Below are 56,876 nucleotides of genomic sequence, written 5' to 3' on the forward strand. Positions count from 1 at the left end.
GCCAGCTCCACCGCCAGCATCACGACCGCGGTGAGCAGCAGCACCCGCAGGATCCCGCGCGCCCGGGGCGCGAGCACCGGCACCAGCACCCCGAAGGGCACCCCGAGCAGCAGGTTGCCGCCGATCTGCTTCACCGCGTCACGCAGTTCGGGCTGGTCCAGATAGGCGCGCAGGGAGCTGCCGGGACGCAGGTTGCTGTGCGTCAGCGCCTCCGACGCCGGGGAGGGCTGCAGGGTCAGCCGGGCCAGCACCACGGCGAACGCCACCATGAAGGCGAAGGCGCACGCCATCGCCAGTGTCCGGCCGATCAGTGGAAGCAGCGGGCGCCGCTTCCTCGGCTCCGGCTTGGCCGAAGGCTTCGCGAACCCGTTGGCGGGCCGCTTGGCGAGTCGCTTGGCGAGTCGCGGGCGCGACAGAACGCGGGACAGCAGGGCGGCACGACCCACTCGGTCCTCCAGGGTTCAACTTCCCTTGGCAACAAGGCGATTACCCCCGGAGACGGCAGAGATGCGGCGCCGGTCTCCCCTTGTCCTGCCGAGGCACTCCGGCGAGGACCCGCGCGCCGCCCCGCCCTCCTCATGGGCCGGTGCTTTGATGACGCAGAGTGACCTGAAGAGCCCGTCGAGGTGCTGCCCGCTGACCCGGCGTACGACGCTCCCGGCCGTGAGCCCGCCGTGAGCCGGCGCCGTGGGCGACGGCGCGGCCGTGGGGCTGGCCGCGCCGGCCGCGACCCGGCCGAGGCTGCTCGCCGCCCCGGACTGGGCGCTGCGGCTGCGGCGCCCAGTCCGGGCACGTCGGGGACTACGTGGCCTGGCTGCTGGTGGGCGCCACCGTGCTCGGCGCCCTCGCCCTGCCCGGCGTCCTCACCTCGTGATCATCTTCCGTAGGTGACGTCGACCTCCTTGAAGCCGAGGGAGCCCAGCAGCCCTTCGAGCATGTCGGTGGTGTTGCTCTCGGCGCGCGCGGTGAGCTCGCTCTCCTTCGCCGCGTCCTGGATGTGGCGCACCGCGAGCTGCTGCACGGCCTGTTCGCCGTTGGGGTTGTCCGAGAACAGGTCACCGAGCCGGTCGAGCAGACCGCGCTGCTTGGAGACGGCGTAGGAGCGGTCGGGGTCGAGCGCGGGCTCGCCGAGTGCCGCGTGCGGCAGCCGCAGCGTGGCGGACGTACGGTCCTCGTTGACCGTCACGTCGTCCTCGCCGACCTTGCCGAGGTCGACGTAGGCGTCGACGGTGCCCGCCCCGACGTACAGGGTGCGGGTGCCGCGGATGGCGTCGGGCAGGTACTTGGTGTCCTTCTCCAGGTCCACGACGACCTGGAAGTTGCCGGAGGCGGCGTCGTAACGGCTGATGTCCTGGATCGACTTGAGCAGGGCCGGCCCCGAGCGGTCGTGGGTCTGAGTGCCGAACAGGTCCTTCAGGCCCGGCAGCACGCTCAGCCGGATCCCGGCGAACAGCACGACGAGCACCAGCACGAGGGCGCTCAGCGCCTTCGCCCAGCCGGGCATGCGCCTGGGGAGTCGCTTGATGGAAGTCGTCATGGGTGACGGTCCTCCTTCCTACTCTCCCCATGCCCTTTACGCCGGAAGGTCAGACCGTGGGCGTCCCGGACTGCCGCAGGGCCGCGTCCAGCGTGGGCAGCGGCGGCAGCAGCCGGTGCAGCCCGGTGACCCGCAGGACACGCAGCGTCATGGGGTGGGCACACACCAGATGCAGCCGCCCGTCATGGGCGAGCACCCGGCCGCGCGCCCGGTACAGCAGCCGCAGCCCGGAGCAGTCGAAGAACTCGACGGGGCTGAGGTCGATCACGATCCGGGCGCCGGGGAGCGCGGTCACGTCGTCCAGGTGCGGGAGGATCTCCGCCGCGGCGGCGATGTCGATCTCCCCGCGGAACTCCAGCACCGTGTGCCCCTGTTCCCGGTGGATGCGCAGGTGCCGGGTGAGCGGCGCGGCGTTCCCCTCCACGTCGACCTCACCTCCCACCGGCTGCCGGTGGACCCGCAACTGCGGGCCCCGCCCTGCAAGTTACCCTCGCTGGAAAGCATTTCAGCATGTTCGGTTGACATATGTCTTCGAATTGCGACCGAGTTTCTTCGCGGCGTGAGCAAAGTGTTACGACAGGGCCTGCCAGGCCTTGCTGAGGGCCTGGCGGAACTGCTCGGTCTGATGGGCCGTCAACTCCCGCACCATCCGCTCCTCCAGCTCCCGCACCGGCCCGGCGAGCCGGGTGAGCAGCTCGCGCGCCTCGCCGGTGAGCAGGATCAGCAGCTCCCGCCGGTTGTGCGGGTTGCGCTCCCGGCGCACCAGGCCACGGCCCTCCAGGGAACGGACCAGGTCGGCGATCGACTGCGCGGTGACGAAGGAGTCGCGGGCCAGCTGCGCCGCCGACAGTCCGTCGTGCCGCTCCAGGACGGTGAGCGCGGTGTACTGCAGCGCCGTGATCCCGAACGGTCTGACCAGCTCGTCGAGGTGCGAGCGGACCACGAGCTCCACCTGCTTGACCATGTAGAGCAGGGACGGGGACGTCTTCGTTGCCTGGGTGCCGACCATGGATCGAGACTAGAGCATTGACAGGAAACCTGTCTGAAATCAGACTGCGGACCAACAGGAATCCTGTTTATTGAATTCTGGAGATCCTGTTGGTTTCCTGATCTTGGCAATGAAGCTGGGAGTGGCGATGACCACCTTCGAGATCGAACCCGGTCGACTGTTCATCGGGGGCCGGTGGCACGACGCCGCCGACGGAGCGCGCGGCGAGGTGGTCGACCCGTCGCGGGGCACGGTCCTCACCACCGTCGCCGAGGCGGGCCCCGCCGACGTGGACGCCGCCGTGCGGGCCGCCCGCGAGACCTTCGACGCCGGACACTGGGCAGGGCTGAGCGGCCGCGAACGGGGCCGCATCCTGCACCGCGTCGCCGAGCTGATCCGCGCCAACGCCGACGAACTCGCCGAGCTGGAGAGCCTCGACGTCGGCAAGCCGATCACCCTGTGCCGCGCCGTCGACGTCACGAACGCCGCCAACGACTACGAGCACTACGCCGCCCTGGCCCACTGTCTCGACGGCGCCACCCGCGACACCCCGCTCAACGCCCTGGCCTACACCCGCCGCGAGCCGCTCGGCGTGGTCGCGGCCATCACGCCGTACAACTTCCCGCTCATCCTGGCCGGTACCAAGCTCGCCCCCGCGCTCGCCGCCGGGAACACGGTCGTCCACAAACCCGCCGATGAGACCCCGCTCAGCGCCCTGTACATGGCCCGGCTGCTGCAGGAGGCCGGTGTCCCGGACGGCGTGGTCAACGTCGTCACCGGCACCGGCCCGGTGACCGGCGAGGCCCTGCTGCGCCACCCCGGCGTCGACAAGGTCGCCTTCACCGGCTCCACCACGGTCGGCCGGCATGTGGCGGGCGTCGCCGGGCAGGCGCTCCGGCCCGTCACCATGGAACTCGGCGGCAACGCCGCCCACCTCGTCTTCGAGGACGCCGACCTGGAGAAGGCGGTCGGCGCGGTCATCAAGGCGTTCGTCTTCAACACCGGCCAGTTCTGCATGGCCGGACCCCGGCTCCTGGTCGCCCGCCCGGTGTACGCCACCCTGCTGGGCATCCTCGCCGAGGCGGTCCCCGGCGTACCCGTGGGCGACCCTCGCAAGCCGGAGACCGTCGTCGGACCGATGGCGGGCGAGCGGCATCTGCGGAAGGTCGAGGAGTACGTCGAACTGGCCCGCAGGGAGGGCGGCCGTATCGTCTGCGGCGGCGAGCGCCTCGACCTCGACGGCGGCTACTACTACCGGCCCACCGTGATAGCCGACCTGCCGAACGACTCCCGTGCCGTCCAGGAGGAGATCTTCGGCCCGGTCCTCACCGTCCAGCCCTTCGACTCCGAGGACGAGGCCGTCGCCCTCGCCAACTCCACGCCGTACGGCCTGGCCGCGGGCGTGCAGACCGGCAGCCTCGCCCGCGCCCACCGCCTCGCCGACCGCCTCCAGGCCGGCATCGTCTGGGTCAACGACTGGGCGATGCTCGACCCCGCGGTCCCGTTCGGCGGCGTCAAGGACTCCGGCTTCGGCCGCGAGTACGGCCCCGAGGCGCTCGCCTCCTACACCAAGGTCAAGTCCGTCGTCGTCTCGCTCGACTGAGCGCGTTCGCCAAGGAGTTCCCGCGATGCCCACCCCCACCCGCGCCGCCGTCGTCGAGTCCGGCGGGGCGCCCTTCACCCTCTCCGAGGTCGTCCTCGACGAACCCGGCCCCCACGAGGCCCTCGTCCGCATGGTCGCGACCGGCCTGTGCCACACCGACCTCGGCGTGGCGAGCGGCGCCCTGCCCTTCCCGCTGCCCGGGGTGCTCGGCCATGAGGGAGCCGGAGTCGTCGAGGCCGTCGGGTCCGCCGTCACCGCGGTCGCGCCGGGAGACCACGTCGTGCTGTCCTTCACCTCCTGCGGCGACTGCCGCAACTGCCGCGCCGGACACCCCGCGTACTGCGCGACCTGGCTGCCGATGAACCTCATCGGGGGCCGACGGGCGGACGGCACCAGCACCATCACCCGCGACGGCGAACCGCTCGGCGGCCACTTCTTCGGCCAGTCCTCGTTCGCCGAGCGGGCCCTCGCGGACGAGCGCAGCCTCGTCAAGGTCGACCCGGACGTGCCGCTCGCGTCGATCGCCCCGCTCGGCTGCGGCGTACAGACCGGCGTCGGCGCCGTCTGGAACGTCCTGCGTCCGGTCACCGGCAGCAGCGTCGTCGTCCTGGGCACCGGAGCCGTCGGCCTGTCCGCGGTGATGGCGGCCGCCCTGACCCCCGCGACCACGGTCATCGCCGTCGACAAGGTCGGCCAGCGCCTATCGCTGGCAAAGGAGTTGGGCGCCACGCACACCGTCGACGCCGGGACGGCAGACGCCGGGGCCGCGATCGCCGACATCACCGGCGGTCAGGGCGCCGACGGTGTCGTGGAGACCACCGGCAGCGTCGCCGTGCTCCGGCAGGGCGTCGACGCGCTCGCCGCGCGCGGCACGCTGGTCGTCGTCGGCGCCCCGCCGTTCGGCACCGAGGTCTCCCTGGACGTCAACGGACTGCTCGCCGGGAAGCGGATCGTCGGCCTGACGCTGGGCGACAGCGAGACCCGGACCGCCATCCCCGCCCTGGTCCGGCTCGTGAAGGACGGGCGGCTCCCACTGCACCGCCTGATCGGCACCTACCGCTTCACCGAGATCGATCAGGCGGTGCGGGACATGAGCGCGGGCAAGACCGTCAAGCCCGTGCTCACCTTCTGACCGGGCTCAGTCGGCCAGCAGCACCAGCTTCCCCGTGGTGCGGCCGGTGTCGCCGACCTGGTGCGCCTTGGCGGCCTCGGCCAGCGGGAAGGTCCCCGCGATCGTCGCCCGCAGCCGGTCGTCCTCGATCAGCCCGGCGATGGCCCTCATGCCGTGGTGGTCGGCGTCGACGAGCATCCGGATCGCCCGTACGCCGAGCCGCTCGGCCTCCGCGTGGAAGTCGTCCGACCCGATCGGCAGGATCGACACCACGATCCCACCCGGGCGCAGTACGCGCAGCGAGCGGACGGAGTAGTCGCCGCCGATGGTGTCGAGCACGACGTCGACATCGTGCACGGCCTCCGCGAAGTCGGTCGCCCGGTAGTCGACCGGCTCGTCCACGCCGATCTCGCGCAGGAAGTCGTGCTTGCCCGCGCTCGCCGTGCCGATCACGTACGCTCCCCGGGCCTTGGCGATCTGCACGGCCACGTGCCCCACGCCGCCCGCCGCGGCATGGATCAGCACCCGCTGCCCCGGTCGCAGGTCCGCCCGCTCCACCAGCGCCTGCCATGCCGTCAGCGAGACCAGCGGCAGCGCACCCGCCTGCGTGTGGTCGATTCCGGCGGGCTTCGGGGCGAGGGCGCGGGCCGGGGCGATGACGTACTCCGCGTGCGAGCCGTGGCCGAAGGGGTAGGGCAGCATGCCGAAGACCTCGTCGCCGGGCCGGAAGAGGGCGACGCCGATGCCGGTCTGCTCGACGACGCCGGAGACGTCCCAGCCGAGGATGAAGGGCGGCTCGCCGAGGAAGCCGCCGGTGGCACGGTGCTTCCAGTCGGTCGGGTTGACGCCGGCGGCCCGCACCCGGACCAGCACCTCGTTCGGTCGCGGAGTCGGCCGCGGCACCTCTGCTTCTTTGAGGACCTCGGGACCGCCGAGGACGTCCTGGCTGATGGCTCGCATGGTGTTCACATCGCTCATGGTCACCCAGCCTGCCCGCGCCCGCCCGTTCGGAAAATGGCATGATGGCCACTCTTCGTCAGGATCGTGCCATGCAGCGTGTGGAGCGGGTCGTGGTGCTGGCCCTCGACGGCGTGTACCCCTTCGAACTGGGCATCCCCAGCCGGATCCTCGGCGCGGCCGACGGCCGGTACGAGGTGCTGACGTGCAGCGTCGACGGCGGGCCGGTGCGCACCAACGCCGACTTCTCGGTCACCGTCGAGCACGGCCCCGAGGCCCTGGCCACGGCCGACACGGTGGTGATCGCGCCCATCGCGCCGGAGTCCGTCACCGCCGACCTCCCGGACGAGGTGCGCGCCGCACTCGGCCTGATCCGGCCCGGCACCCGTATCGTCTCCATCTGCACCGGCGTCTTCGTGCTGGCCGCCGTCGGACTGCTGGACGGCCGCCGGGCGACCACGCGCTGGCAGGTCGCCGACCGGTTCCGGCGGATGTTCCCGCACGTCGACCTCGACCCGGACGTCCTCTTCGTCGACGACGGCCCCGTGCTGACCTCCGCCGGAGCCGCCTCCGGCGTCGATGTCTGCCTGCACCTCGTGCGCCAGGACCACGGCAGCCGGCTCGCCAACACCGTCGTGCGGCGCTGCGTGGTGCCGCCGTTCCGGGACGGCGGCCAGGCCCAGTACATCGAGCAGCCCGTACCCGAGACCGGTGCCGCCAGTACGGCCGCCACCCGTGCCTGGGCCCTCGAACGCCTCGGCGAACCGCTGACCCTGTCCGACCTCGCCGCCCACGCCCGGATGAGCCTGCGCACCTTCGCCCGCCGCTTCCACGACGAAGTGGGCGTCAGCCCCGGCCGCCGGCTCATCCAGCAGCGCGTCGCGCGCGCCCGGCACCTGCTGGAGTCCAGCGACCTCCCCGTCGACCACATCGCCGGCCAGGTCGGCTTCGCCACCGGCGCGTCCCTGCGCCAGCACCTGCACGCCGCGATCGGCGTCACACCGCAGGCGTACCGCCGCACGTTCCAGCGGACGCGTTGATCAAACGCAGCTGAGCTGCCGACTTGTCGATCAACGGTTTCTTGGCGGAGAGTGACGGAACCCTCACGTCCGCTCGGCCCGCGAGGTTGATCCTTTCGGGTTGAAACCCGATAAGCTCCCATCCGGCGCTGCGAGTTGACACGTTTGCGACGGGTCGACCCAGCAGTGCGCACTCATGAGTGCGGTCGCCCTGCACACCCCCCTGTTCGATCGTGTTGCTTCGAAGGATGCAGATGGAACTCGCCACTCCGCCCCCGGCGGCGCGGGCCCCTGTCGCCTGGTACAGCTGGTGGCTGATGCCGCTGGCCTTAGGAGGTGGGACGGTTGCCGCCACGTTCATGAGCTCGGAGCGAATAACCGTGGCCGTCGCCGGTATCGCGGCGACGGCGGCCGGCTCCGTGTGCGTACGGCTCCTGATCCGCACCCGGACGCAACTGCGGCGCGCGGAAGGCACCTTCCGCACCTCGCAGGCCGAGCACTCCCAGCAGTGGCAGCAGCACGTGGCGGGCCTGGAGCGCAAGCACGCCGCCGAACGCGCCGCCCACGAAGCCCAACTCGCCGACCGGGCACGGGCGTACGAGGCCCAGCTGGCCGAGCAGGCCGAGGACTACGAGGCCCGCCTCGCCGAACAGGCCGACGGCTACCAGGCGCAGCTCACCGAGCAGGCCCAGCGCCTGGAGGCACAGCTCGCCGAGCAGACCGCCACCTGGCAGGAGCGCCTCGCCCACCAGCAGGCCGCGGTCGCCCGGCTCGCGAACGAGCAGCTGCCCGAGGCGCTGCGGCGCCTGCGCGCCGGTGACGCGATCGACGACCTGCTGCCCTCGACCAACCAGTGCGCCAAGGTCTCCGCCGAACTCCAGGCCGACCTCCGCAAGGTGCTGCGCACCGCGCTGATCGGCGTCGAGGAGGAGTTCAACCGCTCCACCTCCGCCGAGCAGGCGGTCGTCGGCATCGGCAACCGGATCCACGTGCTCACCAGCAAGCTCCGCGGCCGGCTGCACGAGATGCAGGGCGAGCACGGCCGGCTCCCGTCCGTCGCGCGCGGCCTGATGGAACTCGACCAGGCGATCGGCCCCGCCGACTGTCTCGCCGCCAGCATCGGTGTGCTCGGTGGCTCGGACCGTCCGGGACGGCAGTGGCAGGAGCCGCAGCGGCTCCTCAGCGTGGTGCGCGGCGGCATCGGCCGGATCAAGGAGTTCCACCGCGTCGAACTCCGCCACCTGCCCGAACTCGGCGTCGACGGCGGCCTGGTGGACCACCTCACGCTGATCTTCGCGCACCTGCTGGACAACGCCACCCGCTACTCGCCGCCCACCGAGCCGGTGGTCGTCTCCGGCAAGGAGGTCCCCAACGGCGTCGGCATCGAGATCCAGGACTCCGGCAAGGGCCTGAGCGAGGAGAAGAAGCGCGAGGCCGAGCACGCCCTCGCCGGCACCGCCGCGGGCCCCGGCCTGGGCGGCGTCTCGGAGGACGCCAACATCGGCCTGCGCGTCGTCGGCATCCTCGCCCGCCGCTACGGCATTCGCGTCACCTTCGCCGACTCGCCCTGGCTCGGCACCTCGGTGGTCGTCGTGGTCCCGCACAAGTACTTCAGCCCGCTGCCCGCGGCCGGCCCGGCCACCGCGTCGGCCACCGCCCCGGCCGTATCGGAGACCCCCGCCACCGCACCGCAGCCGGCGACCGCCGAGCCCGCCCCCGACGCCGCCCAGGCGCAGGACACCACGCCCGGTGGACTGCCCCGGCGCCGCAGCAGGCGGGGCGAGGACGAGCCCGCCCCGGCCGCCCGTGCCGCGCGGACCGGGGAGACGGCTGTCTCCGCCGTACCGCCGGACACGTCCTTCACCGGCCTGGCCGCGTTCGCCACCGCCGGACGGGAGCACAGCGAGGGATCCGGGCCGGGCGACCGCGAGTCGACCGCCGTACGCGAGTCCGCAGAGCACCGCACTGAAGAGAGCGACTAGTCCACATGACGCAACAGGGAACCGACGTGAGCTGGGCGCTCCGCGATCTGGTGGAGAGCATCCAGGAGATCCGTTTCGCCCTCGTGGCCTCCAGCGACGGCAAGGCCATCACCTCCTACGGCGCCGAAGACCCCGACGACGTGGACCGCTTCGCCGCCGTGGTGGCCGGACTGCAGGCGCTGGCCCAGCCGGTCGCCGAGCAGTTCCCCAAGTACGCGGGACAGCTTCGGCTCGCCATGATCGAGGTCGACGGCGGTCACCTCTTCGTGGTCCGCGCGGGCGTCGAGACGTACCTCGGTGTCCTCGCGCGCGAAGGCCTCGACCAGGGCCTGCTGGGGCATCAGATGAGGGACCTGGCCCGCAGGATGGGCGAACTCCTGGGCACCACTCCGCGCCTGGAGGAGCACTCTGGATGAGTGTTCCCCGCCGGCCGACGGACCCGTCCGGTCTTGAGCGCTACTACGTCCTCACCAAAGGGCGCAGCGGACCGGGCGGTTCGGCGTCGAGCCTCGACGTGGCGACCCTCATCGTCTCCCGAGCCGCCCCCGCCCCGGGCATGCAGCACGAGTACGCGGAGATCGTCCGGCGCTGCCGCGAACCGCTGTCGGTGGCCGAACTCGGCGCCCATCTCCACCTGCCCTTCAACATTCTCGCGGTGCTGCTGGCGGACCTGCTCGAAGCAGGCCGCGTCGAAGCCCGTGACCCCATCCCGGCGCACGACGCCGGTCGCGGGCCCGACCTGGCGCTCCTTGAGGAGGTACTCAGTGGACTTGAAAGGCTTTGACCAACCCGGCAGTGCGGCGGCCGGGGACACCCGCTCGGTGAAGGTGATGATCGCCGGCGGGTTCGGCACCGGGAAGACCACGATGGTCCGCTCGGTCAGCGACATCAAGCCGCTCACCACCGAGGAGACCCTCACGCAGGCCAGCGCCGACGTCGACCACCTGATCGGCGTCGCCGACAAGGCGGAGACCACCGTCAGCCTGGACTTCGGCAAGATCAGTATCAATGACAGCCTGGTGCTGTACCTGTTCGGCACCCCGGGGCAGGAGCGGTTCTGGTTCCTGTGGAACGGCCTGTTCAAAGGCGCGCTCGGCGCGGTCGTACTGGTCGACACCCGCCGCCTGGCCTCCAGCTTCCGCGCGATCGAGGAGATGGAGCGACAGAACGTCCCCTTCGTCGTCGCCCTCAACGTCTTCCCCGACTCCAGGGACTATCCGGTCGAGGAGATCCGCGACGCCCTCGACATCTCCCCGCACACCCCGGTCGTGGCCTGCGACGCCCGCGACCGGACCTCCAGCCGTGACGTGCTCGTCGCCCTGATACGTCACTTGAAGGAACGCTCCGCCGTCGCACTGGAGTCCCGATGAACGACCAGACCTTAAACGGTCCCGACACCCCGCGGGGATGCCCCGTCGCCCACGGCTCCGGCGACCTCACCCGCCTGTACGGGCCGGAGGCGGCCACCGACCCGGTCGCCATCTACGAGCGGCTGCGCAAGGAACACGGCACGGTCGCGCCGGTGCTCCTGGAGGGCGACGTCCCGGCCTGGCTGGTGCTCGGCTACCGCGACAACCGGCGGGTCCTCGACAACCCCCTGCAGTTCACCCGGGACGCCCGGACCTGGCGGGACTGGCGGGAGGGACGGGTCGGGGAGACCTCGCCGCTGATCCCGATGCTCGGCTGGCGCCCCGACTGCGTCTCGCAGGACGGCGAACCGCACCGCCGGCTGCGCGGCGCGGTCACCGACGGACTGCAGGCCGCGGCCGCGCGCGGCATCCGGCGGCACGCCACGCACTTCGCCACCAAGCAGATCGACGCGTTCGCGGACGCCGGGCGCGCCGACCTGGTGGCGGACTACGCCGAGTACCTGCCGATGCTCGTCCTCACCCGGGTGCTCGGACTCGCCGAGGGGGAGGGGCGCCGGCTGGTCGAGTCCTCGGCCCATGTGCTCAAGGGCGGTGAGGACGCCGTCGTGCACGACGGACACATCCGGCAGATCCTCGGCGAACTCGCCGAGCGCAAGCGCGACGAACCGGGAGCCGACTTCACCACGGCCCTGCTGGAGCACCCGGCCGGGCTGGACATGGACGAGGTCGTCAGCCATCTCCGCCTGGTGCTGATCGCCGGGCACACCACGACCAGCAATCTGCTCGCCCGGGTGCTGCAGCTCGTCCTCACCGACGTCTCACGGCTCTCCGGCCTGGTCAGCGGGCAGTTGACGGTCTCCTCGGTGGTGGAGGAGGTCATGTGGGACACCCCGCCGCTGGCCGTGCTGCCGGGGCGGTTCGCCACCGCCGATCTGGAGCTGGGCGGCTGCCCGGTCAAGGAGGGCGACCTGCTCGTCCTCGGCCTCGCGGCCGGCAACCTCGACCCGGAGGTCCGTCCCGACCAGGGCGTGTCGGTCCAGGGCAACCAGTCGCATCTGGCGTTCAGTTCGGGCCCGCACGAGTGCCCCGGGCAGAACATCGGCCAGGCCATCATCGAGATCGCCGTCGACGTCCTGCTGCACCGACTACCGGGCCTGCGCCTGGCGGTCCCCCCGGAGGAGCTGACCTCAACGGCGTCCACCTGGGAGTCACGACTGGACAGCCTGCCGGTGGAGTTCCCTGTCTAAGGGGTCTGCTGGGGGCCTCGTGCGGGGGTTGGGTGCCATCTGCTGGGGGCCTCGTGCGGGGTGGGGTGTGATGCGTGGTGGGGCCCCGTGCGGGGTGGGGTGTGATGCGCTGTGGGCCCTGTCTGTCGTGGGGGCTTATTCGCGGTTGGGTGTGGTGCGGGGTGGGCTCGGTCCGCGGTGGGGGTGTGATGCGGGGTGGGGCTCCGTCGACAGTGGGGTGTGATGTGCGGTGGGGCCCTCGTCTGTCGTGGGGGCCTCATCCGCGGTGGGGTGTGGTGCGGGGTGGGGCTGGGTCCCCGGTGGGTGTGATGCGCGGTGGGCTTCATCCGCGGTGGGGCGTGAGGCGTCGTGGGCCCCGTCCGCCGTAGGGGCCTCGCCCGCAGTGCGGCGTCATGGCCAGCGGTGCCCCCCCATCCGCCGGTGGTGCCCCCTCCGCCATAGGGGCCTCCTCTGCCGAGGGCCCCCTCCGTGCCCTGATCTGCCGTGAGGCCGCACCGTCGTCAGGCTGGTCCATTGCGGGGCCGGTTCGTTGTGGGGCCGGTTGGTCGTGGCGCTGATCTGCCGTGAGGCCGCGCCCGTCGTGGGGCTGGTCCGTTGTGGGGCCGGTTGGTCGTGGCGCTGATCTGCCGTGAGGCCGCGCCCGTCGTGGGGCTGGTCCGTTGTGGGGCCGGTTGGTCGTGGCGCTGATCTGCCGTGAGGCCGCACCCGTCGCGGCGCCGGTCCATCGCGGGTCCGTCGTGGCGCTGATCCGCCGCCGGGGCTGACCCGCCGCGGGCCCCGATCCCCGCCTGACCCGCCGGGTCGGCCCAACCGCGGTGGTCCGGTCGGCGTACCGGGCGGTCGGCTGGTTTTACACCGCCAGCAAATCGTCCACCGAGCCCCGCCCGGCCCGCTCCGCCGTGGCCACGGGGCCGTCCTTCGCCGCCGCGTAGCGGCCGGTGGTCAGCGCCCACTCGTAGTTGCCGTTGATCCAGTGCTGGATGGCCTCCACACCCATCCGCACCCGGGTCCGCTCGTCCTCGTCGAGGCCCAGCTCGTCGCACATCCGCGGCACCCCGGCCTCCAACTCCAGGTACTCGTCCAGGCAGTCGGTCGTCATCCGGTACGCCGCGTCCGCCGCCTCCCGCCACGAGCCGCCCCGCTCCTTGTGCAGCACGGCTATCAGATTGTGGCCGTCGCCCCGGCGTCGCTCGCGCTCGAAGGAGTGGATGTCGTTCATGAAACCTATGGTGTCCGCGGCCAGGTCGCGCATCCGTTCCATCAGCGGATGCGCCATCGCCTGCGCCGGCACCTCGAAGCGGCGGCTGCGCTCACCGGCGTCGATGCTGTGGTGGATGCCGACCGTACGGCGCCGGAAGACGGCGTACGCGTCCGGCCCCAGCGACCCGGCCCGTCCCTGCGCCGCCAGATCGACCTCCTCGACGTGCGCCGCGAGGAAGCGGCCCCAGGAGGCCGCGAACCGCGTCTGCCAGGTCAGGGACATGCCATCCGAGAGCTGTTCCCAGACCTCGGCCCAGGCCACCGTGATCGGGCAGACCACCCGGGGCGGGCTGCCCGCCGGACGCAGGGGCGTCACGATGAGCTCGCGCGCCACCTCCGCGATCCGGTCGGCACGGTCGGGCCGGCCGGCGTCGAACTGGTCGTCGAAGAGGAAGGCCAGCGAGAACCAGTTCATCAGGACGACCATGTCGTCCGCCGACGCGTACGGGTAGGTGCGGGCCGCGGCCTGGGGCAGGTCCCAGGACTGGTACTCCTCGAACCCGGCCTGGCTGCGCACCAGCCCCCTCTCCCGCACCCAGCGCAGATGGCGCTCGCGGGCGTACTCCAGATGGTCGCTGACGGGGGTCTCGAAGGGGAGGTCGAACCGGACGTCCTGAGGCATGCGCTTCCTTTCGGGAGACGGACCGCAGAGTCCCCCCGCCCTGCGAGCGGACGGCCCGCACGACCGCCCACGCACTCGAACTGAGCTTCGCTGGCCGAAAGTTGACCCGAGAAGCGTTCGAAGGCTGCCCAGAGCGTAAATGATCTACACCGTGACACGACCGTGATCTGGGTTACTGCTCAAGGCACTTGAGCCGCGTACAATCCCACCTCCCCCAGCACACCCGGCAGTTGACGGACCGCACAGACGCTCAGGGGTGCCTGAAACCGGCGGGCCGGGATATCCGCAAGGACAGGGCGGCGGGACAGCACCGTCCCGGGCCCCTGGACCCTTCGGAGGAGAGATGTCAGTGGTGACCGCGGGCGTCGTGGTGCTCGACTGTGCCCAGCCCGAGAAGCTTGCCCAGTTCTACAAGGAGCTGATGGACGCCGAGGAGACCGACGCGACCGCCAACCGCGTGGAGATCAGGAGCGCGGACGGCACCCGCCTGGCGTTCCGGCGCGACGCCAACGCCACGCCGCCGAGCTGGCCGCGCCCCGAGAACTCCCTCCAGGCCCATCTGGAGCTCGTGGTGACGGACCTGGACGCGGCCGAGCGCCGGATCGTCTCGCTGGGCGGGCGTCCCGTGGACACGAAGGACTCCGCCGGGCCGCTTCAGGAGCGCGGCTATGCCGACCCGGCGGGCCACTCCTTCACCCTGCGCCATGCCCTGCCCACGGCGCCGAAGCAGGGCTGAGCCGGGCCGGTGCTGCCCGGCCGGGTCGCCCTCGGGGTCAGTCCCGGCCACCCCTCTGCGCCGACGGCCACACGCCGGTCGAGCGCTCGATGGCCTTCGCCCCGCCGCGGTCCACGGCGCTGCGCACGGCGGCGAAGATGGCGCCCTGAACCGCGGCGGCCAGCAGGATCTCGCCCCAGCCGCGGTCCGGGTCCAGCGCGTCCGGCGCGTCCTCCTCGTGCCGGATCGCCATCCACGTCTTGCGGAAGGCCAGCCCGGCCAGCCAACCGCCGGCCCACCCCAGCATCCATCCGACGGGCTGGTACGCGAGGGGGAGCTTCTGCTTCTTCTTTTTCTTGGCCACCTGGGTCTCCTTGGTTCGTGATGGACGGGCAGGAGCGGTACGGACTGTGCGGGCCGCGCGCTGCGGCAGGGTCAGGGCCGGCCGGTCGCCGGGACCTCCTCGCCCGGGCGCACCGGCCCCGGCGGGGTGCCGTCCCCGAACGGGCGCCCGCCGAGTTCCTCCCGGTGATGCGGCGTCAGCCAGCCCGCGAGATCCGGGCCGAGCGGCACGATCCGGGTGGGGTTGATGCCGGTGTGCACCTGGTAGTAGTGCCGCTTGATGTGGTCGAAGTCGACGGTGTCGCCGAAGCCGGGTGTCTGGAACAGGTCGCGGGCGTACGCCCACAGCACCCGGTTCTCCGTCAGCTTCCACCGGTTGCACTTGAAGTGGCCGTGATACACCGCGTCGAACCGGCCCAGCGTGGTGAACAGCCGGATGTCCGCCTCGGTGATCGTGTCGCCGACCAGATAGCGCTGCCGGGCCAGCCGCGGGGTCAGCAGCTCCAGCCGCCGGAAGACGGCCGAGCAGGCGGCCTCGTACTCCGCCTGCCCGGTGGCGAAACCGGCCCGGTACACGCCGTTGTTGACGTCCTCGTAGACGTCCGCCATCACCTCGTCGATCTCGTCCCGCAGTCCCTGCGGGTACAGGTCCGGCGCGCCCTCCCGGTGCAGGGCGGTCCACTCGGTGGCGAAGTCGAGGGTGATCCGCTGATAGTCGTTGGTGACCAGTTTCCCGGTGGGTACGTCGACGATGGCCGGCACGCTGACACCGCCCGGATAGTCGGTCTCCCGCTTGTCGTACGCCTCGCTGAGGAAGCGGATGCCGAGGACCGGGTCACGGCCGTCCGGGTCGAGGGTGAAGCGCCAGCTGCGGTCGTCCTGGACGGGGTCGGCGACGGCCATCGACACCGCCGCCTCCAGCCCCAGCAGCCGCCGCGAGATCACCGCGCGGCTCGCCCACGGACAGGCACGACTGACCACCAGACGGTAACGCGCCGCCGCGACCGGCCAGCCGTCCCGCCCGTCCGCCGTGATCCGGTCCGCGAAGTGGCTCTTGGACCGCTGGAACGGCTTCCGGCCGTACGCCTTGTTGCCGTCACCGTTTCCGTCACCCTGGCCGCTCATGGCCTCGATCCTCCCTACTGTGGGCAGTGCTGCCGACCGGGTTCCCCGAGTTTCCCTGTTTCCGCCCCCGCCACGGTGTGATCCGTCCCGACGGGGGCAACCGGCGGTGGTGAGCGGGACATCCACGGAAGCATCGAAGGACGCACAAAGGCAGGGGGCCAAGGCCGGGAGGAGGAGTCCGGATCCCAGCACCGGCCCCAGGACCGACCGCAACTCCGATCGCAGGACCCGCGTGACCGTGCTCGTCGCGCTCGCGGCCAACCTGGTGATCGCGGTCGCCAAGGCGGTCGGCGGCGTGATCGCCGGGTCGCCCGCCCTGCTGTCGGAGGCGGCGCACTCCGTGGCCGACAGTCTGAACGAGGTCTTCCTGCTGGCCGCCCTGCGTCGCAGCCGCCGCCCCGCCGACCGGCGGCATCCCTTCGGCTACGGCAAGGAGCGGTTCTTCTGGTCGCTGCTCGCGGCCGTCGGGATCTTCGTCATGGGCGGCTGCTTCTCCTTCTTCCAGGGCTTCCAGGCGCTCACCCAGGGCACCGACGAGACCTTCGACGGCTATGTGGCCGGCATGATCGTCCTCGGTGTCGCCCTCCTCGCCGAGGGAGCGTCCCTGCTCCGCGCGCTGCACCAGCTGCGCCGGCAGGGCGTCGCCGACGGCCTGCGCGACCCGGCCCTGCGCACCGTCGTCGCCGAGGACGGCACCGCGGTGCTCGGCGTGACGCTCGCCGTCACCGGCATGGCGCTGCACCTGGCCACCGGCGAGGTGGTGTGGGAGGCGTCCGCCTCGCTGGCCATCGGCGCGCTGCTGGTGTACGTGGCCTACCGCCTCGGCAAGGACGCCCGCACCCAGCTGATCGGCGAGGCCGCGGACCCGCAGGCGAGCGGCAGGATCCGTGCACTGCTCCGGGCGCAGCCCGAGATCGACAGCGTCGAGGCCCTGTTCACCATGAAGACCGGCATCGACTCGGCGCTGGTGGCCGCCCGCGTCGACCTGGTCCCCGGCCTGGACAGCGAGCGGGTCGAGGAGGTCGCCGTACGCATCAAGCGGTCGATCGCCCGTACCGTGCCCGAGGCCGACCAGATCTTTCTCGACGTGACCGACCGGCCCGCCCGGGAGGCATACGAAAGCCCCGCCGCGACGGGGGAACGCGGCGGGGCCTGACGTGCGGGTGCCCCGCACCTACGCCTTCATGCGTCACGGGGCCAAAAAACCCACAAGGATCCGGCTCAGTCCCTGTCGACCGGTTCGAGCACGAACACCGGGATCTCACGGTCGGTCTTCTGCTCGTAGTCGGCGTACGGCGGATACGCGGCCACGGCACGCTCCCACCACTCCGCCTTCTCCGCCCCGGTGACCTCCCGGGCCGTCATGTCCCGCTTCACCGGGCCGTCCTGGAGCTCCACGTGCGGATCCGCCTTGAGGTTGTGGTACCAGACCGGGTGCTTGGGCGCCCCGCCCTGCGACGCCACGACGGCGTAGCGCCCCTCGTGCTCCACCCGCATCAGCGGCGTCTTGCGGATCTTGCCGCTCCGCGCGCCCCGGGTCGTCAGCACGACGACGGGCAACCCGGTGTCCATCAGGGTCGTTCCCCTCGTACCGCCGGAGCTCTCGTACAACTCCACCTGCTCACGCACCCACTGCGTCGGACTCGGCTCGTACTCGCCCTCAAGTGGCATGGCAACCGTCCCATCCTCGTGTACCGAACCCGGCTATCACCGTGCCTCAACACTGACAAACGCGGGATTCATCCACCCCGGCCGACACTCCCGGCGCCCGCGATGACCTCCCGGGTAAATCGCGCCACGGTCGAGGAGCTGCTGCGCAGGATCGGCCAGGGCGACCCCGACCACATCGCCGAGCTGTACGCCGCACACGCCGACTGGAAGCTGAGCTGGCCGGACGACGAGCACCGCCGCGCCGCCGCGCCGTGGATCACGCGGCGCGGCACCCGCGGCCACGCCGCCGCCCACACCGCGAGTTGGCCGCTCACCACGTCCCCGGCGGAGCGGACACCAGGATCGAGCGCATCCTCGTCGACGGCGCCGACGCCGTCGTCCTCGGCGAGATCCGCCCGACGGCCCGCCCCACCGGACGCCCCTACCGCGCCCGGTTCGCCCTGCACCTCACCGTCGAGGACGGCCGGATCGTCCGTCACCACGTGTACGGGGACAGCCTGGCGGTGGCCCAGGCCTTCAGCGCGGCGAGCCGAGGCCGTCGAGCACTGCCAGGCGCAGCCGCCGCAGCCGCGCCGGGTCGGCGACGACCTCGTAGGAGCCGATCCGGTCGCCCTCGACGGTGACCGTGAGGACGTACAGCAGCCGTCCGCGGGGGGGGCGACGACGATGCCGACGTGACCGTCGACGAGAGCGGTGGCCGCGTACCGGGACCGCTCGCGCAACCGCACCGTCCCCTCGGCCACCGCACGGGCGCCCCGCAGCTCGGGAGCCACGCCGGGCGGCAGGACGGCGGGGTCGGCCCGGCGGACCACGTCCGGGGCCAGTACGTCGAGCAGCGCGCCGATGTCACCGCCGCGGGCGGCGGCCAGGGCCGTGCGGCCCCGCAGCATGTCGAGGCGTATCCGGGACACCACCGTCGTCAGCCAGGCCGCCAGGTTGCCGACGCCGCCGCCCGCGCGGCTCAGCCGCAGCCACGCCTCCCGGACGGCACCGTCCGCCTCGTCGGGCGGGCCCAGCATCCGGAACGCGACCGCCCGCAAGCGCCGCGCTTCGCCTCGAACCGCGCCGCCGGTTCCTCCTGGCCGCCGATGGGTCAGCGCGCTCCGGTCTGCTCCGTCCCTCCCTTGACGAACCGTCCCCCGGGGAGGTGACACCCGACGCGAGCAGCAGCACCCCGTCTCGGGTCACCGAGGCTCAGTGCGGGCCCGGCGGGTCGAACTCCGTCCCGCACGGACCCGCACCCTCGCTCTCCGGCAGCGCCACCCGGTCGCCGCTCATCGTCAGGGTGCGGTAGTAGCCGCCGATGCGTTCGGTGGAGCGGCCGACGTAGTGGCCGATGAACGAGCGGCGGAAGCGGTCGGTGGCGCGGTTCGGTCCGGAGCCGTGCACCAGGCTGCCGTTGAAGAACAGCACGTCACCCGGCCGCATGTCGACCGGTACGGGCGTGAGCCCGGGCGGCGGCGGCACGTACTCACGCGCGAAGGACACCTCCGCGTCCGCCTCCTCCGGGCAGAAGATGTCCATCCGGTGCGTGCCCGGCACGACTTCCAGACCGCCGTTCTCCCGGTCGATCACATCGCAGGCCACCCACGCCGCCACGCACGTGCCCGGCTCGACCCGCAGATAGAAGTTGTCCTGGTGCAGCGCCTGCCCCCGGGCGCCCGGCGGCTTGAAGTAGAACATGCTCTGCGCGGCCAGCACCTCCTCGCCGAGCAGCACCTCCAGCACAGCGCGCAGCCGCGCGTCCAGCAGGAACCGCAGCGCCAGGTCGTTGATCTCGTGCGGGTGCATGACCCTCGGGTGGGCGGCGAGCGGATCGTCGCCCGCACGCGGCTCGAAGTGCCCCGGCACGGGCCCGGCCGCGTGCAGCGCCGCGAACTCCGCGCACAGGCGGTCGATCTCGTCGTACCCGAACAGCCCGCGGACGACCGTGAAGCCGTCCTTCTGGAACCGTGCGAGCCCCTCCTGGGTCAGGATGGGATGACCGGCGGCGCCCATGTCCGTGGCTGTCATGCGTCCACTCCTCGGTGAGGTGTCCTCGGTGCACCACGCTAGGCCGGTACGCCGCCCGGGAGGATGTCCATGAACACTGACGGCTTGCCCGGGACTGCTGCCCCCGGCGATCCTTCGCCGCCGCCCGGCCTGGTGGTGGTCGGCCACTTCGACCAGTCTCCGGGCTACACCGTCGATCGGCCACGCGGCGCGGACAGCTGGCTGTTCACCTGGACGACGGGCGGCCGGGGCCGACTGCGCCAGGGCGGCACCGAGACACGGGCGGGCGCGGGAGACCTGGTCGTGCTCGCGCCCGGCGTCCCGCAGGGCTACGGCGTCGCCCCGGGCGCGCGCCGCTGGCGCTTCTGGTGGGCGCACTGCCAGGCGCGACCGTCCTGGCTGCCCTGGCTGCGTCCGTACGACGCCGGGGACGGCGTCCATGTCGTCGCGCCCGTCCCCGCCCTGCTGCACGGCCGCGTGGAGTCGGCGTTCCGCCGGATGCTCGCCGACGCCCGCTGGACGGGCGTGGCGGCACCGCCCGCGACAACGCCCGCCGACGACCGGGTCGCCGTCGCCCACGGCACGGCGGCCCATGAGCTGGCGCTCTGTGCCCTGGAGGAGGTCGTCCTGCTCACCGCCGCCGCCGCGCGCACCCCGGTGCCCCCGCCGGGCGTCGACGCCCGGGTACGCCGGGCCCAGGCGCTGATCGCCGCCGACCCCGGAGCCCCGCACACCGTCCGCTCGCTGGCGGAGGCGGTCGCGCTGTCCCCGTCCCGGTTCGCGCACCTGTTCGCCCAACAGGTCGGCGAGCCCCCGATGCGAGCCCTGCGCGCGGCGCGCCTTCGGCACGCCGCCCGGCTGCTGGAGGGCACCGACCTGTCCGTGGAACGCGTGGCGGCGGCCTCGGGGTTCGCCAGCCCGTTCCACTTCAACCGGGTGTTCCACGAGCGCTTCGGAAGCCCTCCCGGCGCGTACCGTGCCGCGCACCGGTGACGCGGGGCTCGGCGACTCGGGTGACAGCGGGCCCCGCTGCGGTCACGCGGCTCACCCTCCCACGACCGGAGCGACACCCACGTTCGGGCCGATGTCCACACCGAGCAGCACCGCGAGCACCGCTCCCGGACAGCGCCTGCCCGAGGGCGTCGGCGCGCGAACACCGGCCGCTCGGGCGCCCGGTACGGCGGCAGCGCGCAAACCGTCCCGTAGCCCTACTCCGCCTCCACCATCGCCAGTTCCGCCCAGATCGTCTTGCCCTCGGGCGTGTGCCGGCTGCCCCAGCGCTGGGTGAGCTGGGCGACCAGGAGCAGGCCGCGGCCGCCCTCGTCCCAGATCTTGGCGCGCCGCAGATGGGGGGCCGTGTGGCTGGTGTCGGACACCTCGCAGATCAGGGTGGCCGCGTCGTGGATCAGCCGGAGGCGGATCGGGTGGGAGCCGTACCGGATGGCGTTGGTGACCAGTTCGCTGACCACCAGCTCGGTGGTGAAGGAGGCCTCCTCCAGCCCCCAGGTGCCGAGTTGGTCGACGACCTGCCTGCGCACCGGGGCGACCAGCGCCGGATCGGCCGGGATGTCCCAGGTCGCGACCTGCGAGGCGGGCAGCCCCTGGGTGCGCGCCAGCAGCAGGGCCACGTCGTCGCCGACGCCGCCGGTCGGCAGCATCAGGTGCAGGATCCGGTCGCAGGTCTCGTCCAGGGAGGCGGACGACTGCGACAGGGCCTCGCGCAACAGCTCGTGCCTGCCGCCCGCGTCCCGGGCGCGGGACTCGGTCAGCCCGTTCGTGAAGAACGACAGCACGGTGCCCTCGGGCAGATACAGCTCGGCCGCCTCGAACGGCAGCCCGCCGAGGCCCAGCGGCGGCCCGGTGGGCAGCTCGACCTCCTCTACGAGCCCGCCCGGCCGCACCATGAGCGGCGAGGGATGCCCTGCCCGGGCGAGCGAGCAGCACCGGGACACCGGGTCGTACACGGCGTACAGACAGGTCGCGCCCACCTCGCCGGAGCTGCCGTCGGCACCGGCCTCGTCGGACAGCCTCAGCACCAGGTCGTCGAGGTGGGTGAGCAGTTCGTCGGGCGCGAGGTCGATGTCGGCGAGCGTGCGCACGGCGGTGCGCAGCCGCCCCATGGTGGCCGAGGCCTGGATGCCGTGGCCGACGACGTCCCCGACCACCATCGCGACCCGCGTCCCCGACAGCGGGATCACGTCGAACCAGTCGCCGCCCACCCCGGCCCGCGCCGCCGGCAGGTACCGCGAGCACGCCTGAACGGCGGCCGTGCTCGGCAGCGACTGCGGGAGCAGGCTGCGCTGCAGGGCGAGGGCGGTCTCGCGCTCCCGGGAGTAGCGGCGGGCGTTGTCCATGCAGACGGCGGCGCGGGCCGTTATCTCCTCGGCCAGCATCCGGTCGTCCGGCGTGAACGGCGCGGGGCGGCGGAACCGGGTGAGCACCGCGACGCCCAGGGTCGTGCCGCGCGCCCGGATCGGCACGGACATCGTGGAGTGGATGCCGTACTTCCGCACCTGCTCCCTCCGGGCCCTGTCCCAGGACAGCCACTGGGCGAGGGCCTCGGACGACATGTCCGCGATGATCGTCCGGCCGGCCAGCAGGGAGTCGGCCTGCGGCGAGCCGGCGGGGTAGACGTCGGGCCGGCCCGGCTGCACCACCGCCTCGGGGCCCGGACTGATCGACTGGTGGGCTGCCCGGCGCAGTGTGATCGGCGCGGTCAGTGGCCCGGCGGCGGGCTCGCCCGTGGGCTCCCGCGGGTCGAGCAGGTCGACGCTGCAGAAGTCGGCGAGCCCGGGCACGCAGACGTCCGCCAGTTCCTGTGCCGTCCGGGTGACGTCGAGCGTGCTGCCGACCCGGACGCTCGCCTCGTTGACCAGCCGGAGCCGCTCGCGGGCCAGGTGCTGCTCGGTGAGGTCGTGCACGGCGACGCACACCCCGCACACCCGTCCCGCCGCGTCGGAGATCGGCGCCATCCGGCCCAGCCAGGCGCTCGACCGGCCGTCCTCGCCGACCGGGACGGAGGTGTAGAAGTCGTGCACCCGGCCGGTGGTGAGTACACGGTGCAGTTGCTGCTCGATCTCCTCGCTCTGGAGCCGGCCGCTGAGCTCGGTCACGCGCAGTCCCCGGATCCGCTCCTCGGGCAGTTTGAGCACCGCGGCCAAGGCGTCGTTCATCCGGTGCAGCCGGAGCCGCTCGTCGTAGATCGCGACGGCACAGGGGGACTGGGTGAGCTCGGCCCGGTCCAGCGGATCGTCGTCCGGGCGGGCCCGGGCACCCTCCAACGGGGTGACGACGAGCCAGTCCCCGGCGCCCCCGCCCGGCCCCGGCCGCTGGTGGGCGAGCAGCCACACGGACACCGTACGGCCGTCCCGGTGGCGCAAAGTGAGCGTTCCGTCCCAGCGGGATCCCCGGAGCGTGGGCGCCCTGCCCTGGACCAGCCGCGCGGCGAGCCGCCCCACGACCTCGTCGGCCGCCCAGCCCAGCAGCCGCCGGGCCCCCTCCCCCCACTCGGTCACCCGGCCGTCGGCGTCGATGACGGCCCGGGCCGTTGCGGCCTCGTCGATCGGGTACTCCGAGGTCATCGTCGTCACTCCGTCGCGCATACGCACAGTGAACAATCGAGTCACTCAGGCTCCAGCCTAGTGCGTCGCGCTCCGGCGCGAACCTGGTCGCAGGGGCCGTCCGACGCACCGGTCAAGAGCCGGATCCGGCCGATGTGACCCGCGGGACAGAAGGACCTCACCGCACCCTTGACGGGCGTGAGTGGCAGACCGTCAGAATCTGTTTGTTCACGATCAGTTGTGAGTACTTCTGGGCCCTGATGAGGGAGAGTCGCCATGACGGTCACGCGCAGATCGGTTCTGATCGCCGGTACGGCCGCCCCGGCCGCCGGCGCGCTTGTGGGCACCCCCGGTGCCCGGGCCGCCGACGCCGCCGGGCACGCCACCGGCCGCCGTGGCGTCCCCCTGCGCGACGGCTGGCGTTTCGCGCTGGTCAACCCGGGGGGCACCACCGACCCGACCGGTGCCTACGCCGACGCCGCCGACCCCGGGTACGACGACTCGGCGTGGCGCGAGGTCGCCGTACCGCACGACTGGAGCATCGAGCAGATCCCGACCACCGATCACGGCACCACCAGCGGCACCGGCTTCTTCCCCGGCGGCCTCGGCTGGTACCGCCTCGCCTTCACCCTGCCGCCCGGCTGCGCGGGCAAGCGGATCGCGGTGGAGTTCGACGGCGTCTACATGGACGCGTACGTCTACTGCAACGGCCGCGAACTCGGCCGCCACCCCTACGGCTACACCGGTTTCGCCTTCGACCTCACCGACCTGGTGCACACCGACGGCACCACCCAGAACGTCCTCGCCGTCAAGGTGCAGAACCAACTCCCCAGCAGCCGCTGGTACTCCGGCAGCGGCATCTACCGCGAGGCCCGCCTCGTCGTCACCGAACCCGTGCACGTGCCGCGCTGGGGCACATACGTCACCACGCCCCAGGTCACCGAGGAGCGCGCCCTGGTGCGGGTGCGCACGGACGTGGTGAACGCCTCCGGCACCGCGAGACCCGTCGAGATCAGCTCCCGCATCACCGGCCCCGACGGCCGCACGGTCGCCCGGACCAGCTCCACGGCCGACGTGACCGACCGCGCCACGGAAACCCACGAACTGACCGTCCCACGGCCCGAGTTCTGGGACTTCGACACCCCCCACCACCGCTACACCCTCGTCACCGAGCTGCGCGTCGACGGCGAGACCACCGACACCTACCGCACCCCCTTCGGCATCCGCACCTTCCGCTGCGACCCCGACGAGGGCTTCCACCTCAACGGCACCTACGCCAAGCTCAAGGGCGTCGACCTCCACCACGACCTGGGCGCGCTCGGAGCGGCGACCCACATCGACGCCGTCCGCCGACAGTTGACGATCATGAAGTCGATGGGGGTCAACGCCCTGCGCACCTCCCACAACCCGCCCTCACCGGAGGTGATCCGGGTCTGCGAGGAGCTGGGCATCGTGCTGCAGGTCGAGGCCTTCGACTGCTGGCGGAGGGGCAAGAACCGCTACGACTACGGCCGGTTCTTCGACGAGTGGTGCGAGCGGGACGCCACCGAGATGGTCCTCGCGGCCCGCAACTCGCCCGCCGTCATCATGTGGTCCATCGGCAACGAGGTCCCCGACTCCACCTCCACCGCCGGGCTCGCCATGGCCGACCGGATCATCGCCGCCATCAAGGCCGCCGACGACACCCGCCCGCTGGTCATCGGCTCCGACAAGTACCGCCGCCTGCCCGCGAAGGGCTCGGCCGCCGACCTGATGCTGGCCAAGCTGGACGGCCTCGGCCTCAACTACAACACCGCCAAGTCCGCCGACGCCCTGCACGCGGCCTACCCGCACCTGTTCCTCTTCGAGTCGGAGTCGTCGTCGGAGACCTCGACGCGCGGCACGTACCAGGAGCCCGAGCGGCTCAACACCGGCGAGAACCACACACCGGGCAGGCGCGCCACCTCCTCGTACGACAACAACCTCGCCTCCTGGACGATGAGCGGCGAGTACGGGCACAAGAAGGACCGGGACCGGAAGTGGTTCACGGGGCAGTTCCTGTGGTCGGGCATCGACTACATCGGCGAGCCCACGCCGTACGACGTGTTCCCGGTGAAGGCGTCCTTCTTCGGCGCGGTCGACACGGCCGGGTTCCCGAAGGACATGTACTACCTGTTCAAGAGCCAGTGGACGAGCGAGCCGATGGTCCATCTGCTGCCGATGAGCTGGAACCACGCCAAGGGGGAGACGGTCGAGGTCTGGGCGTACGCCAATGTCGACACCGTCGAGCTGTTCCTGAACGGCCGGTCGCTGGGCGTGCGGCGGTTCGACACCAAGAAGACCACCGACGGGCGGACCTACCTGGAGACCACCGAGGCCACGGGCGACGACAAGACCTTCACCGACGGCCCCTACCCCGGCAGCTACACCAGCCCGAACGGCAGCGCGGGCAAGCTGCACCTCACCTGGCGGGTGCCCTTCGAGCCGGGGGAGCTGAAGGCGGTGGCGCGCAGCGACGGCAAGGTGGTCGCCACGGACGTGCTGCGCACGGCCGGAGCCCCGCACGCCGTCCGCCTCACCACGGATCGCACGTCCCTGGCGGCGGACGGGCGTTCGCTGGTCTTCGTGACCGCCGAGATCGTCGACGCCCGGGGTGTCATGGTGCCGGACGCCGGGCATCTCATCGCCTTCGACGTGAGCGGCGGCTCCCTCGCCGGACTCGACAACGGCCGTCAGGAGAGCGCCGAGCGCTACCAGGCGAGCACGCGGACCGCCTTCCACGGCAAGGCACTCGCCGTCGTCCGCGCGGGCGGCAGGCCCGGCATCCTGAAGGTGACCGCCCGCGTGAAGGGCCTGCGGACCGGCACCGTGACCGTGCGCACGACGCGCGCCCGGTCGGCCGCGACCACCCCGGCGCCGCAGTTCGCGCCCGACCACCCGGCCCCGCTGAACTACCCGCACGCCGACGCCAGTTACTCCGGCCGCCCCGACACCCTGCCCGCCGCCATGCTCGACGGCGACCCGGCCACCGGCTGGTCCAACGGCTTCCACAAGGCGGCCACCGCCCTGCTGCCCGCCTTCGACGGGGCCCGGGCGCGGGACTGGGTGTCGGTGGACTGGGGCCGGGCGCGCACCTTCGACCGGGCGGAGGTCTGGTTCACCGCGGACGCGACGCACAGCCTGCCCGCGGCCGTCGAGGCCGAGGTGTGGGACGGGCGCCGGTACGTGCCGGTCAAGGACGTGTCCGTCGACTGGGCCACCGCCTCCGGCGCGCCGACGGTCATCACCTTCGCGCCGGTCCGCGCCTCCCGGTTGCGCCTCACCCTCACCAGCCGGTACCCGGGCGAGGCCCGGGGCGCGGTGCGCATCGGCAAGCTGGAGGTCCCGGCCGGCTGAGCGCGGTCCTACGCCGAACGGTCCCGACGGTCCGGACGGAAAAGCAGTACCGTCCGGACCGTTGACGGCATGTCACCCCTCCCACAAGCATGGCGGGGGTCCGCAACTTGGGAGCGCTCCCATCACCGGGGGCGCCACCAGCACCCCGAGGAGCCCCGACGTGAAACGACGCAGAACCGCCCTGCTGTCCCTGACGGCCCTGCTGGGAGCGGCCCTCAGTGCCACTCCGGCCGCGGCCGACGAGGTCGAGCAGGTCAGGAACGGCACCTTCGACAGCACCACCGAGCCCTGGTGGACCAGCAACGTCACCGCAGGCCTGTCCGAGGGCCGACTCTGCGCGGACGTCCCCGGCGGCACCACCGACCCGTGGGACGCGGCCGTCGGCCAGAACGACCTCACCCTGGTGAAGGGGGAGTCGTACCGCTTCTCCTTCACCGCCTCCGGCGCGCCCGCCGGGAACGCCGTGCGCGCGATCGTGGGGCTGTCTCAGGCGCCGTACGACACCTGGTTCGAGGTGAAGCCGCAGCTGAGCGTCTCCGGTGACGCGTACGCCTACACCTTCACCTCACCCGTCGACACCGCGCACGGCCAGGTCGCCTTCCAGCTCGGCGGGGGAGTGGAGGGCTGGCGCTTCTGCATGGACGACGTGTCGCTGCTGGGCGGGGTGCCGCCGGAGCCGTACGAGCCGGACACCGGGCCACGGGTCCGCGTCAACCAGGTCGCCTACCTGCCCGCCGGACCGAAGAACGCCACCCTCGTCACCGACGCGACCGAGGCGCTGCCCTGGCAGCTGAAGAACGCCCAGGGTGCGGTGGTGGCCCAGGGGCGGACCGTGCCGCGCGGCGTCGACGTCTCCTCCGGGCAGAACGTCCACTCGATCGACTTCGGCTCCTACCGGGCCCGCGGCCAGGGCCTCACGCTGCTCGCGGACGGCGAGAGGAGCCGGCCGTTCGACATCGACGCCGGTGTGTACGAGCGGCTGCGGCGGGACGCGCTGAAGTTCTACTACACACAGCGCAGCGGCATCGAGATCCGGGACGATCTGCGCCCCGGCTACGGGCGCCCCGCCGGGCACGTGGGTGTCGCGCCCAACCAGGGCGACACGAACGTGCCCTGTCAGCCCGGCGTGTGCGACTACACCCTCGACGTCACCGGCGGCTGGTACGACGCCGGGGACCACGGCAAGTACGTCGTCAACGGCGGCATCTCCGCGTGGGAGCTGCTCAGCACGTACGAACGCGCTCTGCACGCCCGCACCGGCCGGACCGGCCCGCTCCGCGACGGCACCCTCGCCATCCCGGAGAGCGGCAACAAGGTGCCGGACCTCCTGGACGAGGTGCGCTGGGAGCTGGAGTTCCTGCTGAAGATGCAGGTGCCGGACGGGCGGCCACTGGCCGGGATGGCGCACCACAAGATGCACGACGAGCAGTGGACGGGCTTGCCGCTGCTGCCCAGCGACGACCCGCAGAAGCGCGAGCTGCACCCGCCCTCCACGCAGGCGACCCTCAACCTGGCGGCGACGGCCGCGCAGGCGGCCCGGCTGTACCGCCCCTACGACCGCGCGTTCGCGGCGCGGGCGCTCGCGGCGGCACGCAAGGCCTGGACGGCGGCCCTCGCACACCCCGAGATGTACGCCGACCCGAACGACGGCATCGGCGGCGGCGCCTACCCCGACAGTGACGCGACCGACGAGTTCTACTGGGCCGCGGCCGAGCTGTACCTCACCACCGGCGAGCGGCAGTTCGAGCGGCACATCCTGACCTCGCCCGTGCACACCGCCGACATCTTCGGCCCCCTCGGCTTCGACTGGGCCCGGACGGCCGCCGCGGGCCGCCTTGACCTCGCGACCGTGCCGAACCGGCTCCCCGGACGGGACAAGGTCCGCCAGTCGGTGATCAAGGGCGCCGACCGCTATCTGGCCACGCTGAGGGCCCAGCCGTACGGCATGCCCTACGCCCCCGACGGCAACCTCTACGACTGGGGCTCCACCCACCAGGTCCTCAACAACGCGGTGATCATCGCCACCGCCTACGACCTGACCGGCGCCGCCAAGTACCGCGACGGCGCGCTGCAGAGCATGGACTACGTGCTCGGCCGCAACGCCCTGAACATCTCGTACGTCACCGGCTACGGCGAGGTCAGCGCACAGAACCAGCACAGCCGCTGGTACGCCCGCCAGCTGGACCCCGGCCTGCCGAACCCGCCGCGGGGCACGCTCGCCGGTGGCCCGAACTCCAGCATTCAGGACCCCTACGCGCAGAGCAAACTCGCCGGCTGCGTCGGCCAGTTCTGCTACATCGACGACATCCAGTCCTGGTCGACCAACGAGACGACGATCAACTGGAACGCCGCCCTGGCCCGGATGGCGTCCTTCGTGGCCGACCAGGGCTGAGCCCCGCCGGTCCGTCCGGTACCGTCTTCCGGTGCCTCTGAGCTGGGGGTATTTACGAGTAAGTACCCCCAGCGGTACCGTAACCGCATGCCAGCCCTCAACGTGGAGTTCAGTGATCGTGAGCTGGAGGACCTGCGGCAGATCGCCAAGGAGCGCGGTACGTCGATGAAGGCCCTCGTGCGGGAGGCGGCCGCGGCCGACATAGCCCGGCACCGCGCGTTGCAGGAGGGCGCCGAGGCCTTCCGCCGGTTCTTCGCCGCCCACGCCGACGAGTTCGCGGCCGCCTTCCCCGACGACGAGCCGTCCGCCGGCGGCGAGGGACGGGTCGCCTGACCGATGGCACCCGTCCTGCACATCGACGTGCCCTGGCTCCTCCAGCGGCACGAGGAGGTCCTGCCGGACCAGCCGACGATCAACGACTTCTCCGCCCTGGTCGCCGCAGTCGCCCGGCACCGCGTCGACCCGCCCCGCCTCGGCGTGAACTCCGACGCCGCCTGGCGGGCCGCCGCCCTGCTGCACACCCTCGCCCTGCTCAAGCCGCTGCCCTCGGCCAACGCCCGCTTCGCCTGCGCGACCGCCGTGGCCTACATGTTCGTCAGCGGCGTCGGCATCGACCCGCCCTACGGCGCCCTCGTGGATCTCACCCGGGACCTGATCGACGGCAAGACGGATGTGTACGGGGCTGCGGACCGGCTGCGGTCCTGGCAGATCTGAGCGGTCCCCGCGCGGGAGTGCCGCCGTCCTGCGCGGGGACCTGGCGAGAGGGGCCGGTTCCATATCACTCCGCGACCGTGCCCCGTCTGTCAGTGGCGCTGATGTTGCTCAAGTGCCTTGTTGGCCCAGAGTGAGCTGTGCAAGGGTGAAGCATCCGGCGGGGGGTGTAATGGCCGGGCTCACGCGCACAATTCACGCCCCTCGCACCCGCCCAAAGGTATGCACCAATCCGGGTTCATCCCGGCTTCCCCTTTCGGCGGACAGAACTCTTTGTGTCACCTTGCGTGGGAAGGAATACGCTCAGTGCCCACCCCCCACCCCCCTCGTCCTCCTTACCCGCCGTCCGGCGGTGATCCGGGCGAATCCGACGCCGCCCTCGCCGCCCGGCTGACCGGCGCCCCGGATGCCGAAGTCGCCCACTCCACCGCCCTGCTGATCGCCCGGCACTGGCAGCCGGCGCACGACTACGCGGTGATCTGCCTCGCCTCCTCGGCGAGCATCGCGTCCATGGTCACCGCGGCGGCCTTCCACCAGGTCTTCGACCGCCTCACCCTCGGGGAGGCGGTCGACGCGCTGCGGCCGCGGCTGCTGGTGACCGTGCGGGACACCGTCCGGCTGTGGTCGGCCGAGGAACGAACAACGGGCGCACTGCCGGAGTTGCAGAAACCGGCCGGGGGGCGCGGTATGCGCGCCGCCAAGTCGATGACGCCGGAAAACCGCAAGCTGGCCGGGCGCGCATTCCAGGGCCTTACCGGAGCCGCCCGCACTCTGCTGTGGCACACCGAGGTCGAGGCCGAACCGATCGCCTTCCCCGCCGGTCTGCTCGGCATGGATACCGACACCGCGGCGGCCACCCTCGAACAGGCCCGGGACAAATTCCGCGAGGGCTGTGTACGGGCCCATCAGCAACTGGCGCCGTCCAAGGACTGCGGCTTCTACAACCGTCTCCTCGATGTCCCGATCCGCCGTGGCGGCGCCCTGCTGCCGGACGTCCAGCAGCATCTGGCGGAGTGCCGCTACTGCCGTGACGCCGCCGAACAACTCAGCCATTTCGAGGGCGGGCTGGACGTCCTGCTCGCCGAGGCCGTGCTCGGCTGGGGCAGCCGCCGCTATCTCGACTCCCGGCCCGGCCGCACCCAGCACCGACCGCGCACCCGCGCCGCCGCCCGCCACTCCGCCCGCGCCCGCAGCGCCGCACGCCACCGCATCCTGGCCCGTTTCCCCAAAGTGGCCGGGCGCTCCTCCCGTGCGCTGCGCACGGGTGTGGGCATCGCCGGCGCCGCCCTGCTCGGCACCGTCCTCGCCACCAGCCTGTCGTCCTACGACGGTGAGACCGACCCCACGGCGTCCGCGGGCGCCACCGACGGCACGGGGGCGGCGCCCGGCACCGGCACCCAGGCCCAGCCCACGCCCCCCGGCACCGCCCAACTCCCCACCACACCCGGGCAGACCCGGCTGCGCAACGCCGCGAGCGAGCTGTGCCTCGACATCCGTGACGAGGCCGAGGCGGGGACCGGGGCCGTACTGGCGGGATGCTCGTCCGAACCGACCCAGCAGTGGTCGTACGAGAACGACGGGCTGCTGCGCAGCGTGGCCGACCCCGGGCTGTGCCTGGACTCGCACGCGGACGCCGGTGTCGTCATCCTCGGCACCTGCGCCGACGAGGACGACGAGCGTGCCGACGACGTGCGGTACGACCTCACCGTCCGGGGGGAGCTGCTGCCCCGCTGGGACGAGCAGCTCGCGCTCGCCGCCACGACCGGGGATCCGGGCGCCGACATCGTCGTCAAGGTGCGCGACGGATCCGACGCCCAGCGCTGGCTGACCGACCCCCAGCCGGCCGACGCGGGCTCGCTGTCGGTCGCGGAGACGGGCGACCCGTCGGCGCGGCAGGCGGGGCTGGGGAGCGGATCCTAGGGGACTCCGAGGCGGGTGCGCAGGCACGCGCGCCCGCAGGCCCTGGCCGAACGAGGGCCTGCGGTGTCGGCCAGGGCTCGCCCGATCAGCCGTCAGGCGGGCCCCTCCACGAGATCCGCCGCGCCGATGGTCGCGGGCCTGGAGTGGCCCGACAGGGCGAGGGTGAGGTCGAGTTCGGCGAGCAGGCAGCGGATCACGTGCTCCACGCCCGCCTGGCCGTCGAGGGCGAGACCGTAGACGTACGGCCGTCCGACCAGGACCGCCCGCGCGCCCAGCGCGAGCGCCTTGAAGATGTCGTCCCCGGTGCGCACCCCGCTGTCGAACAGCACCGTCAGCCGGTCGCCGGCCGCCGCCGCCACGCCGGGCAGCGCGTCCGCCGCCGCTATGGCACCGGCGACCTGACGGCCGCCGTGGTTGGACACCACCACGCCGTCCATCCCGGCGTCGACGGCCTGCCGGGCGTCGTCCGGGTGCAGGACGCCCTTCAGGACGATCGGGCCGTCCCAGTTCTCCCGCAGGAAGGTCAGGTCCGGCCAGGTCTTGGCGGGGTCGGCGAACATGCCGACGAAGTGCATCACCGCCGCGTTCGGATCCTCGTGCACCGGCTTGGCGAGGCCCGCCCGGAACGCCGGGTCCGAGAAGTAGTTGGCGGTGCCCACCCCGTGCAGGAACGGCAGATACGCCTGGTCCAGGTCGCGCGGCCGCCAGGCGAGCAGCGGTGTGTCCAGCGTGACGACCAGGACGCTGAACCCGGCCGTCTTCGCCCGGCCGAGGAAGCTCCGGGTCACCTCGCGGTCCTTGGCCCAGTACAGCTGGAACCAGCGCTCGGCGTCGCCCATCGCCTGCGCGACCTGCTCGATGGGGGTGCTGGACGCCGAGGACAGCACATACGGCACGCCCTGCGCGGCGGCCGCCCGGGCGGCGGCGCGCTCCGCGTCCGGATGCATGATCGACAGCACCCCGACCGGCGCCAGCGCCACCGGCGCGGGCAGCGCGCGGCCCAGCACCTCGACGGACAGGTCCCGCTCGTGCACGTCCCGCAGCATCCGCGGCACGATCCGGCGGCGGCGCAGAGCGGCCCGGTTGGCGCGGGCCGTGCTGCCGTCGCCCGCGCTGCCCGCGACATAGCCGACAGGGCCGGGACCGAGCCGCTGTTCGGTGAGTTCCTCCAGCCGGGTCAGATCGGTGGGCAGTCGCGGTACTGCTCCCGTCATCCCGTTCAGATAGATCTCGTACTGGAAGTCGGCCCAGTGCTTCGCCATCGCCAGGTCCCCGCCTCTCGCCGTCGAGCCGCGTCGTCCCGACGATACTGGCGAGTAAGGGCAGGTCCGTCCAGCGGTGCGCCCTCACTCCCTCGCGACCGACCGGTGCAGGATCGCGGCCAGTTCGCGCGGCCGGGAGAACATCGGCCAGTGCCCGGTGTCCATCCGCACCAGCTCCCAGCGCTCACTGCCGAGCAGCTCCCGCACGGCGTCCAGGGGCTCCTCCCCGTCGAGCAGGCACTTGATGTACGTCGTCGGCAGCTCGGCCAGGGAGCGGGACAGGACCGCCGGTTCGGTGAGCGTCGCGCCCGGGTGCGGGGTCGCGTCCCGCAGGAACCGGGCGATCTGGTCGTCCGTCATGTCCTGGCCCGCGTACTCGTCGGCGGTGAGCGGGGGCCAGAAGCCGCCGTTCTTCTCGACCGCCGCCCGCACCTGTTCACTCGGCCACCCCGACAGGAAGGTCTCCCCGTCGACGGGAACGTTGGCGTCCACGAGCACCATCCTGGCCAGCCGGTCGCCGATCTGCTCGGCGGCCTGGCCGACCGGGATGCCGGAGTAGCTGTGCCCGACGAGCACGACGTCCCGCAGGTCCAGGCGCTCGACCTGGTCGACGACGTCCTGGACGTGGGTCCGCTGCCCCGCGGGAACGCCGCGCTTCTCCGCGAGGCCGGACAGGGTCAGCGGATACACCCCGTGCCCGGCCCCGCGCAGCTCCGCCGCCACCTCGTCCCACGCCCACGCACCCAGCCACGCACCTGCCACAAGCACGAATTCAGTCATGGCGGCAACGTAGCGCGCGGCACTGACAATCGCCGGGCAGCAGGATTCCGGGGTTTGGGGCGGTCCGCGTCGGGGGGCCTTGGGGTCGGGGCTGTCGGGTAGCAGGGATTCGGGTTTGGGTGGTCCGCGTATCCGGGGCATCCCGGGATCGGGGTCGCCCGCGCTTCAGGGGACCCTGGGATCGGGGCAGTCGAGCAACAGGGATTCAGGGATGGGGGCAGCCCGCGTATCAGGGGACGCTGGGATCAGGTCGCCGGGTGGCAGGGGGCCCCGGGATGGAGGGGTGCTGGGCGTTAGAAGGCCCCGGGATGGAGGGGTGCCTGGGTGTTGGGAGACCCCGGGATGGAGGGTGCCCGGGTAGTAGGAGACCCCGGTAATCAGGGTCGCCCGGGTGGCAGGTGCTGCGGGATCAGGTCGCCGGGCAGCAGAGAACCCCGGGCGGGGCGGCGGGCGCGCGGGGTGGTGGCTGCGGGGCAGCGCGGGGGCGTCGTGGACGGGTGCCGTTCGCCGGAAGGCCGCCGACGGTACGGCGTCGGTGCCGGACCGGAGGATGGTTCATCCATCTTTCGCGTCCGTCATGGCCATTCGAGCACCGTCGTCGATCACTCTCCGTCCTGGGTGGTCTCCCGCGGGGGCTCGGCGTCGGGGCCCTGCGCCCGTACGCGCTGGACGTGTTCGAGGGAGTCCCGCAGCTCGGTCAGCCAGTCGTCGGCGTGACGCTGGACCAGGCGCACGCACCAGGCGAGCGCGTCGCTGCGGCTGCGGGCAACGCCACCGGCGATCAGGGTGTCCAGGACCTGGCGCTCGGGCTGCCGCAGCCGGGTCATGACCGGCGCCGCGACGTGCGTGAACAGCGCCCGCTGCCCGCCGCACTCCACCCCCCAGGACACCTTGCGGCGGAACCGGTGCTCGGCCTCGCGGGCCACCGCGATCCGGTCCTCCCGGGTGCGTTCCCGGAACTCCTCGATCCGGCCCTGTACGGCCGCCTCCCGCTCGCCCGCCGAGGCCTCCTCGGCGAGCCGGGGTGCGGGGATGCGGCCGATCACGGTGATCTCCTCGCGGTCGACCGTCACCTCGGTCAGTTCCTCGAAGAGGTCGTCGGGGAGTCGGCCGGTGAACCAGCCACGCAGTTTCTGTTGCTGCTCTGTCGTAATCATGTAATGACGATTACGCGACCCGCCCATGAACACAAGGGGTCAAAACGGACCGCGCCCCAGGCGCATCCGGAATGTTTCAGGCCGATTAAAGAACCGCAGAAATCCAGCCATTCGGCCACGCGGGGCGATCAAGCGCCGCGTCTCGGGCCGGTTGTAACGTTCGAATTCCGTGACTTCGCGCCACTGCTTCAATACGCAAGGTTACTGAAACGCATGGGGTGGAGGTGAGTTTCGGCGGCGGAGTCGGCAGACTCGCGCTCGCCGGTCGGGCACCGACCACAAGCCCGGTCCGGCGACTCATGCAATCGAGCGGAAGGATGCACACAATGCGGAACCCCGCGCGCTGGGCAGCGACCCTCGGCCTCACGGCCGCCGCCGTCTGCGGACCCCTGACCGGAGCCGCGCACGCCGCCCCCGCCGCCACCCCGGCCTCGCTCTACGCCCCGTCCGCCCTGGTGCTGACCACGGGCCACGGGGAGAGCTCGGCCACCGTCACCCCTGAGCGCGCGGTGACGCTGAGCTGCGCCCCGACGCCTGCCGGGACGCACCCGAACGCCGCCGCGGCCTGTGCCGAACTGCGCGGTGTCGACGGAAACCTCGATGCCCTGGAGAGCCGGCCCGGCGTGTGGTGCACGCGGGAGTACGACCCCGTGGTCGTCCGGGTCGACGGCGTCTGGCAGGGCCAGTACGTCTCCTATGAGCGCACCTTCGGAAACGAGTGCGTGAAGAACTCGTACGGGACGAGCGTCTTCGCGTTCTGAGGGACCGGGATCGCATGGCCCCCGTGAATGCCGCGAGCGACCCGCAGTTGGGGAGTGCGGGCCGTCGTCGCGGGGGCCCTGTGGTCTCGCCCCAGGGGTCGGCCGGGCGGAGTGGGGCCGCCCGCCGACCCCTGGGATCACTCGTCGTGCCGCTGCGCCCGGTCCCGGTGGCTGGTGTCGCACCAGGGGTAGCGGCGGCTGCGCCGGCAGGTGCACAGCGCGACCCGGAAGCGGTCGGAGGAGACGGTCGTACCGTCCTCCAGCTCCACTTCCACCGGGCCCTCCACCAGCAGGGGGCCGCGGCGCTGGACGGTGATCCGGCGCGGGGTGTCAGACGGGGAGTTCGGCACGGACGACCACCAGCTCTTCCTTGTTCTCGGCGGCGGACAGCAGTCCCCGCTCGCGCAGCCAGCCTTGTCGCTCCCGCAGTACGGGACCGAAGGCGATCCGGCGACGACGGGTCACGCTCGACTTCAGGCCCGCCGCGCGCAGCAGCTCCAGGGTCCGCTCGGGTCCGCTGAGGGCCGAGTGGACGACCAGCAGGACTCCGCCCGGGCGCAGCAGGGCGGGCGCCTCCCGGCAGATCCGGTCCAGGACCAGCCGCCCGTCGCGGCCCGCGTCCCACGCCCGGGCCGTACCGCGCGGCTCGGCGCCCTCGTCCGGCGCGGGCACGTACGGCGGGTTGGCCAGAATCAGGTCGAACGTCTGCCCGCGCACCGGGTCGAAGAGGTTCCCGCGCCGGACACGCACCCGCAGGCCGGACAGCCAGGCGTTGACCCGGGCCGCACCCACCGCCCGCCACGACACGTCCACCGCCGTCACCCGCGTTCCGCGCCGCGCCGCGTGCAGCGCCAGCGCGCCGGTGCCCGTGCCCACGTCGAGCACGTCCGCACCCTGTGGCAGCGGCTCCTCGGCCAGGGCCTCGGCCAGCAGGGCGGTGTCTTCCTGGGGCGTGTAGACGCCGGGGGGCACCAGAGGATTCACGGCACTCAGGTACCCCGGCATTCACGAAATATGGGAGGTTTCGGATGAGAGCGGGCTGCGCAGCGACGACGTTCCCGACCCCCAGTCGGTGAGCAGGCGCTCGGCGAGGCGGTCCTCGACATACCCCGTGGCGTCGATACCGAAGGCGACGTCGCGGGCCAGCCGTGGCTCCTCCGTCAGCAGACCGCCGATGACGTCGTGCCGTACGACCTGCTCGTGGACGGCGTCGGCCTCCACGTGCTCGTCGTAGAAGTGCTCGGCGGCCGGTCCGGCCCCGGTCCGGCGCATGGCCTCGGCGAGCCGCCGGGAACCCGGCGACGAGGTGACCTCCACGGCGGCGAAGTGGCCCACCAGGGCGCCACGCAGGGAGCGGTGCAGGCCGAACAGGGACATGAGGTTCACCGTGGTGAGCGTCTCGGCGCAGGCCACGTCGAGGTAGCGCCCGTACGTCGTGTCCAGGCCCAGGTCCGTCATCAGGTCGGCGAACAGGCGGGCGTGCACCCGGTCGGGGCGGCCGCCGCCGAACTCGTCGAACTCCACCGCCGCCATCGCCGCCTTCGCCCTGCCCCACAGCCGGGGCAGCACCCAGGCGTGCGGGTCCGCCTCCTTGAGGTGGTACAGGGAGCGCTGGGCCGCGTACTCGCGCAGCTGCCACAGCTCGCCCTTCTCGCACAGGTAGTGGGTGACACCGGTGCCGTCGACCGGTTCGACGAGGATCTCCGCGAGGGCGTCCTCGACGCCGTCGTGGACCGGCGTGTCGGTGCGCAGGGCGGCCAGGAAGCGGTCCTCCAGCGCCGCGCGGGTGCGCAGCAGGTCGGGGTCCCACTCTTTGTCCTCGGGCACGCCGTGGAAGCCTCGGTAGTGGAGCTCGTAGCAGAGGTAGAGGGCGAGCTGGAGGTCGTCGCCGTACGCGGCCGCGCTCGCGATCTCCTCGGTGCCGGGCAGCGGGCCCGCACCTCGGAGGTGTTCCATGACCGCGGCGGACAGCGGGCCGCGGGCGGACGGCAGCCGTGGTTCCTGGTGGTCGTGCGTCATACGGGAGCGAGTACCCGGGACGCCGGGCCTCCCACCCCGACTGGCACCTCGGCCCGGGCCCCGGCCGACCGTCTCGCCGACTTCGGGCTGCGGCCGCCGCCCCGGGGCCGCCCGTCAGTCCTCCTGTGTCCGCTCCTGCGCCTCCGTGTTGGGCGTGATCGCGTCCCCGGCCTCGCCCCAGCGCGGGGATTCCTCCGGGGACTGCGCGTCACGCGGCTTGGCGTCCCGGATCTCGCGCAGGACCTTCTCGTGGGCCGTCTCGGCGCGCTCCTCGGGGTGCTCGCCGTTCTCGTCGCGCTTGGTCACGGTGACTCCTTTCTGAGAGGTCGAAAAGTCAGGACGTGGCGGACGCGATCCGCAGCGGTACCGGGTCCGGCGGCGCGACCTCCTCGCTCAGTCGGCACACCTCCGCCCACCAGGCCGCGCCGTCCTCGATGTGCCGCAGCAGGACTCCCTCACGGATCGCCCACGGGCACACGGTGACCGTCTTCAGCCCGGTCACCTTCATCGCCGTGTGGCCGACCACCGCCCCGGCCAGGCTCTGCCTGGCGCGCGGCGCGGAGATCCCCGGCAGCAGCGCCCGCTCGGCGGCGGGCAGGACGGCCAGCCGGGCGATCGCCTCCCGCAGGTCGGCGCGCCGCAACCGCCGCTCCGTGAAGGGCCCGTACCGCCCCGGCGCGGCACCGCACAACCGGCCCAGCTGCTGGAAGGTCCGTGAGGTGACCACCGCCGACCGCGGCCCCTCCCACCGGATCCGTGCCCCGACGTCCCGCAGCTGGTGCCGGACCTTGCGGCGCAGCGCCCGTACCTGCTCCGGCGACGGCGGATCCTGCTCCGCGAAGAACTCGTGGGTCAGCCGTCCCGCGCCGAGCGGCAGCGAGGCCACGAAGTCCGGCAGCCGCCCCCGCCCGAAGGCCACTTCGAGCGAGCCGCCGCCGATGTCCAGCAGCGCCAGCGGCCCCGACCGCCACCCCATCCAGCGCCGCGCGCCGAGAAACGTCAGCTCGGCCTCCACCTCGCCGGGCAGGGTGCACAGCTCCACGCCGGTCCGGGCGCGGACGGTGCGCAGCACGTCCAGGCGGTTCGGGGCGCTGCGTACCACCGTCGTGGCGAAGGCCAGCGGACCGGCCGCACCCCACTGGGCCGCCGTACGGCTCGCCTCGGCGACCGCGTCCACCAGCCGCTCCACGGCCTCCTCGGGGACCACGCCGCCGGGCTTGACGTGCTCGGCCAGCCGCAGCCGCCACTTGGCGGTGTGCACCGGCAGCGGCACGCCGCCGTCCGCGTCCGCCACCACCAGCCGGACCGTGTTCGACCCCACATCCACCACGCTGATTCGCATGGGCTGGCGGGTACCCGGTTACGCCCTGCTCCAACTGTCTCCGCCCCCGTGCGCCGCCGGACGTGCACCCGTACGCCGGAAGTGCACCCCCCGTGGGCGCCGACTGCCAGGGCGTGTTTCGAAAGTCCCGTCCGGCCCGTGACGCCGCTTTCGAAACACGCCCTACGCGAGCTGCCGCCGCACCAGCTCATGCAGCCGCCCGCCGGTGTCCGCGAGCAGCTGCACCGGCGGCCCCTGCTGGGCGACCTTGCCGTCCTCCATCACGATGACGCGGTCGGCGTCCAGCACCGTCGACAGACGGTGCGCGATGACGATGCGGGTGGCGTTGAGGGCCTTGGTGCTCTCGATGACCTTGCGCTGCGTCTCGTTGTCGAGGGCGCTGGTCGCCTCGTCGAAGAAGAGGACGCGCGGCCGGCGGATCAGCGCCTGCGCGATCATCAGCCGCTGCCGCTGGCCGCCGGAGATCGCCCCGTTGCCCGCGACGATGGTGTGCAGCCCCATCGGCATCCGCTGGATGTCCTCGGCGAGCCCCGCCATCTCGGCCGCCGCCATCGCCTCCTCCGGCGTGTACGGCTCGGTGCCGCAGATGACGTCCATGATCGACCCGGTGAACGGCTGTGCGTGCTGGAGGACCACCCCGCACTGCCGCCGTACGGCCGACTGGTCGAGCGCGGCCAGGTCCTGACCGTCGTACAGCACACTCCCGGAGACCGGCTTGTCGAAGCCGATCAGCAGCCGCAGCAGGGTCGACTTGCCGCAGCCGGACGGCCCGACGATCGCCACGAACTCCCCCGGCCGCGCCTCGAACGACACATCGTCCAGGACCAGCGGCCCGTCGTCGGAGTACCGGAAGGACAGCCGCCGCGCCTCGACGGCGCCGGTGAGCGGGCCCGGCCGGGTGCTGGCCGTGCGCACCTCCGGCGTCGCCCGGAGCACCGGCTTGATCTGTTCGTACAGCGGCAGCGCGGCCACCAGCGACACGAACGCCCCCGTGATCTGGGTGACGGAGGTGAGCAGCATCGTCACCGAGGTGTTGAAGGCGAGGAAGGCGGCGGCGGACATCGAGCCCCGCGCCGGACCCGCGAGCAGCATGAAGATCACCAGCGAGCACAGCGGCAGATAGATCGCGCCGAGCACGGTGGTGAGGTTCTTGATCCGGCCGAGGCGCTGCTGGAGCTCACGGCTGCGCGCGAACTCGCTCGCCCAGGCGGCGTAGGCGTAGTTCTCGGCCGCCGCCACCCGCAGCTTGGGCAGGCCGCGCAGGGTCTGGAAGGCCTGGTTGTTCAGCTTGTTGGTGAGCACCGTCAGACGCCGCTGCCAGCGCACCTGCCACAGCCCGAGCCCGAGGAAGACACCGGCGATGACGACGAGCATGCCCATCGCGGCCAGCGCCATCGGGACGCTGAACCAGAGCAGCAGCCCCAGGTTCATCGCACCGACGGTGACGGACTGGGCGACCGTGGGCCCGACTCCCGCGAGCAGCCTGCGGATCGCGCTGATGCCCATGGCGGCACTGGCCAGCTCACCGGTGGAGCGGCCGGTGAAGAACTTCGTCGGGAGCCTGAGCAGCCGGTCCCACACCGCCGGCTGGAGCGTCGCCTCGATACGGCCCTCCAGGCGCAGGATCGTCATGTTCTGCAGCAGCATGAAGGCCGCCGCGACGACACTGCTGACCATCACCGCCAGACAGACCTGAGCGATCAGCCCCGCCTGGGCCTTCGGCACGAACTCGCCGAGCACCTTGCCGGTCGCGAGGGGCACCAGCGCGCCGATCGCCACCGTCACCAGCCCGCTGAGCACCAGCCCGGTGACATCCCCGCGCGTGCCCCGCATGCAGAAGCGCAGCAGCCCGAGCGGACCCAGCGGGCGTTCCGGCAACGGCCGGTAGAACATCACCGCGCGCGGCTCGAACTCCGGCGCGTTGGCCTTCTCGATCGGCGTCTCACGTCCGGTCGCCGGATGCACCGCCACATAGCCGCCGCGCCGCCACAGCAGCGCGACCGGCGCCCCCGACAGGGCGCGGTGGCCCACCAGCGGTCCCACGTTCTCGCGCCACCAGCTGCCGTCGAGCCGTACCGCGCGGGTACGGACGCGTGAGGCGAGGGCGATGCGCTCGACCGGGTCGAGACGGTCGCTGTCGGTGCCGCCGCGCCCGGGGTCGGCCAGCGTGATCCCGGCCGCGGCGGCGACCAGCCTGCACGCGGCGTAGGTGGCGTCCGCGTCGGCGGCGGTGGCGCGCCTGGCGGACGGCTTGCCGATCGCCGCGAGCAGCGTCCGGTCGGCCTGCGCGCGTACCTGCTCACCGGCCTTGATACCGGCGGCCGTACGGGTCTCGTGGGTGCGCTCCAGCTGTTCGATCCAGCGGTCCAGCGTGGTCAGCAGGCGGTACTGCTGGTCGACCATGCTCTGCCAGAGAGCCGGGTCCATCAGCAGGTCGGCTGCCGCCTCCGCGCCGTACAGCGAGCCGTACTGGACGCTGCCGGGCGGTACCTGCATCCAGAACACGTCGTCGTCGGTCATCTCGGCGGCCCGCTCACCGGCCGTCGGCGCCTGGAAGAGGACGGACAGGCCGCGGCCGACGCCGAGCGCGAGGGCGTACTCCAGCGGGCTCGTGGTGGGCGGGACGTACTGGGGGGTGCCGTACTCGTCGTACGACCACGTCTGCGTGACGGCGGGCTGGTACAGCTCGCGCAGTCCGATGCGGTGCACCACGCAGTCCCTGACCGGGCGGGCGATCAGCGTGTGCTGCGGGCCCGTGACCGGGCCGAGCAGCAGCGAGCCCGCCTCCAGGCGGCCGAGGTGGTGCCAGTGGCCCTGCTGGGCGGCGTCCACCGCGAACAGGTCGAGGGCGCCCGCGGCGACCAGCCACAGCACCTGCGGCCCTTGCAGGTCCAGGCGGCCGAACCCGGCGCAGTCGATGGGCGTGCCCACCGAGCCGAGCGCGCCGAGGACGTAGTCGTCGCCGTGCACGGTCGTCATCTCACCGCTCCCTGACCAGCGCCGCGTACGCGCCGCCCCGTGCCACCAGCTCGTCGTGCCGGCCGCGTTCCACGATCGTGCCGTGCTGGAGTACGACGATCTCGTCGCTGTCCCGCACGGTGCTGAGCCGGTGTGCGATCACCACGCAGGCGCAGCCGCGCCGACGCAGGTTGTCCATGACGACCAGCTCGGTCTCGGCGTCGAGCGCGCTGGTCACCTCGTCCAGCACCAGGATGCTGGGGCGGCGGACCAGCGCCCGGGCGATCTCCAGGCGTTGGCGCTGCCCGCCGGAGAAGTTGCGGCCGTCCTGCTCGACCGAGCTGTGGATGCCGCCGGGGCGACGCATCACGACGTCGTACAGGGCCGCGTCCCGCAGCGCCTCCACCACCGCCTCGTCCGGGATGGACGGGTCCCACAGCGCCACGTTGTCCCGCACCGAGCCCTCGAACAGGAACACGTCCTGGTCGACGAAGGAGACGGAGGCCGCGAGCGCGCCGCGCGGGATGTCCTCCAGCCGCTGCCCGTCGATGCGGATCACGCCCTCCCAGGGCGTGTACAGGCCCGAGATCAGCCGGGAGACGGTCGACTTGCCGCTGCCCGAGCCGCCGACGAGCGCGACCTGCTGCCCCGGCCCGACGGTCAGGTCGAAGCCGGTGAGCAGGGGTTTGTCGAGGGGGCTGTAGCCGAAGGTGATGTTCTGCAACTCGACGTGGCCGTGCAGCCGCCGCGTGGAGTCGCCGCCCGCGCGGTCGTACAGCGGGTCGGTGCGGAAGTTCTCCACGTCCTTCAGCCGGGCCACGTCCGCCGCGAAGTCCTGGATGCGGCCCGCGACGCCGTTGAGCCGGGTCAGCGGGGCGGTGAACCGGGTGACCAGCGCCTGGAAGGCGACCAGCAGGCCGACGGAGATGTGGCCCTCGATCGCGCGCATGCCGCCGATCCACAGGATCAGCGCGCTGTTCAGCGTGGCGAGCGTCGGCGCGACCACGCCCAGCCAGGCGCTCGGCACGCCGAGCCGCTGCTGTTCCTCCAGGGTGGTGGCGTGCTGTCCGGCCCACTTGCGGAAGTAGCCGTCCTCGCCGCCGGTCGCCTTCATCGTCTCGATCAGCTGAAGGCCGGTGTACGCGGTGTTGGTGAGCCGGGCGTTGTCCGCGCGCAGCTTGGCCGTACGGGTCGCGCGCAGCCGGATGACGACGCGCATGGCGACGATGTTCAGCAGCGCCACACCGATGCCGACGAAGGTCAGCTGCGGGTCGTAGGTATAGAGGAGCACGGCGTACAGCACCACGACCACCGCGTCCACGCCCGCCGCCGCCAGGTCACGGGCCAGCGTCTCGGCCACCGCGTCGTTGGACTGCAGGCGCTGCACCAGGTCGGCGGGGCTGCGCTGGGAGAAGAAGGTGACCGGCAGGCGCAGCAGATGACGCAGGAAGCGGGCGCTGGAGAGGGTGGAGGAGATGATGCGGCCGTGGTGCAGGTTGGCCTGCTGCAGCCAGGTCAGCACCAGCGTGAGCAGCACGCACGCGCCCATGGAGGCGAACAGCACGTCCAGCAGCGAGGTCTGTCCGCCGATCAGGAACATGTCGATGTAGGTCCGGCTGAGCGCGGGCACGGCCGCGCCGACCGCGACCAGCAGCAGGCTCGCCAGCACGGCGGCGGGCATCGTGCCTGCGGTGCCGCGCAGCCGGGCGGGCATCGCGCCCCAGACGCCGGGCTTGCGCCCGCCGCGCGAGAAGCCCTCGCCGGGCTCCATCGTGAGGACGACGCCGGTGAAGCTGCCGTCGAAGTCCTCCATCGGCACGAATCGGCGGCCCTTGCCGGGGTCGTTGACGAACACCCCGCGGCGGCCGAAGCGGCGGCCCATGCCGTCGTAGACGACGTAGTGGTTGAACTCCCAGAACAGGATGGCCGGTGCCGTCACCTCGGCGAGGGCGGCGAGGTCCATCTGCATGCCCTTGGCGGTCAGGCCGTAACTGCGCGCCGCCTTCAGCAGGTTGCTGGCGCGCGAGCCGTCGCGGGAGACACCGCAGGCGATGCGCAGCTCCTCCAGCGGGACGTGCCTGCCGTAGTGGCCGAGCACCATGGCGAGGGAGGCGGCGCCGCACTCCACGGCCTCCATCTGGAGCACGGTGGGGGTGCGGACGGTCTTGCGGCGGGCCTTGGGGACGGTGCGCCTGGGCGGGGCGGCCCGGCGCCGGCCCCGGGTTTCCGGTGCGGCGGTGGTCACGGCAGCAGCCAATCGACGGGACGCTGATCGGCCAGCCGGATCGAGCCCGTGGCCATCGTCATGGAGGTGAGGGTGTACGGGGGTCCTTCCGCCGACGACCACGTGTAGCCGCTCCTGGTGCCGGACGACCTGTCGAGGCGGACCAGTACGGCGACCGGGCGGCCGTCCTTGGTGAACTGCTCGCCGAGCTGGCTGTCGCCGAGGAACGCGGCGATCTCCTGGGCCGACTGCGGCGAGCGGTCCACGGACTTCACATGGCCGCGCAGGACGCCGTACTCCTGGGTGGGCACCGTCTGCACGGTCAGGTCCACTGCCGCGTCCGCGGGGATGGAACCGGCGTTCTCGGCGGGCACGTACACCGTGGCGTACAGCGGGTCGTCGGCGTCGGCGACCTTCTCGACGGCGGCGACGTTCGCGCCGGTGGCGATGATCTGGCCGATGGTGGCGGCGAGCGCGGTGAGGCGGCCGGGGGCGATGGTGCGCACGACGGTCTCGCCGTCGCTCGTACGGACCTTCAGCACGGGCGAGTCCGCGGGGAGCCGCTCGCCTTCCTCGGCGAGGATCGCGGTGACCTGGCCCGCGACCGGGCTCTGCAGGATGTAACTGCCCTCGCCGTGGGTGAGGATGGCGGGCGCGCTCACGGTGGAGGTCACCGAGCCGGTCACGGCCCACACGGACGCGGCGGCCATCGCGACCACGGTCACGGACAGCACGAGCCAGCCCTGCGGGCGGGCGAGGCGCACCGGAAGGTCGAGCTCCTCCGGTGACTGGAGCTTGGCGAGGGCCTGTTGGCGGAACTGCACGGAATTTCCCTCACCGGGTGAAGAGCGTTACGACATCCCGTTACGACATCCGAAGAGCCCGGAGCCGGGAGGCGGCTCCGGGACTCGGCGGCACTGGTGTGCGATCAGAGACCGGCGACCAGGTTGGTGACCGGGGCGGTGTTCAGGCCGGTGACACCCTCCACGGTGCCGACGGCCGTGTCGACCAGGCCGGAAACCGGGGCAATGCCGTCCACCGCGCCGACGACGGTGTTCACGGCGTTCACGGAGAGGCCGCCGGAGACGTTGTCGAGCTCGGCGTCGGAGATCTCGACGGTCTCAACCTGGGGGGTGGAGTTCATGATGGAACTTCCCTTCGTATGGCAATTTCACAAGGGGGGAGCGGCCCCCTCTGGGGACAGATGGACGGCCGCGACCGCGGGCGCCGGGCACCCCTGGCCGGGGAGCCCTTCGCGGACCGCGCGGTGCGATGGATCAAAACACGCGGCGACCGTGGGCTTCCAATCAATCACCAGCCTCACCAGGGCACTTGAGTCACAGCGGCCTCCAACCGTGCAGGTGTGGGCACGGCTTGTCGGCGACTTCTTCACACGCCGCCCGGCATCGCCCCGCACCGACCCCTTGCCGTCCGCTCGGCGAATCCGGCACTCCCGCCCCAAAGGCGTGCGCCGGGGCGCGCGATTGTGCAGAACCCCGGGTGCCGGTGACCTGGTTGCGCATTCGATGTGCAGATTCGCTGAAGCGAGGATTCCGCTCACCGCCCTGAACGGACCGTTGCTGATCGATTACCAGTCGTATCGGCCCAGCAGAGACCCAGAGGGCGCAAGAGGCTTCCGGCGATGGCCGAATCAGTGTCCGTACGGGCGCGCGGCGAACCGGAATTGAACGTCCCGCGCGCCCCGTGCGTACCAGTGGCCATCCAGGCGCCCCAACAGCTGTCGAGCGACGGCGGCACAGACCCCGTCCTCCAGGAGGTCGAGAACCCTTGAGTCACAAGCGAATTCCGAAGCGCAAGGCCGCGATCGCGGCGGGCAGCGTGGCGGCGCTCGGAGCGGCGGCACTCCTGCTGCCGAACGCCAACGCGTCCCAGGACGGCGCCGAGGACACGGCCGCCGCCGCCAAGACCCTGAAGGCGGGCGATGCCTCGGACCTCGCCTCACAGCTCGCCGGACTGCTCGGCGACGCCTTCGCCGGCTCCTACTACGACGCCGACAGCCAGCAGCTCGTCGTCAACGTGGTCGGCGACAACAACCAGCTGATCGTTCAGGCCAAGAAGGCCGGTGCCGCGGTCCGCCAGGTCGACAACAGCACGGCCGAACTGAAGTCTGCGGCGCAGACGCTGAAGTCCGAGGCCACCATCCCGGGCACCGCGTGGGCCGTCGACCCCAGGACCAACAAGATCCGGGTCACCGCCGACTCCACGGTCACCGGCGAGAAGTGGGACACGCTGGAGGCGACCGTGGAGAGCCTCGGCTCCGGCATGGCGACCATCCACAAGTCCGCCGGCACCTTCAAGACGTTCGCCTCCGGCGGCGACGCGATATTCGGCGGCGGCTCCCGGTGCTCGCTCGGCTTCAACGTCACCGCGGGCGACGGTTCTCCCGCCTTCCTGACGGCCGGTCACTGCGGGGTCGCGGTGGCCGAGTGGTCCGACGCGCAGAACGGCGCCCCGATCGCCACCGTCGACCAGGCCGTCTTCCCCGGCCAGGGCGACTTCGCACTGGTGAAGTACAACGACCCGGCCACCGAGGCGCCGAGCGACGTCAACGTCGGCGGCGGGCAGACCGTCCCGATCCTCCAGGCCGCGGAAGCCGCCGTCGGCCAGGAGGTGTTCCGGATGGGCAGCACCACCGGCCTCGCCGACGGCACGGTCACGGGGCTCGACGCCACCGTCAACTACCCGGAGGGCACGGTCACCGGACTCATCCAGACCAACGTCTGCGCCGAACCCGGCGACAGCGGCGGCTCGATGTTCACCCGGGACGGCCTCGCCATCGGCCTGACCTCGGGCGGCAGCGGCGACTGCACGGTCGGCGGCGAGACGTTCTTCCAGCCGGTCACGACGGCACTGGCGGCGGTCGGCGCGACGCTGGGCGCGGGGGACGCGGGCGGCGCCGGTGAGGGGGCCGGTGCCGGTGAGGGCGTCGGCGAAGGTGCCGGTGCGGGTGAAGGTGTCGGCGAAGGTGCCGGTGAGGGTGAAGGTGTCGGCGATGGCGCCGGTACGGGCGACGGCGTCGGTGAAGGTGCCGGTGCGGGTGAGCAGGCGGGCGGCGGTGACGCCGTCGGCGGGGAGCGGGCCGGTGAGGAAGCCGGTGTCGGCGACCAGTCCGGTGCCGAGGACGGCTCCGGGCTGACCGGGACCAACTGACCCGGAGCCCGACGGTCCGGCCCTCCGGCGGGAGGGCCGGACCGCCCTGCGCGTCCGCCGTTCAGACGTCCCCCACAGCCCCCCGCGCCCGCAACAGCAGCAGCGCCACGTCGTCGATCCGCTCCTCCGCGTGCTCCTCCTGCCCCACCAGCACGTCGGCCAGCTCGTCCAGCGGCCGGTCCCCGGCCTCGGCCAGCCGCCGCCCCAGCTCCACGAGCGCGTCCTCGATGTCGACGCCGGGGGATTCGACCAGCCCGTCGGTGTAGAGGACCAGCACCGAACCCGGCGCCAGGTCCACCTCGGTCGTCGGATACGTCGCCGAGCCGTCGATCCCGAGCAGCGGACCGCCCGCCAGGTCCAGCACGCGGACCCGGCCGTCCGGCCGCCTCAGCAGCGGCGGCGGATGCCCGGCCCGGGCCATCACGGCCCGCCCGCGGCCCGGGTCGAGCCGCAGATACAGACAGCTGGAGAACAGGTCGGACCCGAGGTCGATGAGCAGCCGGTTGGTGCTGCGCATGACCTCCGCCGGCGACTGCCCCACCGTCGTGTACGCGCGTATCGCGGTACGGATCTGCCCCATCAGCCCGGCCGCCGTCACGTTGTGCCCCTGCACGTCCCCGATCACCGCGGCCGCCAGCCCCTCGACCGGCACCACGTCGTAGAAGTCGCCGCCGATGTCCATGCCCCGGGTGCCCGGCAGATAGCGGGCGGCCGTGTCGATGCCGGGCAGCGGCGGCAGCGACGGCGGCAGCAGGGCGGCCTGCAGCCCGTGCGCGAGCTGGTGCTTGGCGTCGTACAGCAGGGCCCGCTCCAGGGCCAGGGCGATCAGCCCGCCGAGGCTGGTCAGCACGGCCCGTTCGTCGGCGGGGAAGGAGTGCGGCTCGGCGTAGGCGAGCACACAGGTGCCCACGGGGCGCCCGGAGGCGATCAGCGGCAGATACGCCCAGGCCGCGAAGCCGTCCGGCGTGGCGTGCCGGACCGGATACAGCCGCTCCAGTTCCGCACGGGACTCGAAGAACGACGGCACCCCGCTGTTCAGCGCGTGCGCGCCCGGCGTCGGCGCGCTCAGCGGCGTACCGTCGAACCGCTCCACGACATGCGGGTCCGGATAGCCGCGGTGCCCCAGCACATGCAGCCGCCCCGCCCGCGAGCCGAGCACGACCAGCGCCTGGCAGCCCACGGCCGGCGCGATCTCCTCGGCGACCAGCTGCACCACGTCCTGCACACTCACCGCCTCCGTCAGCGCACCGGCCAGGCTCAGCAGTTGCGAGATGGTCACCAGACGGGACGGTCCGTCGTCGGGCGGCGGCACGGTCCGGGCCGTCGTCGCCACCGACCGCGCCCTGCTCACCCGGACGCTCAGCCCCGTGGTACTCGGATACAGCCGGAACGACAGCCACTCGCCCGGCGGCCGCAGCGCCACGAACGACGTGGAGTGCTGGCTGATCAGCGCCGCCCGGTACCGGTCCTCGTACACCGGGTCGTTCAGCCACGGCACCGCCGCCCACAGGTGGGTGCCGAGCAGCCGGCCGGCCGGTACGCCGATCAGCTCGGCCGCGGCCGCGTTGACGAAGACGATCCGCCCGTACAGATCCAGCGAGCACAGCCCGTACGGCAGTCGCGCCACCATCCGCGCCGCCTCGACCGAGCCCAGCGTGTCGGCCACCCTCCCCGACGCGGGGAGCGGATCGGCCTCCGGCAGCACCGGGCGGCTCTCCGCGGCGGCCCGCTCCAGCCGCACGGCGAGCCGTTCGCAGGCCGAGGTCAGATGGTCCCGCTCCCGGTCCGACAGCTCGTGGGGGTGCGAGCCGGGCCAGGTCACGAACACCGCCCCGTAGACCTTGGTCTCGGTCGCCACCGGCAGCGCGGCCAGCGCGAAGGGGTACGGCAGGACCACGGCGACCCGCGGATAGCGGCGCGCCATGTCGTCCTCGCCGCTCACCCAGACCAGCCGCCGCTCGCGCGCGGCCTCGGCGACCGGGATGGGGGCGCCGAGTCCCACCCGCTCCCAGGGCGCCGCGAACGCCCGGGGCAGCCCGGCCATGACCGCCATCTCCAGTACGGACTCGTCGGCGGACAGCAGATACACCGCGCCGGAGTGGGCGTGGACGTCGTCCATCATCGAGGCCAGCGCCAGCGACATCAGGGAGCTGCCGGGCGGGGCCCGGCGCGCCGCGGGCGCCTGCTTGTCGGACACGCCGACCACCTCCTCGCAGCGCCGCGGGACGAGTCCCAGGGATCAAATCTCCCGCGTCACGGCCCACCGCGCACGGCGAGCGCCCCCTCCGCGGGGGCACCGGCGGCGACTGGACAAAGCAACCGCGTACCCCGACCGGCCCGACCCATGCCCTCCGGTACGGCAGCGCGCCCCGCTCGTCAACGAGGTGGGCGGTGAGTTCCGGGACGAGGTGGGCGGTGAGTCCCGAGCGCCACCCGTCCCGCTCGGCATCCGGCGGCCGGACCGCGTTCACAGGGGCTGCGCGCGGCCGTCATAAGCGCTGTAATACCGACGTGGTCAGTGAGGGCGTTGCCGGACGCAGGGCGAGAGTGCCGCGTGCCGAGGACGCCCTCTCGGCGCTCATGGCGGACCCGGACACCCCCGAACGCAGGCGCCGCCTCCTCGAACAGGCGCTCGTCTTCGCGCGAGCCACCTTCGTCGCCGTGTACACGCCCAGCGAGGACGGCGAGCTGCTGTGCCTCGCCGAGTCGGCCGGTGTGCCCAGGACCCTGTACGGCCTGCGCGACGGCTACCCGCTCACCGGGAGTTCCCCGGTGGCCGACGCCCACCACACCGGGCGCCCCGTGTGGCTCGGCCCCGGCGAACTCGCCGACCGCGCGGAGGCCCGCCGTACCCCCGCGCGGGACTTCTCCCTGGCCGCGCTGCCCGCCCGCCAGGGTGGCGACGGGGGCTGTCTGCTCGCCGTGAGCGAGTGCCCGGAGGGCTTCGACACCGAGGACCGCAAGTGCCTGGAGCTGATCGCCGACGCGGTCGCCGCCCCCGTCCCGGCCGCGCCCCCGGAGGCCGGTGAGCTGCCGCCGGGCGCGTTCAGCCTGGCCATGGACACCGGCCGGGTGCAGGTCGGCGACGACATCCTGGAGCTGTTCGGCCTCACCCGAGACGACTTCGACGGCAGGATCGAGACGCTGCTCGGCATGACCGTGCCGGAGGACCTGCCGTCGCTGATGTCCGTGGTGGAGGCCGACCACATGACGATCGGCGAGCGCGAACTGGAGTTCCGGGTGCTCCGGCCCAACGCACCGCCCAGGTGGCTCCGGCTGCGCGGCCGTCTCATGCCCGGCGGCGAGGGCGTCCCGGCCCGGCTCGCGGGCACGGTCGACGACGCCTCCACGCTGCGGTCCGACGTCACGGACGTGGCCCGCGTGCAGCGCCTGGCCGCCGCCCTGTCCACCGCGGGCACCGTCCGGGATGTGAGCCAGGCCGTGGTGGCCGCCCTGCGCCGACCGCTGCAGGCCGACCGGATCGCCCTCGCCGAACTGGAGCACGACCGGCTCGTCGTCACCGTCCTCGACCCGCCCGAACCGGAGGCCTGGCCCGAGCTGTGGCGCCTGGAGTGGCGCACCGAATGGCCCGACGCGCCCGTGCGCGCCATGCCCACCCTCGCCGCCGCGCTGCGCGAGGGCCGCGCCCAGATCTGGCCCGCGGGCACCGCCCTGGAACCCGCCCTCGCCGATGTCGGCCCCGGCGGCCTCGCCGTCCTCCCGCTGCCCGCCGCGGGCCGGATGGCCGGCGCCTGCCTGATCGGCTGGGACCAGCCGCACGACTTCGGCCCCGACGAACGCGCCCTGCTCACCGCCTCCGCCGGGCTCGCCGGGCAGGCCCTGATGCGCGCCCGCGCCTTCGACGCCGAGCACGAACTCGTCGGCACGCTCCAGCGCCAGCTCCTCCCGCGCCGCCTGCCCAAACTGCCCGGCGCGGTCGCCGTCGCCCGCTATCTGCCCGCCACGGCTGGCCTGGAGGTCGGCGGCGACTGGTACGACGTGATCCCGCTGCCCGACAACCACGTCGCCCTCGTCATCGGCGACGTCCAGGGCCACAGCGCGGGCGCCGCCACCCTCATGGGCCAGCTGCGCACCGCGCTGCGCGCCTACGCCGTCGAGGGCCACCCGCCCGACGTCGTGGTCTCGCACACCAACCGGCTGCTCGCCGACATGGAGACCGACCTCTTCGCCACCTGCACCTACGTCGACGTCGACATGGAGGAGGGCTCCGCCTGGAGCGTCCGCGCCGGGCATCTGCCCCCGGTACTGCGCCACCCCGACGGCCGCACCCACATCGCGGAGGCCGAGGGCGGCCCGCCGCTCGGCGTGCTGGCGCAGGCCGACTTCCCGATGAGCCCGCTGCGGCTCCAGCCCGGCACCCTGCTCGCCCTGACCACCGACGGCCTGGTCGAGTCGGCCGAAGCCGACATCGACGAGGGCATGGCGGGCTTCGCCGACCGGCTCGCCGCCTCCGACCCCGCCCACCTCGGCCTGGTCGCCGACGACCTGCTCGGCGACGCCCACCGCGGCGACGACGTGGCCCTGCTCCTCATGCGCTACGACGGCCTGGACGTACTCCCGCGGCGCGAGACCTGGACCGTCTGGCGGCTTCCCGAGGCCGTCCGGCACGCCCGCCGCTTCACCCTGCGCACCCTGCGCGACTGGGGCGTCACCGCGCAGACCGACGCCGTCCTGCTGGTCGTCTCCGAACTCGTCACCAACGCCCTCGTGCACACCGGCGGACCGGTCCGCCTCGACCTCACCCTCGTCAACAGCCGCCTGCGCGTCGCCGTCGCCGACACCTCACCGCGCACCCCCGTCAAGCCCACCAGCATCGGCTGGGAGGCCACCGGCGGCCGCGGCCTCCTCCTCGTCGAGGCCATGTCGGCGGCCTGCGGCACGGTGCCGGTCAGCGGCGGCAAACAGGTCTGGAGCGAACTCGACCTGGACCGCTGACCCGCACGTGCCGACCCGGCCGCCCCGGGTACCCGGAGCCGAGGAACAGCAGCCGAGGAGGTACGTCATGGCCCAGTACGTGCGCGACATCATGACCGGCGACCCGGTGACCGTCGAACCGCAGACCTCCGTCGCGGCGGTGGCCCGGATCATGCGCGACCAGGACCTCGGCGCCGTCCTGGTCACGGACGGCGACCACCTGCGCGGGCTGGTCACCGACCGTGACCTCGTGGTGAGGTCGATCGCCGACGGCGCCGACCCCGACGAGACCACCGTGGCCGCCGCGTGCAGCGACGACCTGGTGACCGTACGGCCCGACGAGGAACTGGACCACGCGGTGGAACTCATGCGCGAACACGCCGTGCGCCGCATCCCCGTCGTCGAGGACGACCACCCCGTGGGCATCGTCGCCCTGGGCGACCTGGCGATGGAGCGCGACCCGGAGTCGGCCCTGGGGGACATCAGCGCCGCCAAGCCCAACACCTGATACGTCGCACACCCCGAACGGGGTTTTTCACGCCCCACGGGCGCTCGGCGCCGTCCCGGCGCGGGATAGACGGCACGGGACGGTGCGGGCGGCAGTCCGAGGTGGCGTGGCGTGGCAGGAGGCGACGAGGCGGCGCCCCCCCTTCCCGAGGGGCCCGGCTGGCCGACGCGGCGGACGCCCGGCTGCCGGTGCACGAAGGCGGCGGCCCTGCGCAAGGCGTTCCCCGACCACTGGTCCTTCCTGCTCGGTGAGCAGGCCCTCTACAGCCTGCTCGTCCTGCTGCTGACGGGCGTATGGCCGACGCTGTTCTTCAAAGTTCTTCAAACCGGAGATGACCGAGGTCTCTACGACGGCTCGATCCTCAGAAGGACACCAGGCCCGCCATCAGGAACGCGATCACCAGCAGCGCCGTGCCGGCCGACTCCTCGGACCACGGGCAGTAGAGCCCGGAGATCCCCGCGAAGAACCAGCGCGACGCCCCCGAACAGCAACGCCTCCGTCTTCATCGGGTCTTCTCCCCCCTCCTGAGCTGCCTCCGCCGGGCGACCGCCGGATGGCGCAGGTCGAAGGCCGGGTACTCGGACCGTACGCGGGGCAGCGCGTCCTCCATGGTCAGCGTCCTGCCGTATCTGGCGGTGCGCCAGACGTTGTAGAGGAACGGCAGGGTGGAGACGCCGAGCAGGAACGCCCCGACGGAGGACAGGGCGTGGAGGAGGATGAAGCCGTCGGCGGGCAGGTAGTCGGCGCAGCGGCGGGGCATGCCCTCCTCGCCGAGCCAGTGCTGGACCAGGAAGGTCAGCTGGAAGGCGGGGAACAGCAGCCAGAAGTGCAGCTTGCCGAGCCGCTCGTCGAGCATACCGACCGGAGTCATTCACCGCTCGTGACCGGGTACTCGGAGCACATGAATCTCATCGCTCAGGAAGTAGCTGCAGCCGGTTCTGCCGCCGGATTCGTCGTGGTCCTCGTCGGTGGCGTCGTCGTCACCGCGGTGCTGATCTGGGCCGTCCTGCTCGGCATCAAGGTGCTCAAGCGCGAGCCCCGACGCCCCCGGCCCGACGAGCAGCCCAGGCTGCCGGCCTCCGGCGCGGTCCGGGAGACGCGGGAGCAGCGCGAACCCCACGAGGTGGCCGGGGACGAACGGCTCACCCCGCACGATCTGAGGCCCTCCGGCGGGACGCGCGGCGGCGACCAGCGCCGGCCGCGCTGGAACCGCGGGTCCGGCGGTTCGTTCGGCAGCGGCGGACCGGGCGGCGCCTGACCGGCAGGGCGTTTACCAGCAGCGGAGACGGGGACCCGGTCACCAGTTCCAAACGCCCGTACGAGGGGACGCAGAAGGAAGAGGTTGCGTCGTGACCACGTCCACCAGTGACAAACCCGTCGTCCGCCGTCCGGAGACCGGCTGGTCGAAAGCGCGCCGACTGCGCGTGAAGAGCGAACTGTGCACCTGGCTCCCGGCCGTGGAGAGCCCGGACGGGCCGCGGACCTCGCACACGGCGCCGGAGTGGAACATCGTGCGGGGTGAGGACTGAGGCACACGCGTGGCCCGGCCTTCACACGGCCGGCGACGGCTCGCCGCGCGTCGCCGGATGCTGACCCTGACAGGCTGTCGACGCGCCCCACGGACGGCCGCGGTCCTACGCTGAAGCCGTGCGCCTGCTCCTGATGTCCGACACCCATCTGCCCAAACGGGCCAAGGCGCTGCCGGACCCGCTGCTCGCCGAACTCCCGCACGCCGACGTCGTGTTCCACGCCGGTGACTGGGTCGACGCGGCCACCCTCGACCTGCTGGAGAGCCGCTGCCGCCGGCTGATCGGCGTGTACGGCAACAACGACGGCCCCGACCTGCGCGCCCGGCTCCCCGAGGTGGCCCACGCCGAACTCGGCGGCCTGCGCTTCGGCGTCGTCCACGAAACGGGCCCCGCCCAGGGCCGCGAGGCCCGCTGCGCCGCCCGCTTTCCCGACCTGGACGTCCTGGTCTTCGGCCACAGCCACATCCCCTGGGACACCACGGCCCCCACCGGCCTGCGCCTGCTCAACCCCGGTTCCCCAACCGACCGCCGCCGCCAGTCTCACTGCACCTACATGACCGCCACCGTCACCGACGGCCGCCTCACGGACGTGACCCTGCACCGGCTGCCGCCGCGCTCATTCGGTGGACGCACCGGCGTGCGCGGCGGTCCCATGTCGGGGTGTTGATCGATGCCGCCCTCGTACGCCGCCTGCTCACCGCCCAGTTCCCGCAGTGGGCCGACTTCCCGATCACCCCGGTTCCGATCTCCGGCCTGGACAACGCCACCTTCCGGCTCGGCGGCGAACTGTCCGTCCGGCTGCCGCGCTACGCGTACTGGGAGGGCCAGGTGGAGCGGAGCACCGCTGGCTGCCGCGGCTGGCCCCGCATCTCCCGCTGCCCGTCTCCGAACCGCTCGCGCAGGGCGAGCCGGGCGAGGGCTACCCGTACCGGTGGTCCGTCTACCGCTGGCTGGACGGCGAGCGAGCATCCCCCCAGGCGCTGGCCGACCCCGTGCGGGCGGCCCGTGACCTCGCCGGGTTCATCACCGCGCTGCAGAACATCGACCCGGCGGGCGGGCCCGGCCCGCAGCAGAGCAACGCCTTCCGTGGCGTGCCACTGGGCGACGAGCGCGACTCCATCGCCGCCGAGGCCAGGGTGCGGCCCAGGATCGAGGCGCTCAGGGCAGCCGGACTCGTCGACGCCGACGCGGTGACCGAGGTGTGGGAGGCGGCCCTCGCGGCGCCCGCGTGGCACCAGCCGCCGGTGTGGATCCACGGCGACCTCGCGACCGGCAACCTGCTGGCCCGGGACGGCCACCTGAGCGCCGTCATCGACTTCGGCACCCTGGCCGTGGCCGACCCGGCGGTCGACCTGCTGCCCGCCTGGCTGTTCCTGCCCGCGTCCGCCCGCGAGACGTTCCGGGAGGCCGTCGGCGCGGACGACGCGACCTGGGCACGCGGCCGGGGCTGGGCCCTGGCGGGGTCGCTCCCGGTCCCTGACGACCCCTGCTTCCGTGATCACCCGGACCGGACCGCGGCGGCACTGGACCAGCTGGAGCAACTCATCGCCGACCACCGGCAGGAGAACGCCCGAGAGACCCCGCCCGCTGTCACTGCGACGGATGGATCGCCCCGCCGGTCACCGTCAGCGGCGCCCCGGTTCCGCCCCACCGCAGCGCGACGATCTCCGCGGCGACGGACACGGCCACCTCCTCCGGCGTACGGGCGCCCAGGTCGAGCCCGATCGGGGAGCGCAGCCGGGACAGCTCGCCGGAGGTGAGCCCGGCGTCGGTGAGGCGCTTCGCGCGGTCGTCGTGGGTACGGCGGCCGCCCATCGCCCCGATGTAGGCCGCGGGGCGGCGCAGCGCCTCCTGAAGCAGCGGTACGTCGAACTTCGGATCGTGCGTGAGTACGCAGATCACCGTGCGCTCGTCGGTGTCGGTGCCGCGCAGATAGCGGTGCGGCCAGTCGACGACCACCTCCACGCCGGGCGGGAAACGCTTCGGCGTGGCGAAGACCGGGCGGGCGTCGCAGACGGTGACCCGGTAGCCGAGGAAGTCGCCGACGCGGGCCACCGCCGCCGCGTAGTCGATCGCGCCGAACACCAGCATCCGCGGCGGCGGTGCGAAGGAATGCAGGAAGACCGAGACCTCGTCCTCGCGCCGCTCCCCGTGCGGCCCGTAGTGCCGTACACCGGTGGCGCCGAGGGCGAGTTCGCCGCGCGCGTCGGCGGTGACCGCCACGTCCAGGCCGCTCGTGCCCAGCGTGCCCGCCACTCGATCGGGCCAGACGGCGAGCGTGGCCCCGCGCGGCGCCGGTCCGTCGGTCACCGTCGCCACGGTCACCGGGCGGCCCTCCAGGACGGACTGTGCGACCGCCCCGAACGCGGGATCCCGCTCGGGCGTGACCGGCCGGACCAGCACGGTGATCTCCCCGCCGCATGTCAGCCCCACCGCGAACGCGTCGTCGTCGCTGTACCCGAACGTCTCCAGCCGCGCCTCGCCGCTCGCCACGACCTCCTGGGCCAGCTCGAACACCGCCGCCTCGACACAGCCGCCCGACACACTGCCGACCACCTCGTCGTCCGGCCCCACCGCCATCGCCGCCCCCGGGTCGCGCGGCGCGCTGCGGCTCACCTCCACGACCGTGGCCAGGCCGAACGGGGTCGAGGCCGCGTACCAGCGGCGCAGCGCCGGAAGAATCTCACGCATGCTCCGACCCTCGCATGGTTGAGCGTTAATCCATTGTCGC

General features: G+C 72.6%; 48 protein-coding genes and 5 pseudogenes (1 of these 53 running past the window's edge). 26 read left to right on the plus strand and 27 right to left on the minus strand.

Translation table 11 applies throughout. From position 1 onward, the window contains the following. The 4 genes from KWI83_RS02630 to KWI83_RS02645 all read right to left on the minus strand — a co-directional run. Positions 1-446 carry the 5' portion of a VanZ family protein gene (locus KWI83_RS02630; protein ID WP_374106266.1) on the minus strand. It extends 127 nt beyond the left edge of the window, so 446 of the gene's 573 nt are visible here — the first part of the coding sequence; its start codon is at positions 444-446; its stop codon lies off the left edge, out of view. 428 nt (positions 447-874) lie between these two features. Then, positions 875-1,537 (minus strand): DUF4230 domain-containing protein, encoded by a 663-nt coding sequence (locus KWI83_RS02635; protein WP_218512564.1) that lies wholly within the window; start codon positions 1,535-1,537, stop codon positions 875-877. A 49-nt stretch (positions 1,538-1,586) separates the two neighbouring features. Beyond that, positions 1,587-1,961 (minus strand): anti-sigma factor antagonist, encoded by a 375-nt coding sequence (locus KWI83_RS02640; RefSeq protein WP_218512565.1) that lies wholly within the window; start codon positions 1,959-1,961, stop codon positions 1,587-1,589. A gap of 147 nt (positions 1,962-2,108) precedes the next feature. Continuing rightward, a complete protein-coding gene (locus tag KWI83_RS02645) occupies positions 2,109-2,546 on the minus strand; it encodes a MarR family winged helix-turn-helix transcriptional regulator (RefSeq protein ID WP_218512566.1) in 438 nt (145 codons plus the stop codon). 127 nt (positions 2,547-2,673) lie between these two features. On the opposite strand from KWI83_RS02645, the gene KWI83_RS02650 reads away from it, so the two are divergent. Together KWI83_RS02650 and KWI83_RS02655 are read left to right on the plus strand one after the other, a co-directional pair. After that, positions 2,674-4,128: an aldehyde dehydrogenase gene (locus KWI83_RS02650; protein WP_218512731.1), complete on the plus strand. Its 1,455-nt coding sequence runs from the start codon at positions 2,674-2,676 to the stop codon at positions 4,126-4,128. Positions 4,129-4,153: 25 nt separating this feature from the next. Continuing rightward, on the plus strand, positions 4,154-5,260 hold the full coding sequence (locus KWI83_RS02655; protein WP_218512567.1) for an NAD(P)-dependent alcohol dehydrogenase: 1,107 nt from the start codon (positions 4,154-4,156) through the stop codon (positions 5,258-5,260). 6 nt (positions 5,261-5,266) lie between these two features. On the opposite strand, the gene KWI83_RS02660 is transcribed toward KWI83_RS02655, so the two are convergent. Beyond that, positions 5,267-6,217 carry an NADP-dependent oxidoreductase gene (locus KWI83_RS02660; RefSeq protein ID WP_218512568.1) on the minus strand — a complete coding sequence of 317 codons (951 nt, stop codon included), beginning with the start codon at positions 6,215-6,217 and terminating at the stop codon, positions 5,267-5,269. A gap of 71 nt (positions 6,218-6,288) precedes the next feature. On the opposite strand from KWI83_RS02660, the gene KWI83_RS02665 reads away from it, so the two are divergent. The 6 genes from KWI83_RS02665 to KWI83_RS02690 all read left to right on the plus strand — a co-directional run bounded on the left by KWI83_RS02665 (position 6,289) and on the right by KWI83_RS02690 (position 11,814). Beyond that, positions 6,289-7,236, plus strand: coding sequence for a GlxA family transcriptional regulator (locus KWI83_RS02665; RefSeq protein ID WP_218512569.1), 948 nt, complete (start codon positions 6,289-6,291; stop codon positions 7,234-7,236). A 233-nt stretch (positions 7,237-7,469) separates the two neighbouring features. Beyond that, positions 7,470-9,197: an ATP-binding protein gene (locus KWI83_RS02670; protein WP_218512570.1), complete on the plus strand. Its 1,728-nt coding sequence runs from the start codon at positions 7,470-7,472 to the stop codon at positions 9,195-9,197. Positions 9,198-9,202: 5 nt separating this feature from the next. After that, the gene (locus tag KWI83_RS02675) at positions 9,203-9,613 is read left to right on the plus strand and encodes a roadblock/LC7 domain-containing protein (RefSeq protein ID WP_003994857.1); all 411 of its coding nucleotides are present in this window, start codon (positions 9,203-9,205) and stop codon (positions 9,611-9,613) included. Beyond that, positions 9,610-9,981: a DUF742 domain-containing protein gene (locus KWI83_RS02680; RefSeq protein ID WP_218512571.1), complete on the plus strand. Its 372-nt coding sequence runs from the start codon at positions 9,610-9,612 to the stop codon at positions 9,979-9,981. Before KWI83_RS02675 ends, KWI83_RS02680 begins: the two co-directional genes overlap by 4 nt. Continuing rightward, a complete protein-coding gene (locus KWI83_RS02685) occupies positions 9,962-10,567 on the plus strand; it encodes an ATP/GTP-binding protein (RefSeq protein WP_218512572.1) in 606 nt (201 codons plus the stop codon). Before KWI83_RS02680 ends, KWI83_RS02685 begins: the two co-directional genes overlap by 20 nt. Then, positions 10,564-11,814, plus strand: coding sequence for a cytochrome P450 (locus KWI83_RS02690; protein ID WP_218512573.1), 1,251 nt, complete (start codon positions 10,564-10,566; stop codon positions 11,812-11,814). The genes KWI83_RS02685 and KWI83_RS02690 overlap by 4 nt, the downstream gene beginning before the upstream one ends. A gap of 850 nt (positions 11,815-12,664) precedes the next feature. On the opposite strand, the gene KWI83_RS02695 is transcribed toward KWI83_RS02690, so the two are convergent. Continuing rightward, positions 12,665-13,696, minus strand: coding sequence for a 7-epi-alpha-eudesmol synthase (locus KWI83_RS02695; RefSeq protein ID WP_218512574.1), 1,032 nt, complete (start codon positions 13,694-13,696; stop codon positions 12,665-12,667). A gap of 343 nt (positions 13,697-14,039) precedes the next feature. Between KWI83_RS02695 and KWI83_RS02700 the strand changes: the two genes are divergently transcribed. After that, positions 14,040-14,432 (plus strand): VOC family protein, encoded by a 393-nt coding sequence (locus KWI83_RS02700; protein WP_218512575.1) that lies wholly within the window; start codon positions 14,040-14,042, stop codon positions 14,430-14,432. A gap of 37 nt (positions 14,433-14,469) precedes the next feature. Here KWI83_RS02700 and KWI83_RS02705 read toward each other — a convergent pair whose 3' ends face one another. Both KWI83_RS02705 and KWI83_RS02710 read right to left on the minus strand, forming a co-directional pair. After that, positions 14,470-14,775: a DUF4235 domain-containing protein gene (locus tag KWI83_RS02705; RefSeq protein WP_218512576.1), complete on the minus strand. Its 306-nt coding sequence runs from the start codon at positions 14,773-14,775 to the stop codon at positions 14,470-14,472. A 71-nt stretch (positions 14,776-14,846) separates the two neighbouring features. After that, complete coding sequence (locus tag KWI83_RS02710; RefSeq protein WP_218512577.1) at positions 14,847-15,878, minus strand: glutathione S-transferase family protein; 1,032 nt, start codon at positions 15,876-15,878, stop codon at positions 14,847-14,849. A gap of 232 nt (positions 15,879-16,110) precedes the next feature. Between KWI83_RS02710 and KWI83_RS02715 the strand changes: the two genes are divergently transcribed. After that, positions 16,111-17,034, plus strand: coding sequence for a cation diffusion facilitator family transporter (locus KWI83_RS02715; protein ID WP_308121969.1), 924 nt, complete (start codon positions 16,111-16,113; stop codon positions 17,032-17,034). Between the two features lie 65 nt (positions 17,035-17,099). Here the strand turns inward: KWI83_RS02715 and KWI83_RS02720 are convergent, their stop codons facing one another. After that, complete coding sequence (locus tag KWI83_RS02720; protein WP_218512578.1) at positions 17,100-17,549, minus strand: nitroreductase family deazaflavin-dependent oxidoreductase; 450 nt, start codon at positions 17,547-17,549, stop codon at positions 17,100-17,102. A gap of 102 nt (positions 17,550-17,651) precedes the next feature. Between KWI83_RS02720 and KWI83_RS02725 the strand changes: the two are divergent. Continuing rightward, positions 17,652-18,073: pseudogene (locus KWI83_RS02725) on the plus strand (nuclear transport factor 2 family protein); the annotation flags it as partial. Here the strand turns inward: KWI83_RS02725 and KWI83_RS02730 are convergent. Together KWI83_RS02730 and KWI83_RS02735 are read right to left on the minus strand one after the other, a co-directional pair. Next, a pseudogene (locus KWI83_RS02730) lies at positions 18,066-18,639 on the minus strand (sigma factor). The pseudogenes KWI83_RS02725 and KWI83_RS02730 overlap by 8 nt on opposite strands. A gap of 104 nt (positions 18,640-18,743) precedes the next feature. Continuing rightward, complete coding sequence (locus tag KWI83_RS02735; RefSeq protein WP_218512579.1) at positions 18,744-19,562, minus strand: phytanoyl-CoA dioxygenase family protein; 819 nt, start codon at positions 19,560-19,562, stop codon at positions 18,744-18,746. Between the two features lie 69 nt (positions 19,563-19,631). Here KWI83_RS02735 and KWI83_RS02740 point away from each other — a divergent pair, with 69 nt between their 5' ends. Next, complete coding sequence (locus KWI83_RS02740) at positions 19,632-20,534, plus strand: helix-turn-helix domain-containing protein (protein WP_218512580.1); 903 nt, start codon at positions 19,632-19,634, stop codon at positions 20,532-20,534. A gap of 215 nt (positions 20,535-20,749) precedes the next feature. Here the strand turns inward: KWI83_RS02740 and KWI83_RS02745 are convergent, their stop codons facing one another. Continuing rightward, positions 20,750-23,122 (minus strand): SpoIIE family protein phosphatase, encoded by a 2,373-nt coding sequence (locus tag KWI83_RS02745; RefSeq protein WP_218512733.1) that lies wholly within the window; start codon positions 23,120-23,122, stop codon positions 20,750-20,752. 255 nt (positions 23,123-23,377) lie between these two features. Here KWI83_RS02745 and KWI83_RS02750 point away from each other — a divergent pair, with 255 nt between their 5' ends. The 5 genes from KWI83_RS02750 (at position 23,378) to KWI83_RS02770 (ending at position 31,499) form a co-directional block, all read left to right on the plus strand. Continuing rightward, positions 23,378-26,476 carry a glycoside hydrolase family 2 TIM barrel-domain containing protein gene (locus KWI83_RS02750; RefSeq protein WP_218512581.1) on the plus strand — a complete coding sequence of 1,033 codons (3,099 nt, stop codon included), beginning with the start codon at positions 23,378-23,380 and terminating at the stop codon, positions 26,474-26,476. A 160-nt stretch (positions 26,477-26,636) separates the two neighbouring features. Continuing rightward, positions 26,637-28,868, plus strand: a complete 2,232-nt coding sequence (locus KWI83_RS02755) for a glycoside hydrolase family 9 protein (RefSeq protein ID WP_218512582.1) — start codon at positions 26,637-26,639, stop codon at positions 28,866-28,868. Between the two features lie 87 nt (positions 28,869-28,955). Next, positions 28,956-29,201, plus strand: a complete 246-nt coding sequence (locus KWI83_RS02760; protein WP_218512583.1) for a hypothetical protein — start codon at positions 28,956-28,958, stop codon at positions 29,199-29,201. Positions 29,202-29,204: 3 nt separating this feature from the next. After that, positions 29,205-29,582, plus strand: a complete 378-nt coding sequence (locus KWI83_RS02765) for a toxin Doc (protein ID WP_218512584.1) — start codon at positions 29,205-29,207, stop codon at positions 29,580-29,582. Positions 29,583-29,885: 303 nt separating this feature from the next. Next, positions 29,886-31,499, plus strand: coding sequence for a ricin-type beta-trefoil lectin domain protein (locus KWI83_RS02770; protein WP_218512585.1), 1,614 nt, complete (start codon positions 29,886-29,888; stop codon positions 31,497-31,499). A gap of 92 nt (positions 31,500-31,591) precedes the next feature. Here KWI83_RS02770 and KWI83_RS02775 read toward each other — a convergent pair whose 3' ends face one another. From KWI83_RS02775 to KWI83_RS02785, 3 genes are all read right to left on the minus strand, one after another. Beyond that, on the minus strand, positions 31,592-32,761 hold the full coding sequence (locus tag KWI83_RS02775) for a lactate 2-monooxygenase (RefSeq protein ID WP_218512586.1): 1,170 nt from the start codon (positions 32,759-32,761) through the stop codon (positions 31,592-31,594). A gap of 84 nt (positions 32,762-32,845) precedes the next feature. After that, positions 32,846-33,541, minus strand: a complete 696-nt coding sequence (locus KWI83_RS02780; protein WP_218512587.1) for an alpha/beta fold hydrolase — start codon at positions 33,539-33,541, stop codon at positions 32,846-32,848. Between the two features lie 602 nt (positions 33,542-34,143). Further along, the gene (locus tag KWI83_RS02785; RefSeq protein WP_218512588.1) at positions 34,144-34,698 is read right to left on the minus strand and encodes a hypothetical protein; all 555 of its coding nucleotides are present in this window, start codon (positions 34,696-34,698) and stop codon (positions 34,144-34,146) included. A gap of 326 nt (positions 34,699-35,024) precedes the next feature. Between KWI83_RS02785 and KWI83_RS02790 the strand changes: the two genes are divergently transcribed. Continuing rightward, on the plus strand, positions 35,025-35,459 hold the full coding sequence (locus tag KWI83_RS02790; protein ID WP_218512589.1) for a subtilase-type protease inhibitor: 435 nt from the start codon (positions 35,025-35,027) through the stop codon (positions 35,457-35,459). Between the two features lie 137 nt (positions 35,460-35,596). On the opposite strand, the gene KWI83_RS02795 is transcribed toward KWI83_RS02790, so the two are convergent. The 9 genes from KWI83_RS02795 to KWI83_RS02835 form a co-directional block, all read right to left on the minus strand. Continuing rightward, the gene (locus KWI83_RS02795; RefSeq protein ID WP_218512590.1) at positions 35,597-35,809 is read right to left on the minus strand and encodes a CDGSH iron-sulfur domain-containing protein; all 213 of its coding nucleotides are present in this window, start codon (positions 35,807-35,809) and stop codon (positions 35,597-35,599) included. Continuing rightward, positions 35,790-36,464 (minus strand): HemK2/MTQ2 family protein methyltransferase, encoded by a 675-nt coding sequence (locus tag KWI83_RS02800; RefSeq protein ID WP_218512591.1) that lies wholly within the window; start codon positions 36,462-36,464, stop codon positions 35,790-35,792. Before KWI83_RS02800 ends, KWI83_RS02795 begins: the two co-directional genes overlap by 20 nt. Further along, positions 36,465-37,478, minus strand: a complete 1,014-nt coding sequence (locus KWI83_RS02805; RefSeq protein ID WP_218512592.1) for an iron-containing redox enzyme family protein — start codon at positions 37,476-37,478, stop codon at positions 36,465-36,467. A gap of 114 nt (positions 37,479-37,592) precedes the next feature. Then, positions 37,593-37,784, minus strand: a complete 192-nt coding sequence (locus tag KWI83_RS02810) for a hypothetical protein (RefSeq protein ID WP_218512593.1) — start codon at positions 37,782-37,784, stop codon at positions 37,593-37,595. 28 nt (positions 37,785-37,812) lie between these two features. After that, positions 37,813-38,820 carry a Ppx/GppA family phosphatase gene (locus tag KWI83_RS02815; protein WP_218512594.1) on the minus strand — a complete coding sequence of 336 codons (1,008 nt, stop codon included), beginning with the start codon at positions 38,818-38,820 and terminating at the stop codon, positions 37,813-37,815. A gap of 162 nt (positions 38,821-38,982) precedes the next feature. Beyond that, positions 38,983-41,799, minus strand: coding sequence for an NHLP bacteriocin export ABC transporter permease/ATPase subunit (locus KWI83_RS02820; RefSeq protein WP_218512595.1), 2,817 nt, complete (start codon positions 41,797-41,799; stop codon positions 38,983-38,985). A gap of 1 nt (position 41,800) precedes the next feature. After that, positions 41,801-44,023: an NHLP family bacteriocin export ABC transporter peptidase/permease/ATPase subunit gene (locus KWI83_RS02825; protein ID WP_218512596.1), complete on the minus strand. Its 2,223-nt coding sequence runs from the start codon at positions 44,021-44,023 to the stop codon at positions 41,801-41,803. Next, positions 44,020-44,826: an HlyD family efflux transporter periplasmic adaptor subunit gene (locus KWI83_RS02830; RefSeq protein WP_218512597.1), complete on the minus strand. Its 807-nt coding sequence runs from the start codon at positions 44,824-44,826 to the stop codon at positions 44,020-44,022. The genes KWI83_RS02825 and KWI83_RS02830 overlap by 4 nt, the downstream gene beginning before the upstream one ends. 104 nt (positions 44,827-44,930) lie before the next feature. Continuing rightward, positions 44,931-45,146: a type A2 lantipeptide gene (locus tag KWI83_RS02835; protein WP_141306631.1), complete on the minus strand. Its 216-nt coding sequence runs from the start codon at positions 45,144-45,146 to the stop codon at positions 44,931-44,933. 644 nt (positions 45,147-45,790) lie between these two features. On the opposite strand from KWI83_RS02835, the gene KWI83_RS02840 reads away from it, so the two are divergent. Further along, on the plus strand, positions 45,791-47,173 hold the full coding sequence (locus KWI83_RS02840; protein ID WP_218512598.1) for a S1 family peptidase: 1,383 nt from the start codon (positions 45,791-45,793) through the stop codon (positions 47,171-47,173). A 61-nt stretch (positions 47,174-47,234) separates the two neighbouring features. On the opposite strand, the gene KWI83_RS02845 is transcribed toward KWI83_RS02840, so the two are convergent. Further along, positions 47,235-49,379, minus strand: coding sequence for a SpoIIE family protein phosphatase (locus KWI83_RS02845; protein WP_218512599.1), 2,145 nt, complete (start codon positions 49,377-49,379; stop codon positions 47,235-47,237). A 305-nt stretch (positions 49,380-49,684) separates the two neighbouring features. On the opposite strand from KWI83_RS02845, the gene KWI83_RS02850 reads away from it, so the two are divergent. From KWI83_RS02850 to KWI83_RS40185, 3 genes and pseudogenes are all read left to right on the plus strand, one after another. Continuing rightward, positions 49,685-52,129, plus strand: a complete 2,445-nt coding sequence (locus tag KWI83_RS02850) for a SpoIIE family protein phosphatase (RefSeq protein ID WP_218512600.1) — start codon at positions 49,685-49,687, stop codon at positions 52,127-52,129. Positions 52,130-52,196: 67 nt separating this feature from the next. Beyond that, on the plus strand, positions 52,197-52,616 hold the full coding sequence (locus KWI83_RS02855) for a CBS domain-containing protein (protein ID WP_218512601.1): 420 nt from the start codon (positions 52,197-52,199) through the stop codon (positions 52,614-52,616). Between the two features lie 101 nt (positions 52,617-52,717). Beyond that, a pseudogene (locus tag KWI83_RS40185) lies at positions 52,718-52,973 on the plus strand (ubiquinol-cytochrome c reductase cytochrome b subunit); the annotation flags it as partial. 145 nt (positions 52,974-53,118) lie between these two features. Here the strand turns inward: KWI83_RS40185 and KWI83_RS02860 are convergent. After that, positions 53,119-53,472: pseudogene (locus KWI83_RS02860) on the minus strand (cbb3-type cytochrome c oxidase subunit I); the annotation flags it as partial. 45 nt (positions 53,473-53,517) lie between these two features. Here KWI83_RS02860 and KWI83_RS02865 point away from each other — a divergent pair. From KWI83_RS02865 to KWI83_RS02880, 4 genes and pseudogenes are all read left to right on the plus strand, one after another. Beyond that, on the plus strand, positions 53,518-53,874 hold the full coding sequence (locus KWI83_RS02865) for a DUF6479 family protein (protein WP_218512603.1): 357 nt from the start codon (positions 53,518-53,520) through the stop codon (positions 53,872-53,874). 91 nt (positions 53,875-53,965) lie between these two features. Beyond that, complete coding sequence (locus KWI83_RS02870; protein ID WP_218512604.1) at positions 53,966-54,145, plus strand: hypothetical protein; 180 nt, start codon at positions 53,966-53,968, stop codon at positions 54,143-54,145. 118 nt (positions 54,146-54,263) lie between these two features. Then, positions 54,264-54,812: a metallophosphoesterase gene (locus tag KWI83_RS02875; RefSeq protein ID WP_218512605.1), complete on the plus strand. Its 549-nt coding sequence runs from the start codon at positions 54,264-54,266 to the stop codon at positions 54,810-54,812. A gap of 46 nt (positions 54,813-54,858) precedes the next feature. After that, positions 54,859-55,536 (plus strand): annotated as a pseudogene (locus KWI83_RS02880) (aminoglycoside phosphotransferase family protein); the annotation flags it as partial. A 199-nt stretch (positions 55,537-55,735) separates the two neighbouring features. Here KWI83_RS02880 and KWI83_RS02885 read toward each other — a convergent pair. After that, the gene (locus tag KWI83_RS02885; RefSeq protein WP_218512606.1) at positions 55,736-56,836 is read right to left on the minus strand and encodes an XdhC family protein; all 1,101 of its coding nucleotides are present in this window, start codon (positions 56,834-56,836) and stop codon (positions 55,736-55,738) included. Positions 56,837-56,876 lie beyond the last annotated feature (40 nt).

It is taken from the genome of Streptomyces sp. TRM70350 (assembly GCF_019219825.1).
Classification (GTDB): domain Bacteria; phylum Actinomycetota; class Actinomycetes; order Streptomycetales; family Streptomycetaceae; genus Streptomyces.

Excerpts from the sequence above, each read along its gene's own strand:
- KWI83_RS02670 (WP_218512570.1), top strand. The coding sequence starts at position 7,470 with ATGGAACTCGCCACTCCGCCCCCGGCGGCGCGGGCCCCTGTCGCCTGG.
- KWI83_RS02650 (WP_218512731.1), top strand. The coding sequence starts at position 2,674 with ATGACCACCTTCGAGATCGAACCCGGTCGACTGTTCATCGGGGGCCGG.
- KWI83_RS02815 (WP_218512594.1), bottom strand. The coding sequence starts at position 38,820 with ATGCGAATCAGCGTGGTGGATGTGGGGTCGAACACGGTCCGGCTGGTG.
- KWI83_RS02780 (WP_218512587.1), bottom strand. The coding sequence starts at position 33,541 with ATGACTGAATTCGTGCTTGTGGCAGGTGCGTGGCTGGGTGCGTGGGCG.
- KWI83_RS02645 (WP_218512566.1), bottom strand. The coding sequence starts at position 2,546 with ATGGTCGGCACCCAGGCAACGAAGACGTCCCCGTCCCTGCTCTACATG.
- KWI83_RS02805 (WP_218512592.1), bottom strand. The coding sequence starts at position 37,478 with ATGACGCACGACCACCAGGAACCACGGCTGCCGTCCGCCCGCGGCCCG.
- KWI83_RS02695 (WP_218512574.1), bottom strand. The coding sequence starts at position 13,696 with ATGCCTCAGGACGTCCGGTTCGACCTCCCCTTCGAGACCCCCGTCAGC.
- KWI83_RS02800 (WP_218512591.1), bottom strand. The coding sequence starts at position 36,464 with ATGCCGGGGTACCTGAGTGCCGTGAATCCTCTGGTGCCCCCCGGCGTC.
- KWI83_RS02720 (WP_218512578.1), bottom strand. The coding sequence starts at position 17,549 with ATGCCACTTGAGGGCGAGTACGAGCCGAGTCCGACGCAGTGGGTGCGT.
- KWI83_RS02775 (WP_218512586.1), bottom strand. The coding sequence starts at position 32,761 with ATGGCGAAGCACTGGGCCGACTTCCAGTACGAGATCTATCTGAACGGG.
- KWI83_RS02660 (WP_218512568.1), bottom strand. The coding sequence starts at position 6,217 with ATGAGCGATGTGAACACCATGCGAGCCATCAGCCAGGACGTCCTCGGC.
- KWI83_RS02855 (WP_218512601.1), top strand. The coding sequence starts at position 52,197 with ATGGCCCAGTACGTGCGCGACATCATGACCGGCGACCCGGTGACCGTC.
- KWI83_RS02655 (WP_218512567.1), top strand. The coding sequence starts at position 4,154 with ATGCCCACCCCCACCCGCGCCGCCGTCGTCGAGTCCGGCGGGGCGCCC.
- KWI83_RS02790 (WP_218512589.1), top strand. The coding sequence starts at position 35,025 with ATGCGGAACCCCGCGCGCTGGGCAGCGACCCTCGGCCTCACGGCCGCC.
- KWI83_RS02710 (WP_218512577.1), bottom strand. The coding sequence starts at position 15,878 with ATGAGCGGCCAGGGTGACGGAAACGGTGACGGCAACAAGGCGTACGGC.
- KWI83_RS02820 (WP_218512595.1), bottom strand. The coding sequence starts at position 41,799 with ATGACGACCGTGCACGGCGACGACTACGTCCTCGGCGCGCTCGGCTCG.
- KWI83_RS02740 (WP_218512580.1), top strand. The coding sequence starts at position 19,632 with ATGAACACTGACGGCTTGCCCGGGACTGCTGCCCCCGGCGATCCTTCG.
- KWI83_RS02835 (WP_141306631.1), bottom strand. The coding sequence starts at position 45,146 with ATGAACTCCACCCCCCAGGTTGAGACCGTCGAGATCTCCGACGCCGAG.
- KWI83_RS02750 (WP_218512581.1), top strand. The coding sequence starts at position 23,378 with ATGACGGTCACGCGCAGATCGGTTCTGATCGCCGGTACGGCCGCCCCG.
- KWI83_RS02635 (WP_218512564.1), bottom strand. The coding sequence starts at position 1,537 with ATGACGACTTCCATCAAGCGACTCCCCAGGCGCATGCCCGGCTGGGCG.
- KWI83_RS02675 (WP_003994857.1), top strand. The coding sequence starts at position 9,203 with ATGACGCAACAGGGAACCGACGTGAGCTGGGCGCTCCGCGATCTGGTG.
- KWI83_RS02765 (WP_218512584.1), top strand. The coding sequence starts at position 29,205 with ATGGCACCCGTCCTGCACATCGACGTGCCCTGGCTCCTCCAGCGGCAC.
- KWI83_RS02690 (WP_218512573.1), top strand. The coding sequence starts at position 10,564 with ATGAACGACCAGACCTTAAACGGTCCCGACACCCCGCGGGGATGCCCC.
- KWI83_RS02760 (WP_218512583.1), top strand. The coding sequence starts at position 28,956 with ATGCCAGCCCTCAACGTGGAGTTCAGTGATCGTGAGCTGGAGGACCTG.
- KWI83_RS02785 (WP_218512588.1), bottom strand. The coding sequence starts at position 34,698 with ATGATTACGACAGAGCAGCAACAGAAACTGCGTGGCTGGTTCACCGGC.
- KWI83_RS02735 (WP_218512579.1), bottom strand. The coding sequence starts at position 19,562 with ATGACAGCCACGGACATGGGCGCCGCCGGTCATCCCATCCTGACCCAG.
- KWI83_RS02885 (WP_218512606.1), bottom strand. The coding sequence starts at position 56,836 with ATGCGTGAGATTCTTCCGGCGCTGCGCCGCTGGTACGCGGCCTCGACC.
- KWI83_RS02700 (WP_218512575.1), top strand. The coding sequence starts at position 14,040 with ATGTCAGTGGTGACCGCGGGCGTCGTGGTGCTCGACTGTGCCCAGCCC.
- KWI83_RS02865 (WP_218512603.1), top strand. The coding sequence starts at position 53,518 with ATGAATCTCATCGCTCAGGAAGTAGCTGCAGCCGGTTCTGCCGCCGGA.
- KWI83_RS02665 (WP_218512569.1), top strand. The coding sequence starts at position 6,289 with ATGCAGCGTGTGGAGCGGGTCGTGGTGCTGGCCCTCGACGGCGTGTAC.
- KWI83_RS02680 (WP_218512571.1), top strand. The coding sequence starts at position 9,610 with ATGAGTGTTCCCCGCCGGCCGACGGACCCGTCCGGTCTTGAGCGCTAC.
- KWI83_RS02745 (WP_218512733.1), bottom strand. The coding sequence starts at position 23,122 with ATGACCTCGGAGTACCCGATCGACGAGGCCGCAACGGCCCGGGCCGTC.